Source organism: Pseudomonas sp. 65/3-MNA-CIBAN-0223 (assembly GCF_040310425.1).
GTDB lineage: Bacteria > Pseudomonadota > Gammaproteobacteria > Pseudomonadales > Pseudomonadaceae > Aquipseudomonas > Aquipseudomonas gregormendelii.
Genome location: NZ_JBEOPV010000011.1, coordinates 1 through 56381 on the forward strand (window position 1 = coordinate 1; position 56381 = coordinate 56381).

Annotated in this window: 50 protein-coding genes (1 of these 50 running past the window's edge); 24 read left to right on the forward strand and 26 right to left on the reverse strand. The window is 60.9% G+C overall.

Translation table 11 applies throughout. The annotated features are described in order from the left end of the window. Positions 1-145: 145 nt before the first annotated feature. On the reverse strand, positions 146-889 hold the full coding sequence (locus tag AAEZ09_RS15155) for a phosphatase PAP2 family protein (protein ID WP_045057987.1): 744 nt from the start codon (positions 887-889) through the stop codon (positions 146-148). A gap of 53 nt (positions 890-942) precedes the next feature. After that, the gene (locus AAEZ09_RS15160) at positions 943-2892 is read right to left on the reverse strand and encodes an LTA synthase family protein (RefSeq protein ID WP_350599911.1); all 1950 of its coding nucleotides are present in this window, start codon (positions 2890-2892) and stop codon (positions 943-945) included. A 196-nt stretch (positions 2893-3088) separates the two neighbouring features. Here AAEZ09_RS15160 and colR point away from each other — a divergent pair, with 196 nt between their 5' ends. The 5 genes from colR (at position 3089) to AAEZ09_RS15185 (ending at position 6823) form a co-directional block, all read left to right on the forward strand. Continuing rightward, complete coding sequence (colR, locus tag AAEZ09_RS15165; protein ID WP_205891663.1) at positions 3089-3772, forward strand: response regulator transcription factor; 684 nt, start codon at positions 3089-3091, stop codon at positions 3770-3772. Beyond that, positions 3762-5045, forward strand: a complete 1284-nt coding sequence (locus AAEZ09_RS15170; RefSeq protein ID WP_350599912.1) for a sensor histidine kinase — start codon at positions 3762-3764, stop codon at positions 5043-5045. Before colR ends, AAEZ09_RS15170 begins: the two co-directional genes overlap by 11 nt. 161 nt (positions 5046-5206) lie before the next feature. Then, positions 5207-5875 (forward strand): class I SAM-dependent methyltransferase, encoded by a 669-nt coding sequence (locus AAEZ09_RS15175; protein WP_205891665.1) that lies wholly within the window; start codon positions 5207-5209, stop codon positions 5873-5875. Positions 5876-5879: 4 nt separating this feature from the next. After that, a complete protein-coding gene (locus AAEZ09_RS15180; protein ID WP_350599914.1) occupies positions 5880-6593 on the forward strand; it encodes a lipopolysaccharide kinase InaA family protein in 714 nt (237 codons plus the stop codon). 2 nt (positions 6594-6595) lie between these two features. Further along, positions 6596-6823 (forward strand): hypothetical protein, encoded by a 228-nt coding sequence (locus AAEZ09_RS15185; RefSeq protein WP_045057981.1) that lies wholly within the window; start codon positions 6596-6598, stop codon positions 6821-6823. A 158-nt stretch (positions 6824-6981) separates the two neighbouring features. Here AAEZ09_RS15185 and AAEZ09_RS15190 read toward each other — a convergent pair whose 3' ends face one another. From AAEZ09_RS15190 to AAEZ09_RS15235, 10 genes are all read right to left on the reverse strand, one after another. Then, positions 6982-10008 carry a multidrug efflux RND transporter permease subunit gene (locus AAEZ09_RS15190; RefSeq protein WP_350599916.1) on the reverse strand — a complete coding sequence of 1009 codons (3027 nt, stop codon included), beginning with the start codon at positions 10006-10008 and terminating at the stop codon, positions 6982-6984. A gap of 13 nt (positions 10009-10021) precedes the next feature. Beyond that, positions 10022-11170: an efflux RND transporter periplasmic adaptor subunit gene (locus tag AAEZ09_RS15195; protein ID WP_350599917.1), complete on the reverse strand. Its 1149-nt coding sequence runs from the start codon at positions 11168-11170 to the stop codon at positions 10022-10024. Between the two features lie 201 nt (positions 11171-11371). After that, positions 11372-12472, reverse strand: a complete 1101-nt coding sequence (locus AAEZ09_RS15200; protein WP_045057978.1) for a DUF1513 domain-containing protein — start codon at positions 12470-12472, stop codon at positions 11372-11374. A gap of 14 nt (positions 12473-12486) precedes the next feature. After that, a complete protein-coding gene (locus tag AAEZ09_RS15205) occupies positions 12487-13551 on the reverse strand; it encodes an imelysin family protein (RefSeq protein ID WP_045057977.1) in 1065 nt (354 codons plus the stop codon). A 27-nt stretch (positions 13552-13578) separates the two neighbouring features. Further along, positions 13579-15006: a di-heme oxidoreductase family protein gene (locus AAEZ09_RS15210; RefSeq protein ID WP_350599919.1), complete on the reverse strand. Its 1428-nt coding sequence runs from the start codon at positions 15004-15006 to the stop codon at positions 13579-13581. 248 nt (positions 15007-15254) lie between these two features. Beyond that, positions 15255-16592, reverse strand: coding sequence for an imelysin family protein (locus tag AAEZ09_RS15215; RefSeq protein ID WP_045057975.1), 1338 nt, complete (start codon positions 16590-16592; stop codon positions 15255-15257). A 124-nt stretch (positions 16593-16716) separates the two neighbouring features. Beyond that, the gene (locus AAEZ09_RS15220; protein WP_350599921.1) at positions 16717-18768 is read right to left on the reverse strand and encodes a putative bifunctional diguanylate cyclase/phosphodiesterase; all 2052 of its coding nucleotides are present in this window, start codon (positions 18766-18768) and stop codon (positions 16717-16719) included. A gap of 281 nt (positions 18769-19049) precedes the next feature. Then, a complete protein-coding gene (locus AAEZ09_RS15225; RefSeq protein ID WP_008034365.1) occupies positions 19050-19646 on the reverse strand; it encodes a superoxide dismutase in 597 nt (198 codons plus the stop codon). Between the two features lie 177 nt (positions 19647-19823). Further along, a complete protein-coding gene (locus AAEZ09_RS15230) occupies positions 19824-20426 on the reverse strand; it encodes a LysE/ArgO family amino acid transporter (RefSeq protein WP_045057973.1) in 603 nt (200 codons plus the stop codon). 6 nt (positions 20427-20432) lie between these two features. Then, positions 20433-20834, reverse strand: coding sequence for an ACT domain-containing protein (locus tag AAEZ09_RS15235; RefSeq protein WP_045057972.1), 402 nt, complete (start codon positions 20832-20834; stop codon positions 20433-20435). Between the two features lie 96 nt (positions 20835-20930). Here AAEZ09_RS15235 and AAEZ09_RS15240 point away from each other — a divergent pair, with 96 nt between their 5' ends. The 4 genes from AAEZ09_RS15240 to AAEZ09_RS15255 all read left to right on the forward strand — a co-directional run bounded on the left by AAEZ09_RS15240 (position 20931) and on the right by AAEZ09_RS15255 (position 24768). Next, positions 20931-21824 carry a LysR family transcriptional regulator ArgP gene (locus AAEZ09_RS15240; protein WP_045057971.1) on the forward strand — a complete coding sequence of 298 codons (894 nt, stop codon included), beginning with the start codon at positions 20931-20933 and terminating at the stop codon, positions 21822-21824. A 54-nt stretch (positions 21825-21878) separates the two neighbouring features. Then, entirely contained in the window at positions 21879-22871 is a 993-nt protein-coding gene (locus AAEZ09_RS15245) for an NAD-dependent epimerase/dehydratase family protein (protein ID WP_350599923.1), read from the forward strand. Between the two features lie 106 nt (positions 22872-22977). Next, positions 22978-23847, forward strand: a complete 870-nt coding sequence (locus AAEZ09_RS15250) for a GumC domain-containing protein (protein ID WP_350599924.1) — start codon at positions 22978-22980, stop codon at positions 23845-23847. Positions 23848-23919: 72 nt separating this feature from the next. Beyond that, positions 23920-24768: a cache domain-containing protein gene (locus AAEZ09_RS15255; protein WP_122840101.1), complete on the forward strand. Its 849-nt coding sequence runs from the start codon at positions 23920-23922 to the stop codon at positions 24766-24768. Positions 24769-24828: 60 nt separating this feature from the next. Here the strand turns inward: AAEZ09_RS15255 and AAEZ09_RS15260 are convergent, their stop codons facing one another. Both AAEZ09_RS15260 and pobA read right to left on the reverse strand, forming a co-directional pair. Continuing rightward, a complete protein-coding gene (locus AAEZ09_RS15260; protein WP_205891674.1) occupies positions 24829-26346 on the reverse strand; it encodes a DHA2 family efflux MFS transporter permease subunit in 1518 nt (505 codons plus the stop codon). A gap of 76 nt (positions 26347-26422) precedes the next feature. Then, complete coding sequence (pobA, locus tag AAEZ09_RS15265; RefSeq protein ID WP_350599926.1) at positions 26423-27616, reverse strand: 4-hydroxybenzoate 3-monooxygenase; 1194 nt, start codon at positions 27614-27616, stop codon at positions 26423-26425. 180 nt (positions 27617-27796) lie between these two features. Between pobA and AAEZ09_RS15270 the strand changes: the two genes are divergently transcribed. Continuing rightward, positions 27797-28693: a helix-turn-helix domain-containing protein gene (locus AAEZ09_RS15270; RefSeq protein WP_350599928.1), complete on the forward strand. Its 897-nt coding sequence runs from the start codon at positions 27797-27799 to the stop codon at positions 28691-28693. Between the two features lie 9 nt (positions 28694-28702). On the opposite strand, the gene AAEZ09_RS15275 is transcribed toward AAEZ09_RS15270, so the two are convergent. After that, positions 28703-28879 (reverse strand): hypothetical protein, encoded by a 177-nt coding sequence (locus tag AAEZ09_RS15275; protein WP_163019474.1) that lies wholly within the window; start codon positions 28877-28879, stop codon positions 28703-28705. A gap of 183 nt (positions 28880-29062) precedes the next feature. Next, positions 29063-29977, reverse strand: coding sequence for a LysR family transcriptional regulator (locus tag AAEZ09_RS15280; RefSeq protein WP_205891676.1), 915 nt, complete (start codon positions 29975-29977; stop codon positions 29063-29065). A gap of 113 nt (positions 29978-30090) precedes the next feature. On the opposite strand from AAEZ09_RS15280, the gene AAEZ09_RS15285 reads away from it, so the two are divergent. Continuing rightward, positions 30091-30969 carry an MBL fold metallo-hydrolase gene (locus tag AAEZ09_RS15285; protein ID WP_350599930.1) on the forward strand — a complete coding sequence of 293 codons (879 nt, stop codon included), beginning with the start codon at positions 30091-30093 and terminating at the stop codon, positions 30967-30969. 200 nt (positions 30970-31169) lie between these two features. Here AAEZ09_RS15285 and AAEZ09_RS15290 read toward each other — a convergent pair whose 3' ends face one another. Beyond that, entirely contained in the window at positions 31170-32051 is an 882-nt protein-coding gene (locus tag AAEZ09_RS15290) for a LysR substrate-binding domain-containing protein (RefSeq protein ID WP_045058280.1), read from the reverse strand. A gap of 159 nt (positions 32052-32210) precedes the next feature. Between AAEZ09_RS15290 and AAEZ09_RS15295 the strand changes: the two genes are divergently transcribed. The 6 genes from AAEZ09_RS15295 (at position 32211) to AAEZ09_RS15320 (ending at position 39590) form a co-directional block, all read left to right on the forward strand. Beyond that, positions 32211-33848 (forward strand): 5-guanidino-2-oxopentanoate decarboxylase, encoded by a 1638-nt coding sequence (locus AAEZ09_RS15295; RefSeq protein ID WP_205891678.1) that lies wholly within the window; start codon positions 32211-32213, stop codon positions 33846-33848. Further along, positions 33845-35293, forward strand: a complete 1449-nt coding sequence (locus tag AAEZ09_RS15300; RefSeq protein WP_350599932.1) for an aldehyde dehydrogenase family protein — start codon at positions 33845-33847, stop codon at positions 35291-35293. Before AAEZ09_RS15295 ends, AAEZ09_RS15300 begins: the two co-directional genes overlap by 4 nt. Before the next feature lie 214 nt (positions 35294-35507). Then, the gene (locus tag AAEZ09_RS15305; protein WP_205891680.1) at positions 35508-36611 is read left to right on the forward strand and encodes an extracellular solute-binding protein; all 1104 of its coding nucleotides are present in this window, start codon (positions 35508-35510) and stop codon (positions 36609-36611) included. Between the two features lie 156 nt (positions 36612-36767). After that, positions 36768-37676 (forward strand): ABC transporter permease, encoded by a 909-nt coding sequence (locus tag AAEZ09_RS15310; RefSeq protein ID WP_350599933.1) that lies wholly within the window; start codon positions 36768-36770, stop codon positions 37674-37676. Beyond that, the gene (locus AAEZ09_RS15315; protein WP_045058275.1) at positions 37673-38521 is read left to right on the forward strand and encodes an ABC transporter permease; all 849 of its coding nucleotides are present in this window, start codon (positions 37673-37675) and stop codon (positions 38519-38521) included. Before AAEZ09_RS15310 ends, AAEZ09_RS15315 begins: the two co-directional genes overlap by 4 nt. Before the next feature lie 13 nt (positions 38522-38534). Beyond that, positions 38535-39590 carry an ABC transporter ATP-binding protein gene (locus AAEZ09_RS15320; protein WP_045058274.1) on the forward strand — a complete coding sequence of 352 codons (1056 nt, stop codon included), beginning with the start codon at positions 38535-38537 and terminating at the stop codon, positions 39588-39590. 131 nt (positions 39591-39721) lie between these two features. Here AAEZ09_RS15320 and AAEZ09_RS15325 read toward each other — a convergent pair whose 3' ends face one another. Beyond that, positions 39722-40651, reverse strand: coding sequence for an AraC family transcriptional regulator (locus AAEZ09_RS15325; RefSeq protein WP_205891682.1), 930 nt, complete (start codon positions 40649-40651; stop codon positions 39722-39724). Between the two features lie 334 nt (positions 40652-40985). On the opposite strand from AAEZ09_RS15325, the gene AAEZ09_RS15330 reads away from it, so the two are divergent. Both AAEZ09_RS15330 and AAEZ09_RS15335 read left to right on the forward strand, forming a co-directional pair. Continuing rightward, positions 40986-41339: a putative quinol monooxygenase gene (locus tag AAEZ09_RS15330; protein ID WP_045058272.1), complete on the forward strand. Its 354-nt coding sequence runs from the start codon at positions 40986-40988 to the stop codon at positions 41337-41339. 41 nt (positions 41340-41380) lie between these two features. Further along, positions 41381-41611: a hypothetical protein gene (locus AAEZ09_RS15335; RefSeq protein WP_045058271.1), complete on the forward strand. Its 231-nt coding sequence runs from the start codon at positions 41381-41383 to the stop codon at positions 41609-41611. Between the two features lie 15 nt (positions 41612-41626). Here AAEZ09_RS15335 and AAEZ09_RS15340 read toward each other — a convergent pair whose 3' ends face one another. Then, on the reverse strand, positions 41627-42256 hold the full coding sequence (locus AAEZ09_RS15340) for a flavin reductase family protein (protein WP_045058270.1): 630 nt from the start codon (positions 42254-42256) through the stop codon (positions 41627-41629). A 219-nt stretch (positions 42257-42475) separates the two neighbouring features. Between AAEZ09_RS15340 and AAEZ09_RS15345 the strand changes: the two genes are divergently transcribed. After that, positions 42476-43231, forward strand: a complete 756-nt coding sequence (locus AAEZ09_RS15345; RefSeq protein ID WP_045058269.1) for a COG4705 family protein — start codon at positions 42476-42478, stop codon at positions 43229-43231. 99 nt (positions 43232-43330) lie between these two features. Here the strand turns inward: AAEZ09_RS15345 and AAEZ09_RS15350 are convergent, their stop codons facing one another. From AAEZ09_RS15350 to AAEZ09_RS15365, 4 genes are all read right to left on the reverse strand, one after another. After that, positions 43331-44650: an MFS transporter gene (locus tag AAEZ09_RS15350; RefSeq protein ID WP_045058268.1), complete on the reverse strand. Its 1320-nt coding sequence runs from the start codon at positions 44648-44650 to the stop codon at positions 43331-43333. A gap of 308 nt (positions 44651-44958) precedes the next feature. Continuing rightward, a complete protein-coding gene (gene mifR, locus AAEZ09_RS15355; RefSeq protein ID WP_045058267.1) occupies positions 44959-46284 on the reverse strand; it encodes a two-component system response regulator MifR in 1326 nt (441 codons plus the stop codon). Beyond that, entirely contained in the window at positions 46269-48044 is a 1776-nt protein-coding gene (locus AAEZ09_RS15360) for a sensor histidine kinase (RefSeq protein ID WP_350599936.1), read from the reverse strand. Before AAEZ09_RS15360 ends, mifR begins: the two co-directional genes overlap by 16 nt. Positions 48045-48150: 106 nt before the next feature. Then, the gene (locus AAEZ09_RS15365; RefSeq protein ID WP_045058265.1) at positions 48151-49674 is read right to left on the reverse strand and encodes a fumarate hydratase; all 1524 of its coding nucleotides are present in this window, start codon (positions 49672-49674) and stop codon (positions 48151-48153) included. A gap of 353 nt (positions 49675-50027) precedes the next feature. On the opposite strand from AAEZ09_RS15365, the gene AAEZ09_RS15370 reads away from it, so the two are divergent. Both AAEZ09_RS15370 and AAEZ09_RS15375 read left to right on the forward strand, forming a co-directional pair. Then, positions 50028-51134 (forward strand): GGDEF domain-containing protein, encoded by a 1107-nt coding sequence (locus AAEZ09_RS15370; RefSeq protein ID WP_045058263.1) that lies wholly within the window; start codon positions 50028-50030, stop codon positions 51132-51134. Further along, positions 51127-52062, forward strand: a complete 936-nt coding sequence (locus AAEZ09_RS15375) for an iron-sulfur-binding ferredoxin reductase (RefSeq protein ID WP_350599938.1) — start codon at positions 51127-51129, stop codon at positions 52060-52062. The genes AAEZ09_RS15370 and AAEZ09_RS15375 overlap by 8 nt, the downstream gene beginning before the upstream one ends. An 89-nt stretch (positions 52063-52151) precedes the next feature. Here AAEZ09_RS15375 and pyk read toward each other — a convergent pair whose 3' ends face one another. After that, positions 52152-53603, reverse strand: a complete 1452-nt coding sequence (gene pyk / locus AAEZ09_RS15380; protein ID WP_045058261.1) for a pyruvate kinase — start codon at positions 53601-53603, stop codon at positions 52152-52154. 157 nt (positions 53604-53760) lie between these two features. Here pyk and AAEZ09_RS15385 point away from each other — a divergent pair, with 157 nt between their 5' ends. Together AAEZ09_RS15385 and AAEZ09_RS15390 are read left to right on the forward strand one after the other, a co-directional pair. After that, a complete protein-coding gene (locus tag AAEZ09_RS15385; protein ID WP_045058260.1) occupies positions 53761-54141 on the forward strand; it encodes a tetratricopeptide repeat protein in 381 nt (126 codons plus the stop codon). 237 nt (positions 54142-54378) lie between these two features. Then, positions 54379-54738, forward strand: coding sequence for a PilZ domain-containing protein (locus AAEZ09_RS15390; RefSeq protein WP_045058259.1), 360 nt, complete (start codon positions 54379-54381; stop codon positions 54736-54738). Positions 54739-54753: 15 nt separating this feature from the next. On the opposite strand, the gene AAEZ09_RS15395 is transcribed toward AAEZ09_RS15390, so the two are convergent. Then, positions 54754-56085, reverse strand: coding sequence for a DUF58 domain-containing protein (locus AAEZ09_RS15395; RefSeq protein ID WP_045058258.1), 1332 nt, complete (start codon positions 56083-56085; stop codon positions 54754-54756). Continuing rightward, positions 56082-56381 carry the 3' portion of an AAA family ATPase gene (locus AAEZ09_RS15400; RefSeq protein WP_122840238.1) on the reverse strand. Its footprint extends 702 nt past the window's final position, so only the last 300 of its 1002 coding nucleotides appear in the window; its start codon lies beyond the right edge, outside the window — the gene reads right to left on this strand; it ends in the stop codon at positions 56082-56084. Before AAEZ09_RS15400 ends, AAEZ09_RS15395 begins: the two co-directional genes overlap by 4 nt.

Sequence of the window (56381 nt, forward strand, 5' to 3'; positions counted from 1 at the left end):
GAAGATTTCGATACGGCCAAGCTTTTCAGCGAAAAACACCTGCTGAAAGCTTGACCGGTAACAGAGTATCTACAGGGTGATTGCATATTCCCGTAGGAGCTGCCGAAGGCTGCGATCTTTTGATCTTTTGATCTTTTATCTTCTGTCAGGCGCCTGCAGGTGCCGCCTCGGCAACCGCTTCAACCCGGCAAGCCGGTCGATAAAGAATGTAGTAATACGCCCCCAAACAGATCAGCCAGCAGAAAATTGCCGTCCACACGTTATGGGAAAAGAAGTGTGCGCCTTGCATCATCCGGCTCACCGAAAACACCGTGCCCAGGGCAAAGGCGAATACGAACGCCTGCCGCGCCAGGCGCGGGCGACGATCACGCAGGGCGAAGAACAAGGCGAACAAGGTAAAACCGGTGGCCGCATGCCCACCCGGCCAGCACCGGCCAGGCTTGTCGGTGGCGGGCCGCGGGCTGAGCAATTCACTGTAGGTCTCATGCCCGCCGAATTGTTCCAGGCTCCAGGGGCACTGCACGGCCGTGACCGCTTTCATGGGCGTAACAAAGGAAGTGGCCAGCGCCAGTGACAGGACCAGGCAACCTAGCTCGCGCTTGAATGGCTTGAGCCTGTCGATGAAAAACGCCCCGGTGAAGCCCAGTATGGCGAACACCGAAAAGATTATGACGACCTGCTTGGCGCGGTCATGCAGGATGTCCTCCAGGAAGTAGCTGTGGCGCCCGATAAACTGCCCGGCAACCGGATCATAAAACAGCCTGGCCAAATCCATATCCAGTGAGGTCAGTTCGAGCAGTACCAGGATGATTGCGGCAATCGCGGGTACTCCCAAGCACACCCAGAAGTTGAGGGGGCGTGAGATGGGGCGGACAACAGTTGATGGCATGGTGAGTCCTGAACAGAGGAAAATGCCCCCAGCATCAGCCCGGGGACATTCGGTTAGCGTTCGCCGACTTGGAGGTCGCCATCCTTGGGCGCTTTCCAACCAAGCAGCTGTTGCTTGAAGCCATAGCTGGCGGTTTGGTAATAGGTAATGGCGCGAGTGATCAGCGGGTCACTGGCTTGTGCCTTCGATTCGCGGCTTTCGGTCAACGCATCGTCATGCCGGCGCAGCCCTTGGCGCGGGCTGAGGATCGCCAGGTCTTTACCGTCGAACAGTCCCAAGTATTGATAGTTGCCAACGACCACCCGTGGTGGCAACGGATTATCCTGTAACAGATTGCGGCCAAAGAATGTCGATTGGTAGTCCATATTCAGCAAACCCAGCAGGGTGGGTGCCAGATCAATCTGGCTGGCCAGTTGCGCAGTTTCCCGCGCATCAATCAATTTGGGCGCATAGATGAACAAGGGAATCTGGTAGTTGCTGATCGGCAAGTCTTCCTTGCCGGCGCTGCCCGCCGTGTGATCGGCGACGAACACGAAGATCGTATTGTCGAACCAAGGCTTCTGGCGCGCTTGCTCAAGGAAATGTCCGATGGCGTAGTCGGTGTACTTCACTGCGCCGTCGCGTCCGTTGCCGGACTTGATGTCGATCCGGTTGTCAGGGTAAGTGTAAGGGCGATGGTTGGAGGTGGTCATCAGTTGCAGCAGGAATGGCTGCTGTTTGGCGTAATCGGCGTCGGCCAGCTTCAGAGTCTGGGTATAGAGGTCTTCGTCGGCCATTCCCCAAGCGTTCTTGAAGTGAATTTCTGCTTCATCGACACTGCTCTGATCGACCACGCGATAACCGTTGCCGCTGAAAAAAGCATTCATATTGTCGAAGTAACCGCGCCCGCCATAGACGAACACGCTGTCGTAACCGACGGCATTGAGCTGTTGGCCCAGGCTGGCGAAACCGCTTTCGCGACCTACGCGTTTAACGATTGAGCGCCCCGGCGTCGGTGGGATCGCCAGGGTAATGGCTTCCAGACCTCGGTCGGTGCGGGTCCCGGTGGCGTAGAAATTGTTGAAGTACAGGCTCTCTTTACGCAGTGCATCGAGGTTTGGCGTCAGATTGCGTTCATCGCCGTTGCTGCCCATATACTTGGCGCTGAAGCTTTCGAGGGTCACTAGCACGATGTTAGGGCTGCGCGCGGTACCCGGGTTATCGATGTTGCGACGAATGTCTTGCGGGTCCTGGCCAACGAAACGAACGTTTGGCTCGCTTAGCTCTACACGGATCTGCTGGGCAACTACTTTGGACGGCAGGCTTTCATAGAACTGTTGGTAATCCAGTTCGTTGTTCCGGAATGCGGCGAAGAACTGGTAGGGGCCATTGCTCGCCAGTTCGTTTTCGTAGGCGTTGCCGCCTTGGACGCGCGGTGCGTCCTGGCTGAGCAGTTGCAGGCTCAGGCCTGCGATGATCAACAGGCCCAAGGCACTGAGCAGGCGTCGGCGTAGCGGGGGTAGCGGGGCGTCCAGCGCAGCATTGAATGGCTTGCGCGGCACAAAACTCAGGACCACGGCGAGCACCGCAAGGATGCTCAGCAACTGGCCGATCGGGTAAGACTCCAGCAAGTTGTTCAATACCTCGTCGGAGTACACCAGGTAGTCGACCGCGATGAAGTTGAAGCGCACACCGAACTCGTCCCAGAACAACCACTCGGCGACGCAGGTGAACAGCATGGCGAACAGGCTGATCGTCAGCAGCCCCTGTAAAAACCATCGATGGCCACGGCGGCGCCACAACGCTGGCGGGCAGAGCAGGAGATAGAGGCCCATCGGCAAAGCCGCATAGGCCAGGAAGCCCAAGTCGTAAAGAAGACCGATCCCAAAAACCGACCGAAAGCCGTTACCGGCCTCATCCAGGTGAGTAAGCAGCAGAGCTGTTCGGGTCAGAAAGAAAATTACCAGCCATGCACCGGTGACGAGCAATAACAAGCGCATCGGCGCAGTTTTGAAAACATCCATTAGTAACATTCCTTTTTTCACAATCCGCGCGAATTTAGCCCTCCAACTGTAGTGGACTTGTGAGCTGATAGTGAAAAACTCGTCAACCCTGGCTTTTGATTGATTGAACTGAGGCCGGCGATACCCCTGGCTCTGAGCCACCTGAGGCCTTAAGCTGCGCGGGCCATGACGGCTGTTACTGTGTAGAGGAGTACCCATGCGAATTCTGGTGGTTGAAGACAACCGCGATATCCTCGCCAATCTGGCCGATTACCTGGGGCTCAAGGGTTACACCGTGGATTGCGCGCAGGACGGCTTGTCGGGCCTGCACCTGGCCGCCACCGAGCATTACGACTTGATCGTGCTCGATATCATGCTGCCCGGCATCGATGGCTACACGTTGTGCAAACGGCTACGCGAAGACGCGCGCCGCGACACCCCGGTGATCATGCTGACCGCGCGCGATCAGCTGGACGACCGACTGCTGGGGTTCAAGTCCGGCGCTGATGACTACCTGGTCAAACCCTTCGCGCTGTCCGAGCTGGCAGCACGCATCGAAGCCGTCATGCGCCGTGCCCAAGGTGGCGGCCGCCGAATCCTGCAGGTCGGTGATTTGCAATATGACCTCGATACCCTGGAGGTCACTCGCGAAGGGCGCCTGCTCAAACTCAACCCGGTGGGCCTGAAATTGCTCGCGGTGCTGATGCAAAAAAGTCCACACGTACTGCGTCGCGAAATTCTAGAAGAAGCGTTGTGGGGTGATGATTGCCCGGACAGCGACAGCCTGCGCAGTCATGTCCACCAGTTGCGCCAGGTGATCGACAAACCGTTTGCCAAACCCTTGTTGCAAACAGTGCACGGTGTCGGTTATCGCCTGGCCGAGGGTCGAGATGGAGTTTAGACAGAGCCTCGCTCAACGGATCATCATCGCCTTTGCGTTGATGAGCGCGCTGGTGGCGGGCGCCTTTGCCATGGGCATCGTCGCGACTGTGCACCTGGTCGAGGAAAAACTGATTTCCGCGGGACTGGGCGGTGACCTGCAGCGTCTGCTGTTGATGGACAGCGTGGCGGACTGGAGCCATCGACCGGAGCCGGACCAGCTGTTCTATTTCAGCGGCGGCCCGGGTGATTTCGATGTACCCAAGGACCTGCGCCACCTGGACCCGGGATTCCACGAAGTGTTTCGTGACCAGCTGTCGTATCACGCGATGGTCGAGGTCGTCGACGGCCGGCGCTACGTGCTGCTGCAGGACCAGAGCGATTTCGAAGAACGCGAGCGGGTGCTGTTTGCCGTAGTGCTGGTGGGCTTTGTCCTGAGCCTGGCGCTGGCGGTATTTCTCGGCTGGGTGCTGGCTCGCAAGGTCATGGCGCCGGTAGTGCGCCTGGCCCGGCAAGTGCGCCATCGCGACCAACTGCTGGGTATGGCGCCACCGCTTGCACCGGACTACGCCGCTGATGAAGTGGGCGAACTGGCCGTGGCCTTCGACGCCACGCTCGGGCGCCTGCGCCAGGCGTTGACCCGGGAGCGGTTGTTCACCAGTGACGTCAGTCACGAGCTGCGCACGCCATTGATGGTGCTGGCCAGTTCCTGCGAACTGTTGCTGGAGAATCCTGCTATCGACCCGCGTGGGCACGCGCAGGTCGAGCGCATCGCCCGCGCCTGCGCAGAAATGCGCGAGCTGGTGCAAACATTCCTCGTATTGGCCCGCGCGCAACGCGAGGATGCCAGCATGGCACCTCAGCAAAGCCTCAGTGAAGTGGCCGACGGTTTGCTCAACCTCTGGCGCGAGCCGATCGAGAACAAAGGGCTGGAGTTGCAGTTTGTGCCGGGCGATCCGGCCGGCACCCGCTACAACGCCACCCTCCTGCATGCGGTGATGGGCAACCTGTTGCGCAATGCACTGCATTACACCGAGCAGGGGTTCATCCGCCTGACCCTGACGCCGACGGGGTTCCTGGTAGAAGACAGTGGGGTCGGTATTCCCGAAGAGAAACGCGAGGCGATGTTCGAGCCGTTCGTGCGGGGTGCCGAGAAACGCGGCGAAGGCCTGGGCCTGGGGCTTTCGCTGGTGCAAAGGATCTGCGAGAACCAGGGCTGGAGCGTCAGCCTGACCACGATGGAGCCCAACGGCTGCCGATTTAAAGTAGAGCTGCATCCGGTAGATGTGAGCTGACTGATCCCTTCCTGCAGCACTGGCCCATAGATATTATGCGCGCCATGTAGAACCCTGAAATACTTCAGGGTTTTACATAACAAATCTTTCACAAAGTCATGACCTGACGCTGACATGGCCCTACCTATGGTGGTCGTCATCAGCAATTAGGAAACTTGGCTATGGACAATCCGATCAAACTCGATTTTTCCAAAAAGTATGACGATCAACATGCTTTAAGATACCTTCAGAAACATAAGAACGGTTTGGGCCGCCGCCTGTCTCATTGGCGGGATATTCAGCTGGCGCGTAAAGCGCTGACGTTGGCGGGCGAGCCCGGACTGGTCCTTGATTTACCCTGTGGTGCCGGACGTTTCTGGCCTTTGCTGGCTGAGAAGAGCAATCGAGCCATTATCGGAGCCGACAACTCCGAATCGATGCTCAACGTCGCTATGCAGGCGCAACCTGCCGACGTGGTGAAAAGGGTACAACCCTTGCAGACGTCTGCATTCGACATTGCCTTACCCGATAACGCCGTCGACAGTATTTTTTGCATGCGTCTGCTGCACCACATCGGTGAGGCCGAGCATCGATTGGCCATTTTGCGTGAATTCGAGCGAGTCACCCGTGACAGCGTGATCATTTCTCTGTGGGTGGACGGCAATTTCAAGGCCTGGAAACGCAAGCGCTCGGAGAGCACTCGCGGGCAGGAAGGTTACCAGAACCGTTTTGTGTTACCGGTTGTTACGGTCGAAAAAGAATTTGAGCAAGCCGGTTTCCGTATCCAGGAACGGATGGATTTTTTACCGCTCTATGCCATGTGGCGAGTTTACGTATTACGCAAGAGGTAACAGGATGGCAGTGCAATGTGCACCAGAAGTGGATGTCGATGCCGATGAGCGGTTCGACTATTTCTGGAATCAGCGCGGTGAATGGGTAGAAGAACCCAATGTGCGGCGCGGTGGCGAAAGTGGCGTGCAGCGGGTCAGGGGCAGCGATGGGCAACTGTTGTATGCCAAGCGTCAGACCGGGCACATCTACCGCAGCTGGCTGCACCCCTTTGGTCGGCCGACTGTATTGCGCGAGCTGGATGCGCTGACCGGTCTGCACAAGATCGGCGTGCGGGTACCGCAGGTGGTGTTCTGCGGCGCTCAACGCGACCCCGTTCACAAGTGGCGTGCATTGCTGGTCACCCAATCCCTGGATGGCTTTGAGGAAATCGAACACTGGTATGCCGGCGGTGGCCGTGAGCGCCATGGCGAGGCCGTTCACGACCGGGTCCTGAAGGATCTGGCGGACAACCTGGCGCGCATGCACAAAGGACGCTGGCAGCACAGCTGCATCTACATCAAGCATGTTTTCGTGCGTGTCAGCGGCGAAGGCGAGGCGGCCACGGTCGAGATTGCATTGATCGATCTGGAGAAATGCCGGCAGCGCCTCACCGCTCGTCAGGCGGGCGCCCATGACATGAAGCAACTGCGTCGCCATTCGTCGTTCAGCTCGGCGGACTGGCAGAAACTCGTCTATTTTTATGAGACGGCGTTTGGCAGCGCTATCAAGGGTTTATAGCGATGAAACTCGAAATTGCACGAGGTTTGTTTCTCATAGGAGCCTTGGCAGTTGCTTCAATCGCGGTGGCGGCTTGGGAGCAGCCCCGCTCGCAGGTCCTCAGTTCAGTGGGCGGCGACGCTCACTGTCCAATGCCACGGGTTGCCAAGGCAAACGTGGCGTCCCAGCCTGACCATGACTTGTTACTGTTCATGTTTGGACTATCACAGGGAATGAGGCCGCAAAGTTGACTGGATTGAAGCCAAAATAAAAGGCCTCGCGTATGCGGGGCCTTTTGTTTTGTAAGCAAGTTCAAAAGATCGCAGCCTTCGGCAGCTCCTGCATTAGGACCGCGTAAACCTGTCGGAGCTGCCGGAGGCTTTGGCAGCGATCGGACGATCTTTTGACGCTAGGGTTTGTCGGGTTTGGCCAGCAATGTGTACACGCATGGCAACACAAACAGCGTAAACAACGTCCCGATCGACATTCCTGTGGCAATCACCGTACCGATATCAAACCGGCTCACCGCCCCCGCGCCCGTGGCAATGATCAGCGGCACCATGCCGAACACCATCGCCGCAGTGGTCATCAGCACCGGTCGCAAGCGAATCGCCGCCGCTTCTTCCACCGCCTCGCGCGGCGACAGGCCCTTTTCCTTGCGCAGCTGGTTGGCGAATTCGACGATCAGGATCCCGTGCTTGCTGATCAGCCCGATGAGCGTCACCAACCCCACCTGGGTATAGATGTTCATGCTCGACCAGCCCAGGAACAGCGGGATCAACGCCCCGCAAATCGACAGCGGCACCGTCACCAGAATCACCAGCGGATCGCGGAAACTCTCGAACTGGGCAGCCAGCACCAGGAAGATAATCGCCAGGGCCAGGGCAAAGGTTACCCACAGCGCGCTGCCTTCCTGGATGAATTGCCTTGAGGCGCCGGCGTAATCCACGGAGAACCCTGCCGGCGCTTCTTCCCGGGCGATCTGGCGCACGGTGTCGAGGGCTTCCCCCATGCTCACCAATGGCACCCCGGACAGGATCGCCGAGTTGAGTTGCTGGAACTGGTTGAGTTGCCGCGGACGCGCGCGGTCAGTGATGGTGATCAGGGTCGACAGGGCCAGGAGCTCACCCTTGGTGTTCCTGACGTAGTAGTTGTTGAGCCAGTCGGGGTTGTCGCGGAAGGGGCGCTCGACCTGGGCGATCACCTTGTAGCTGCGGCCTTCGATGGTGAAGCGGTTGATCTCCGCTTCGCCGAGCATGGTCGCCAGCGTGCCACCCAGGTCCTGCATCGACACGCCCATCTGCGCCGCTTTGGCCCGATCGATGTCCACCACCACTTCAGGCTTGTCGAATGCCAGGTCGACGTCGACGAAAGCGAATTTGCCAGACTCCATTGCTCGCTTTTTCACCCTGTCCATGACCTGCAGCAGTGACTCATAGTCGTTGGCAGAGTTGATCACGAACTGGAAGGGCAGGCCCTCGCCCGTACCTGGCAGGGAGGGCAGGTTGAAGCCGAACACCTGCAAGCCGGAAATATTCCCCAGCTTGGCCTGGAGCTCCGGCAGGATTTCCATCTGGGTGCGGCTGCGCTCATTCCATGGCTTGAGCAGGAAACCGCCAATCCCCGATTGCACGCCGTTGACGCCGTTGATCTGGAACGAGGAATAGTATTCCGGGAACTCCTTGAAGATCTGGATGAACTCGTCGGTGTAGGCGTTGAGGTAATTGAGGTTGGTCGGCTGCGGCGCGTTGGCCAGCATGAAGATAATGCCCTGGTCTTCGTCGGGGGCCAGTTCGGACTTGGTGAACTTGAGCAATACCGGAATCAGGCACAACACGATCACCGCGAACACCAGCACCACGGGCCGGGTGTTCAGGGTGCCGTGCAACATTTTCTGATAACGGCGCTTGATGGTTTCGAAAGCCCGGTCCAGGCGATGGGAAAATCCGCTGGGATTTTCATCGTGGCGCAGCAAAAAAGCGCACATCATCGGCGATAGGGTCAGCGCGACGACACCTGAGATAACTACCGCGCCGGCCAGTGTGAGGGCAAACTCCTTGAACAACGCCCCGGTCAGTCCGGTGAGGAAGCCGATGGGCGCATAGACCGCCGCCAGGGTGATGGTCATGGAAACCACCGGCATGGCGATTTCCCTGGCGCCCTCAAGGGCGGCATCCATGGGCGTCTTGCCTTCCTCGATATGACGGTGGATGTTTTCCACCACCACGATGGCATCGTCCACCACCAGGCCGATAGCCAGGACCATGGCCAGCAGGGTCAGCAGGTTGATCGAGTAACCCATCATCTGCATGAAGAACATTACGCCAATCATCGATAGCGGGATGGTCACCACCGGGATCACCACCGAGCGCAGCGCACCCAGGAACAGGAATACGACAACTATGACGATGAGTACGGCTTCGAACAGCGTCTTGACCACCTCATCGATCGAGGCCTGGATGAACAAGGTCGCATCATAGGCAATTTCACCCTTGAGGTTCGGCGGCAGCTGGGCCTCCAGGTCCGGCATGATCTTGCGTACTTCCTTGATCACGTCCAGCGGGTTGGCGCCCGGCGTGGCCTTGATGCCGATGTACACCGACGGGGTGCCCCCGAAGGAACTGATGGTGTCGTAGTTCTCCGCGCCCATCTCCACCCGGGCGACGTCGCTGAGCAGCACGCGGCTGTCGCCGTCGATCTTCAACGCAATCGCGGCGAAGGCTTCAGCAGACTTGAGCTCGGTGTTGGCGTTGATGCTGGTGACTACATACTCGCCTTTCACTTCACCGGCGGCGGAAAGAAAGTTGTATTGCCGAACCGCGTTGGTCACGTCGCTGGCGGTCAGGCCGAAGCCGGCCAGCTTCACCGGGTCCAGCCACAGGCGCATGGCGAACACCTGGTTGCCGAGAATCTCGGCTTCGGCCATGCCGGGCAGGGTGGCCAGCTTCGGCTGGATCACCCGCGACAGGTAGTCGGTGATCTGCGGGTTGTTCAGTTCCTTGCTGAAGAAGCTGATGTACATCAAGGCCGAAGCGTCGGCGGCTTCCTTGCTCAGCACCGGGTCTTCAGCGTCCTGGGGCAGCTGGTTCTTGACCTCGTTGGCCTTGGCCAGCAGTTCGGTGAACAGGCGGTCGCTGTTGGCGCCGATGCGCGCATAAATCGAGATGACCGAGAAGTTCTGGCGACTGACCGAGGTCATGTAGTCAATGCCTTCGGCGCTGGCCAGGCTTTGTTGCATTGGCTGGGTGATGTAGCCCTGGATAGTTTCGGCGTTCGCCCCGGGGTAGGCGGTGGTCACCGTGATCAGTGCGTTTTCCATCTGCGGGTACTGGCGCAGGGGCAGTTTGCTCCAGGCCTGGAAGCCCAGCAGCACAATCAACAGGCTGACCACGGTGGCGAGCACCGGGCGGCGGATGAACGGGTCGGTAAAAGCCATGGGGATTCCTTGATCAGTCCGCGCGCGGCGTGCTGTTCTGCTCGGCTAAAGTCTTGTCGTCGCTGATTGCGATGGGTGCGCCGTTGTCCAGTTTGATCTGGCCGGCGGTGACCACTTTTTCACCCTTTTGCACACCTTTGTTAATTATCACCAGGCCGTCGCGGCGCTCGCCGGTTTCGATGAAACGCCGCTCGGCGATGAGGATCGGCTGAATCTTGTCGTCTTTCTCGACTGTGCCGTCTTCGGCTTTTTTCTGCGCCACCACGTACAGCGAGTTGCCGTAGAGGGTATAGGTGATAGCACTCTCCGGCACGACGATGCGCAGCTGCGGATCCGGCAGCAGGACCTGCAGGCTGGCGAACATGCCTGGCAGCAGCTTGCCCTCGGGGTTGGCCAGGGTGGCGCGCACTTGCACGTTACGGGTGGTGTTCTCGACTTTCGGGTTGATCGCGCTGATGGTGCCGGGGAACGTCTGGGCCGGGTAGGCGGAAACCACGATCTGCACCGCCTGGCCCACCGCGATTTTCGGTACCGATTGCTCAGGCAGGAAAAAGTCGACGTACAGGCTGGTGAGATCCTGCAAAGTGGCGATCACCGTGCCGCTGGCCACATAGTCGCCAACGTCCACCTGGCGGATGCCGATGGTGCCGCTGAAGGGCGCAAGAATGCGCTTCTTCGCCAGTGAAGCCTTGAGCTGATTGACCGTGGCCTTGTTCTTCTTGAACACGGCAGAGAGCCTGTCGAACTCGCCTTTGGAGATGGCCTGGCTGCCCACCAGCTGGCTGCCGCGGTTGTAGTCGACCTGGGCCAGCCCGAGGTCAGCCTGTGCGGTTTCCAGCAGTGCGCTTTCGACGGCGCTGTCGAGTTGCACAATCGGCTGGCCGGCCTTGACCTTCTGTCCAGACTCAAACTGCACCTCGGTGACGGTGCCGGCGACTTCCAGGCTCAGGTCTACGCCCTGCAGCGCCTTGAGGGTGCCAACGGTAGGCAGGCGGGCTTGCCAGGGCTGCTCGGTGGCGGTGGCCACGGCGACGCTGGTCGGCGGTTTAGGCGCAGAGAAGCCTTGGATCATCGTGTAGATGGAGAAGGCCTTGTAGGCAGCCAGGACCAACACGATCAACAGCACAACACCCAACATGATCAGCATGCGACGGCGCAGCATATTTCCACTTCCTTGGAGAAAATCAGAGCATACAGATCGGCACATTACTCCGAGTGGCGGGGGGATTCCAACTGATAGAACTTACAGGGGGTACGGCTTTCGACGGGCGTTGGCCTGAAAAGATCGCAGCCTTCGGCAGCTCCTGCAGGGTGTGCGCATTCCAGTGCAGGAGTTGCCGAAGGCTGCGATCTTTTGGCGTTATTACGTCATCAGGTGCAGATGGTTATCCCAGAGCCCTGCAGGCAGTTCCAGGGGTTTTGCCAGCAGGTCCGCCTGGCGGCAGTCGTAGTACCGGCAGCGGCCCTGGCCCGAGGTCACGACAAAACCATCAGCCACCGCACCGACCCCGGCGCAATCGGGAAGCGGCGCATCCAGGCGCACTTCGCCGCTGTCCAGGTCCCAGATGAAAAAGCGGTTGCCCCGTGGCGCAGTCAGCGCCACCAGGCGCAAGTCACTGTGCACCGCCACGCTTGCGGTGTAATGACCCATCGCCTGCAACTGGTGTTCAGGCACAGGGAACGCCACGAATGGCTGGCCGGGCCGCTTGATCGCCAACAACTCCGAGGATTCGTGGGACGGCCCCATGAATTGCTGGCCGGCGACGATGGTGCCGTCGTTGGCGATGCCCAGGTGTCGCACGCTGTTCATTTGCTGGGCGAGGGTTTCCTTGCTCAGCAGGGTCCCGTCGCGTTGCATCAGCACCAGGCTCGGCTCCATGGCGTTCAGATTCATCTCGACCCGGCTCTCGGCCTCGGTGCGAATGCCGCCGTTGGCCACCACCAGGGTCTCGCCATCGGGCATCCATGACACTTGGTGCGGACCGATACCGTGGGTAGATATCTCGCCGCTGTGGACCAGACGCTGGCCCTCGAAACGGTACACCCCGAGCAGGCCTCGACCGGGATCGGAGGTATCGTTTTCGGTGGCGTACAGCCAGTCGCCGCTGCTGTGGATCACTGCGTGGCCGTAGAAGTGCCGGTTGGGCAGCGAGGTCACGGTTTGCAGCACAGTGCCGTCGCGCAGGTCGATCAGGTAACTCTCGGTACCTGGGCGACGGGCCACGAACAAGGCCATCGGCTCTGTCGGATGATTGATGATGTCATGGCAACGCTGGCCAACCTGCGTGGCGAACACCTGCGTGCCGTCCAGACGATAACCGACCGCATAGTGCTTGCCATCGGTATCGTCCCGCGCCGAGAGCAGCAGGGGGCTCTTGTCCTTTTGCTTGAACAGCGTCCAGCCGCCCAGTGTCACTGCTCCCAGCAGCAAGCTACCTAAAGTCAGAGCCTGACGTCGCAGCATCGCAGTCGCCCTCATCAGTCACCGTCGTTGGCGTTGAAGCCCAGTTGGATGCCCAGCGCCTTGGCCAGCTCGCCTTCGTGCAGGCGATGGACGACGTTGAGGCTGTCGTAGATATCGTTGAGTTGCTGGCGACCGGCGTCGTCGCCAAGCATTTCGGCCAACGTGCGCTGATTGCTGGCGAACAGTTTCAGGGATGCAGCGTAAGCGGCGTCGATCTTGTCGGCCAGGGGTTTCTGCTCGCTCGGCAGCAGGCCGCGCAGGCCTTTGTTGTCGACACCTTCCCAGACGGTCTTGGCGGCGGCAAGGCTGGCTTCCAGACCACTGAGGGAGGAATGGCTGCGCCATGCATCGGCCTGGAACGGTTGTGGCACGCCTTTACTCTGGCGGCCCATCGGCGTGCCGAGTTTTTTCTTCAGGCTGTCGAGGGCGGTCACCTGCACTCGCAGCAGATCGGCGATGGCCTCATGGGAGTCGGCGTAGCGCTGGTTGGGGAACTTGCTCATTTGCGCGAGCATGCCGTCGGTGTTGTTCCAGCTTTTGAGAATGTCTTCGGCCAGCAGTTTCTGATGTTCGCCGATCGCCTTGAGCAATGGGCAGTATTTGGCTTTCTGCGCATCGTTGGCAACGTCAGGCTTGCTGTCGAACAGGATGTATTCGTAGGCCGACAGTCCTTGCACCACAACACTCGACTTGGCGAGGGTAGCTGCGTCGATCTGCGGCTGCGCGGTGACCAGTTGCTCGACCTGACGGCCGACCAGGTTTTTCTTGTCCGGCCAGAACTGCACGGACCAGGCACGATTGCCCTCGGCCAGGGGGCCGATCAGCAGCGGCTGCAACTCGGCCCAGGCCTTTTGCGCATGCAGGAAGTCCTTGCGTGCCGTGTCGAGATTTTCCTTGCCTTCGCAGTAGGCGAGGGCACTGACAGCCAATTGGCGATCGGCTTCCACCCAGCGGGTGTACGTTGGCAGGATCACCGATTTGGCGATTGCCGCCGACGTGACGGCCTGCGGGTCCTGCGGGGAGCAGGCGCCCAGGGCGAGGGCGGCAAGGCTGGTGAACAACAATTTGGGACGGAACATGTAAGGCTCCCGCTGAGTAGACGCTTATTAAAGGGAATTCAGGAACGCCAGCAACGCAGCGCGCTGCTCGGCGTTGAAAGACAACACCTGTTGCTGCGCCGCTTTGGCTTCGCCGCCATGCCAGAGCACGGCTTCGAGCAGACTGCGGGCGCGGCCGTCATGCAAAAACTGGGTATGGCCACTGACCGCCTGCGTGAGGCCGATGCCCCACAACGGCGGGGTGCGCCATTGGCGGCCACTGGCCTGGAATTCGGTACGGTTGTCGGCAAGGCCTTCGCCCATGTCATGCAGCAGCAGGTCGCTGTAGGGGCGGATCACCTGATTGGCCAGTTCAGGTTCTGCGGCCGTCGCTGCGGTGGTGTATTTGGGGGTGTGGCAGGACTGGCACCCGGCCTGGAAAAACAGGCTCTTGCCCGCCAGCACCTCGGGCGCGCTGACATCACGACGGGCTGGAACGGCCAGGTTGCGGCTGTAGAACAGCACCAGGCGCAGGATGTTGTCGCTGACTTCCGGCTCGCCATCGGGGCCATTACCGTTGGGCGCCTGCCTGCACGCGGTTTGCGCGTCGGTGCAGTCGTCGATGGGCCTTAGGCTGGTCGTGAGGCCCATGTCGCCGGAAAACGCGTGGACGTTCTGCTGATTCAGATTCGGTTGCCCGGCTTTCCAGCCAAATCGACCCAGAACGGCTTTTTGCTGCACGTCGTCCCAGACCCAATTGGGCTGTCCGCTGATGCCCCGGTTCTCCTTGGCCTGCGCTTGGGCGTTGGCCAGGATGGCGGCGTCAGGGATGGCTTCGAGCAGGCCCAGGCCGATCATCGGCGGAGCGACACGTGCCGAGAAGCGCGTGTCGGGGTGCATCGGGCCGTAGCCGAGCTGGCTGATCTGCAAGGTGGGTTTGCGCAGTTCGATCTCAGTGCCGTCCTTGAAACGCACAGGCACTGGTGTGTAATCGACTCGTACCTTGCCTTCGGGAACCACGCCCGGTACTGACATGTCCTGCAACTGACCGCCGTAGACGGGCTCCGGGACCACGCCGAGCTGCTCAATGACCTTGGCATAAGCCGGCGCATCCGGGATCGACAGGCGCACCAGCATTGACACGGCATTGGCCGCACCCGGCGTGGGCGGGTGGCCGCGACCGTCCTTGATGTGGCAGTTCTGGCAGGCGTTAGTGTTGAACAGGGGCCCCAAGCCGTCGCGTGCGGTGGTGGTCGAAGGGGCGATCACCCAGGGGTTGCGGAAGAAGCTGTTGCCGACGCTGAAGTCCACGCGCCGTGAGGGCGCAAGGTTGGCGGAGGGCAGGGAAAAGGCATTCTGATCTGTCTTGCGCACAGTCGCGCTGCCACCGGAACGGGCTTCACCGGGTTCGGCCTTGGTAAAACGCGGGGCGTCATCGCAGGCACTCAGGCACAGGGCCAGAAACAGTGCGGATAAGCGAAGAGGCAGCGAGAGCATCAGACATCCTGCAGAACGAGCAAAACACGGGCGCAAAGTCTAACAGGGCGGTGAAGATTGAATAAGAGGAATTATCGTTTGGTTGATGTGGCGCAGGAAAAGATCGCAGCCTTCCGCAGCTCCTACGGGTTTACGCCGATCAATTTAGGAGCTGCCGAAGGCTGCGATCTTTTATGGACTGGCGCACAACATTAAGCGAAAACAAAAAAGGCGACCCTGAGGTCGCCTTTTGATCCAGCCAGCGTTGATCAGAACTCGTGATCAGCGTTGTCCGGGTTCAGGTCGCTGATGCCCAGCTTGCCAGCAGCGGCTTCGATCGAACCGGTCTGCTTGACCAGCGAAGCGATGGCGTCGCGAACGATCTGGTTGCCGGCGGTGTTGCCGGCCGCGATCAACTGGTCGTAGTGCTCACCCTTGTTGGCGTGGTCGACGATGACCTGCATCTTGGCTTCAGTGGCTTCCAGGTCAGCTTTCAACGCGCTGTCGGCAGCCGGATCAGCCTTGGCCACCAGGGACGACAGGCTCGCGCCGGTCATCTTGGTACCGTCGACGCGGGTGTATTCGCCCAGATATACGTTACGGATGCCTTTGGCGTCGTAGAACTGCGAGTTGTGGGTGTTATCGCTGAAGCAATCGTGCTCGTCTTCAGGGGAATTGGCTTCCAGGGAAACCTTCATGCGCTCGCCCGCCAGTTCGCCCAGGGACAGGGACCCCATGCCGAACAGCATTTTGCGCAGGCCGGTTTCACCCGACTCGGCTTCCAGCGTCGCGCGGTAGTTGTCGGTCACGTTCGGCTTCCAGTTGCCGACCATCTCTTCCAGGTCGCTGACCAGCAGTTGGGTCACGGACTTGAGATAGGCACGACGACGATCGTTGTGACCACCGGTGGCGCCAGTGCCTTCGAGGTAGTCGGAAGCCGGACGGTTGCCAGCGCCAGGGCCGGTGCCGTTCAGGTCCTGGCCCCACAACAGGAATTCGATGGCGTGGTAGCCGGTGGCGACGTTGGCCTCGGAACCGCCCAGCTCATTGAGGCTGGCGAGTTTTTCCGGGGTGATGTCCTTGACGTCGATCTTGTCTTCGCCGACCTGAACTTCAGTGTTGGCAATGATGTTGGCCGTCGCGCCCGGGTTGCCCAGTGCGTGCTCGTAGGACTTGTCGACATAGTCGATCAGGCCTTCGTCCAGTGGCCAGGCGTTCACCTGACCTTCCCAGTCGTCGATGATGGTGTTGCCGAAGCGGAATACTTCGCTCTGCAGGTAAGGTACGCGAGCAGCTACCCAGGCAGCTTTGGCCGCTTTCAGGGTGTCGGCGTTCGGCTTGGCGAGGAAGGCGTCGACAGCGCTCTGCAGGGTTTTCGCGGTGGATTCGGCATCGCTGTAGACGGCGAAGACGATGTCGGCGTAATGCGCGACAACGGCTTTGGCGGCGGCTTCGTCGACCTTGCCGGCAGCAGCAGGCGCCGGGGCTGTGGCAGTGGCTGCTGGAGTCGGCGCTGGAGCGGCAGCTTTGTCTTTGCCTTCGCCACAACCGGCGAGGGAAATAGCGATGGCCAACAGACTGGCGGTAGCCAGAGGCATACGAATCATGGCGAACATCCTGCTTCGAGAAGGGGGTGGAATGGCGCAGCAAGCGCGCAAAACTGCGACATAATGCAAATCTTTCGCATTATCTGTAAAGGGTTGTGACTGTAAATATTTCTTGTTCACCCACCTACAGGATCACAGCATTGCTGCGCTGCGCCTGCTTGAGGTAGGCGCTCAACTCTCGCGCCGGCAATGGCTTGCTGTAGAAATAGCCCTGCCCCTCGTGGCAACCCTCGGAGATGATGTAGGCCTCCTGCTCTGCCGTTTCCACGCCCTCGGCAATCACCTGCATGCCCAGGCTTTTACCCAGCTGGATGATCGCCCGGACGATCGTGGCATCGTCGTCATCGTCCAGCAGGTCCTGGACGAAGCTCTTGTCGATCTTGATCTTGTCCAGCGGCAGGCTCTTGAGGTAACTGAGCGACGAGTACCCGGTACCGAAGTCGTCGATCGCGATCAACGCGCCGGAGCGACGCAGGCTCAGCAGGTGCTGGGCGGCGGTGCTGATGTCTTCCATCAGGCCGGTTTCCGTGACTTCCAGTTCCAGGCTGCGCGGTGGCAGGCGGTACATCTGCAGCAGGTTGTTGACCACCCTTGGCAGTTCGGCGTGGTGCAATTGCACGGTGGACAGGTTGACCGCCATTCGCAGGTCGATGAAGCCTTGGTCATGCCAGTCGCGTAGTTGCTTGCAGGCTTGATCCAGTACCCACTCGCCGATGGCGATAATGGTGCCGTTCTGCTCTGCCAGCGGGATGAACAGGTCTGGCGGGACCAGGCCGTGCTCGGGATGCTGCCAGCGAATCAACGCCTCGACACCCACCACGCGGTTTTCCCGGTAGCTGATCTGGGGTTGGTAAACCAGATAGAACTGGTCGCGGGCCAGGGCATCGCGCAGGTCTTTTTCCAGCTCGCGACGGCGGCGCATCTCGGTGTCGACGCTGGCGATGTAAAACTGGTAGCGGTTGCGCGAGCGGGTCTTGGCCAGGGTCATGGTCTGCTCGGCTTTCTGCAGCAGCTTTTCAGTGCTGTCGCCATCCTCGGGAAACAGGGTGATGCCGATGGTCGCGCGCAGGCGAATTTCCTGATGATCAAGAGCAAACGCGGCTTCGAGATCGTCGAGAATGCCCTGGGCCAGTTCCGCCGCTTCATAGGGCTGTTCGATGTCGGCCTGGACCAGGGCGAACTGGTCGCCGCCGAGACGGGCCAGTGCGCCAAGGCGTCCGCTGTGGGCCCGCAGGCGATCGGCAAGGGCCAGCAACAGTTGGTCGCCGGTCTGGTAGCTGAACTGTTCGTTGATACCCTTGAAGTCATCGAGGCCCACGCACAGCACCGCCACCCGGCGCTGCAACTTGCCGGCGTCCACCAGGATCTTGTCGAGTTGATGCTGCAGCTGCTGGCGGTTTGGCAGGCCGGTCAGGAAATCGTACTGCGACATGCGCAGCAGGCTGTTTTCCGCTTCGTGGCGCAGGTGCGTGTTGCGCTCGATGGACTCCAGCAACTGGTTGGCGGTGTTGATCCAGATACCCAGTTCGTTGTTCTCGTGCCCCTTGAGCTGGGGAATCTTGTGTTCGCTGGGTCGGTCCGGGTTGATTTCAGTCAGGTGCTCGATGATCCGCGACAGTGGTTTGGTCAGCAGCCAGTGATAGACCAGGTACAACACCAGGCCCATGGCCAGTGCCCGCAAGACCCCGGAGATGAAGATGATCACCGAGCTGACGATAAACCCCTGGCCATAGGTGGCGGTGTCGAGGGTGATACTCAGGTCGCCGTAATACTCGCTGTACGGGCCGCGCCCCACCAGTTGCGTGGTGAAGGTGCGTTCCTTGCCAAGAATCAGGTCAGTCAGCCAACGGCTCTCGGAATGCTGCAGGTCGCGGGATTTCTGCGCGAGCATCGCCTCGTTGGGATGGCCGATGGAGGCCTGGCGCACGGCGTCGTCCTGAAACAGACCTTCGATGACCTGCATGCCCATCTCGCGGTCCAGGCTGTAGACGGCCTGGGTGGAGGGGTCACGAAACATGTGGAGGATGCGCTCGGCATCATTGGCCACGGCCTGGCGTGTCTTATAGGCATCGAAGACGATCTGCGCGCAGCTCAAGACCACGCCGACGATCAATGCCGACAGGAGCACGACCCGGAGCAACTTCACCGACAAGCTGTTCTTGAGTTCCAGCTTCAAAAGGCTATTCCTTGTTCCGTGCGGGTAGCATCAAGTTGCCATGAGTATTGGCAATCCCGTGATGGCAGTCAAAGGGACATTCATCCGCGGGAGATTTTGCCTGCTGCCTGGCGAAAATGCAGTTGCCTGAGGTTTTCTGCTGATCAGCACTGTGTCGTCAGGCGGGCCCTGGAACTTGAGGGCGGCTGGATGATTTTTTCCACGGGTCGATGTTAGACCGGTCTTTTGCGCACCCATAAAAAAACCCGGCCGAAGCCGGGTTTTCTTTACCGGTGTCGATCTTAAGCGGTGAAGGTTTTGCCTTCGAACTGCTCAGCCACGAATTTCCAGTTGACCAGGTTCCAGAACGCTTCGACGTATTTCGGACGAACGTTGCGGTAGTCGATGTAGTAAGCATGTTCCCAGACGTCGCAGGTCAGCAGCGGGGTATCGCCATTGGTCAGCGGGTTGCCGGCGCCGATGGTGCTGGCCAGGGCCAGGGAACCGTCAGCCTTTTTCACCAGCCAGCCCCAACCGGAACCGAAGGTGCCGATGGACGTCTTGCTGAACTCTTCCTTGAACTTGTCGAACGAACCGAACGAAGCGTTGATGGCTTCAGCCAGGGCGCCGGTTGGTTGACCGCCGGCGTTTGGCGCCAGGCAGTTCCAGTAGAAAGTGTGGTTCCAGACCTGAGCGGCGTTGTTGAAGATACCGCCCGAGGAAGACTTGACGATTTCTTCCAGGGTCTTGCCTTCGAACTCGGTGCCTGGCACCAGGTTGTTCAGGTTCACGACGTAGGTGTTGTGGTGCTTGTCGTGGTGGTATTCCAGTGTTTCCTTGGAAATGTGCGGCTGCAGGGCATCGTGTGCGTAAGGCAGCGGCGGCAATTCGAAAGCCATGATGATTCTCCTAATCAGGTCAGTTGCGGTGAGCGCAAGGCCGATCACGGGCGGCCAGACAAGCGCCGGGGAGTTTGTACTCTTTGCGGCGCATCGGACCGGATCATAGCACCGGGGGTGCGGCATAACCACGCAACAACTGTGTGGGATAGAGGTTCCAGAGCCTTTTGGAATAAATCAGGGGCTGGTGATGAGTTGCACCGCTACCGTGAACATCATCACCGCCACCAGCAGGTCGAGGATCCGCCAGGTACTCGGCCGGGCCAGCCACGGCGCCAGCCATGCGGCGCCCAGTGCCAGAGTGAAAAACCACAGCAATGACGCGCTCGCTGCGCCCACTACGTAAGCGCCCGGTTCGGTCTGCTGCGCGCCGAGCGAGCCGATCAGCAGGACGGTGTCCAGGTAGACATGCGGGTTGAGCAAGGTCACGGCCAACGCGCTGAGCATGACCGCCCGCAGCGAACGCACGGTCTGGCCCTCGCCCTGTTGCAGGCTCTGTTTTGAACAGGCCCGGCGCAGCGCCAGGCTGCCATACCAGAGCAGGAATATCGCGCCACCCCAACGGGCTACCGCCAGCAAGGTCGGGTTGTGCGCCAATACCGTCGCCAGGCCAAACACTCCGGCGGCAACCAGCAATGCATCACACACCACGCACAATGCAGCGACCGGCAGGTGGTGTTCACGCCGCAGGCTCTGGGCCAGCACAAACGCATTCTGGGTGCCGATCGCCATGATCAGCCCTGCGGCCACTAGCAGGCCGTTGACATAGCTTTGCCACATTGATGGTTACTCCGCGTTAGCTGCCAGGTCCCGCAACACGCCCATGGCGCGCTCTGCATCGGCCTGGCCGACGAATAGATGGTCGTGGTAGTAACCTGCGATCACATTGCAACTGATTCCGGCCTGTCCCAGAGCGGTTGCGAAGGCCGCTGTCAGGCCGACGGCCTGCAGCGCCGAATGCACGTTCAGAGTGATCCAGGCGGCGACGTAGTCAAAGTGCAGGCCGGCTTTTTCGGCGTGGCGACGCTCCAGGATCACCGTCAGCCCTTCTTGCTCGCGAAAGCTGCCGATCAACTCAAGACCTGCCGGCAGCTGGCTGTCGTGAAGGGTACAGAAAACGTATTCGCCGGCGTTGAGTTGCGGGCTCATGCTGCGCAGCAGGGTTACCAATGAAGTTTCGCCAGCCATGTGGGTGATCCTTGTCGAAGAGTTCTTGCTGGCCATTCTCCCCATGGAAGCGGTATAAGAAAAACCAATCTTGCTGATCGCTCATTAGGAAAACTGATGTTCGACTATAAATTACTGTCAGCCCTGGCAGCTGTGGTTGAGCAGGCCGGCTTCGAACGCGCTGCACAGGTGCTGGGTCTGTCGCAATCGGCGATTTCCCAGCGCATCAAATTGCTCGAAGCCCGGGTCGGCCAGCCGGTTCTGGTGCGGGTCACGCCGCCGGCGCCTACCGAGATCGGACGGCGCCTGCTGAACCATGTGCAGCAGGTGCGGCTGCTGGAGCGCGACTTGCAGACCCTGGTGCCGGCGCTGGACGAAGAAGGCCTGCCGGAGCGTCTGCGCATCGCCCTCAATGCCGACAGCCTGGCCACCTGGTGGGCCGCCGCCGTCAGCGATTTCTGCGCCGAGCAACACCTGCTGCTGGACCTGGTGGTTGAGGACCAGACGGTTGGCCTCAAGCGCATGCGCGCCGGCGAAGTGGCCGCCTGTATCTGCGCCAGTGAGCGCCCGGTGGCGGGCGCGCGCAGCGTGTTGTTGGGTGCGATGCGCTACAGGGCCCTGGCCAGTCCCGCGTTCATTGCTCGGCATTTCCCGCAAGGGGTGCGCGCAGGTCAGTTGGCGAAGACCCCGGCGCTGGTGTTTGGGCCGGACGATTTCCTGCAGCATCGCTACCTGGCTTCCCTGGGTGTCGATGGGGGTTTCGAACACCATTTGTGCCCGTCCTCCGAAGGTTTTATCCGCCTGACCGAAGCCGGACTTGGCTGGGGCCTGGTGCCTGAACTGCAGGTGCGCGAGCAACTGGAACGCGGTGTGTTGCTCGAGCTGTTACCAGATAAGCCCATCGATGTGCCGCTGTACTGGCATCATTGGCGCAATGGCGGGCAGTTGCTGGGGTTACTGACCGAACAATTGGTGCGTTCATCCAGGCAATGGCTGGTGCCGTTGGACTGACGGGCAGCGTCAAGGCTTACGCATTACGCAAAATGAAACACATCGGAGCACTACATGAAGATTCTGGTCACCGGCGCAAGCGGCTTCATTGGCGGGCGCTTTGCGCGTTTCGCCCTGGAGCAGGGCCTGGACGTACGGGTCAATGGTCGCCGGGCCGAAAGCGTCGAACACCTGGTGCGCCGTGGCGCCGAGTTTATCCAGGGTGATCTCGGCGACCCGCTGCTGGCCCGTGACCTGTGCGTGGATGTCGACGCTGTGGTCCATTGCGCCGGTGCCGTGGGGTTGTGGGGCCGTTATCAAGATTTCCACCAGGGCAATGTCCAGGTCACCGAGAACGTGGTCGAAGCCTGCCTGAAGCAGCGGGTGCGGCGCCTGGTGCACCTGTCTTCGCCCTCGATCTATTTTGACGGCCGCGATCACCTTGGTCTGACCGAAGAGCAAGTGCCCAAGCGCTTCAAGCACCCCTACGCGGCGACCAAGTACCTGGCCGAGCAAAAAGTATTTGGCGCCCAGGAATTTGGTCTGGAGACCATCGCCCTGCGTCCGCGATTCGTGACCGGCGCCGGTGACATGAGTATTTTCCCGCGGCTGCTGAAAATGCAGCGCAAGGGGCGGTTGTCGATCATCGGCAACGGTTTGAACAAGGTGGATTTCACCAGCGTGCAAAACCTCAACGAAGCCTTGCTCAGCAGCTTGCTGGCCACGGGCTCGGCGTTGGGCAAGGCCTACAACATCAGTAATGGGACCCCGGTTCCGCTGTGGGATGTGGTCAATTACGTGATGCGCAGGATGGACGTCCCGCAGGTCACCCGCTACCGCCCCTATGGGCTGGCCTACAGCGCTGCCGCGTTGAATGAAGGCGTATGCAAGCTCTGGCCGGGCCGCCCCGAGCCAACCCTGTCGCGCCTGGGCATGCAAGTGATGACCCGGGATTTCACCCTGGACATCAGCCGCGCGCGGCATTATCTGGATTACGATCCAAAGGTCAGTCTCTGGACCGCCCTGGACGAGTTCTGCAGCTGGTGGAAGGCCCAGGACATCCGCTGACGGGCTCGTCACTGAACCGAGTTGGGGGTTCAAGGTCAATCGATGCGGTTGTGGGGGGTATACTGCGCCGCATCAAGCCATCACCGCGTTCACAAAGGTTGACTCAATGTCCATGCGTAACGATGCCAACGACGACTTCGATGTACCGAGCTTGCGTGCCGACAGCCTCGACGACGATGATTTTGTGCCTGCCGCGCGTCATTCCGGGCACTCGCGCACGCCCCCGGTGGTCAAGGTCAAAGCTCCGAGCACCGGTCCTCTGTGGGCACTGGTCGGTGCTTTGTTCATCGCCTTTGGCGGCCTTGCCTGGTGGAGCTTCCAGCAGATTTCGCTGATGGAGCAACAGCTGGTGGCGACCCAGGAAAGCTTTGCTCGCATCAGCGAGGAAGCGGCAGGGCGCCTGCAGGATATTTCCGGCAAGGTGGTCGCCAGCCAGACCAACGTATCCAGTGACAGCGAGGCGTTGAAGCTGCAGGTCAGGCAGTTGGAAAGCAAACTCCTGGATCAGGGCAAGCAGCAGCAGGGCGTTGTCGGCCAGACCACCGAACTGGACAAGCGCCTGGCGCAGATGACGGCGCAAACCGCCGAGCTCGACAAACGCCTGGTCGAGGCGAGCGCGCAAACCACTGAACAGCAGAGCGCCAACACCCAGTTGCAGGCCCAGGTCAAAGCCCTGAGCAGCGAACTGGCAGCACTGAAAAGCGCCCCAGCCGATACCAGCAAGGTCGACGCCCAGCTCAAGAGCCTCGGTGCCGATATCGCTGCATTGAAGAAGCAGGGCAATCCAGGCGCGGCCATCGACCGCCTGGAACAGGACATGATCGTGCTCAAGGCCCAGCAGGATAATCGTCCACCCGCCAGCGCCAGTGGCAATACTGCCGAATTCGATGCGTTCCGCACTCAGGTCAGCCGCAACATCAACACCCTGCAGGCGCAGATCCAGAATCTGCAAAAGCAACTCAACGCCCGACCGTGAGGACGCCGTGCGCTCCTTGGCGGCTGTGCTCGTCTACGCTGCTTGAACACCAACAGGAATGAGGAACGCGCAATGGGGGTTTGGCATAAATTGATGTTACTGGGGGGGCTGCTGTTGTTAGGCCTTGGCCAGGCACAGGCGGCCGGCACGGAAAAAGACGACAGCCAGGCCGCCAAGGCTCTGCTGGAAAAGGCCTTGGCCTACTACCATGAGAATGGCGACAAGGCGTTTGCCGCATTCAGTCGCCAGGGGGAGTTTGTCGACAAGGACCGTTATGTGTTCGTGGTCGACACCAAGGGCGTCATGCTCGCCAGCGGCGGGCCTTCTTCGGCGTTGATCGGGCGGGATGTATCGGATGTGCTCGGGCCGGATTTGCAGAAAGCCTTCAAGGACGCGTTGAAAGTGCCTGAGGGCAACGGCATTCAGCAGGCCGAATATCGCTGGCAGAACTGGTCCGACGGCAAGGTCGAGCGCAAGCACGTGTTCTACCAGCGTGTCGGCCAGCGCATTCTGGCAGTGGGCTATTACCTGCCTCGCGCGTCAGCGGAGCAGGCCATGGCGTTGCTGAACAAGGCGGCCGGCGATCTGGCCAAGGATGAGAAAGGCACCCTGACCGCGATCAATTCGCTCAAGGGCGGGTACCTGCAGGATGACCTGTATGTATTCGTGGTGGACCTGGACACCGGTCGTTACGTTGCCCATGGCACCAACCTGCGCTTGATCAACACCGACTTCAGCAAGATCAAGGATCCCGAAGGCAAGCCGGTGGGCGAGCCGATCCTGGCGTTGATTGCCAAACAGGATTATGGCGAATACGAATATCGCTGGAAGAACCCGGTGACTGGCAAGGTTGAGGCCAAGCATGCGTACCTGAAAAAGGTCGGGCATTTCCTGGTGGCTGTGGGTTATTACAGCCCATAAGATCAAAAGATCAAAAGATCGCAGCCTTCGGCAGCTCCTGCGCAAGCTGCGATCTTTGTGTTAACGAACCTTGTCCTCGCGCCCCCGCAACATCATGTTCGGCATTGCAATCGCTGCCGCCAACCCCAGCAGTGACACCGCCGCACTGACCATCAGCAAGTGCCGAAACGTCAGCAGCAACTCTGCCCGCAGGGCATTTTGCGCATCCCCCGGCGCGGCGTTCAAACCGTCCAGCAGGACATTTCCCGAACCGCCTTCGCCAATCAGCGTCGAGCTGCCCAGGTGGGCGAAGCTTGAGTCCTGCAACAGCGCCAGCAGCAATGCCGACATCAAGGCTACCCCCACCGCGCCACCCAGGGAGCGGAACAAATTGGTCGTGCTGGTGGCCACGCCAATGTCCCGCTGTTCTACCGAATTTTGCGTCCCCACCAGCGAGGTCGGGAATTGCATGCCGCCCGCAATACCACTGAGCAACATGAACAGGCTGCTCCAGATCATCGCCTGGGGCGGGCTGAACGCCATGCCGAGAATTGAAATCGGCATCAGCGCCGCGCCGGTCAGGATCATCGGTTTGTAGCGTCCGGTCACCGAGGTGCGACGACCGGCAAAATAGGCGCCTATCGGCAGCCCCATGGCCAGCGGTAACAGGTGCAGGGCGGCACTGTCGGCGCCTGCACCGGTGACGCTCTGAAAGCGCAGGGGCATCAGGACGATCAGCGAGATCGCCTGGAAACTGGTGAAGAAAATCGTGCACCAGCAGAGCAGGGCATTGCGGTTGGCAAACAGGTGCATCGGCAGCAACGGTTCCCGCGCCCGGCGTTCGTGCCAGACGAACAGCCCCAGTATCACTACCGCACACGCGAGCAGCCCCATGACTTCGAGGCTGTTCCAGGCATGGCCCTGGCCGACTTCGGTAATGCCGAGCAGCAAGGCCGTCAGGCCGATAATCATCAGCACGGTGCCAAGGTAATCGATCACCGGTTTGCGCTGCGGCACCGGCAGACCGACCAGGGTGCGATGAGCGACCACCAGGGCGCCCACCCCCAGCGGCAGATTGATCAGGAACACCCAGCGCCACGACAGGTACTCGGTCATGTAGCCACCCAGCACCGGTCCGGCGACACTCGCCACCGCGTACATGCTACTGAAATACCCCTGGTAGCGACCGCGTTCGCGCGGCGGCACGATGTCGCCGATGATCGCCTGGCTGACCGAAATCATTCCCCCGGCACCAATGCCCTGGAGAATTCGCGCCAGGACCAACTGCTCCATGCTCTGGGCCATACCGCAGAACAGCGAAGCCAGCGTGAACAGCCCCATGCCGAACAGCATCAACTTGCGGCGCCCGTACAGGTCGCCGAGCTTGCCGTAGATCGGTACGGCCACCGTCATGGCCACCATGTACCCGGAAATCACCCAGGCCAGCAGGCTGACATCCTTGAATTGTGCGGAGATGGCCGGCATCGAGACTGCCACGATGGTCTGGTCCAGCGCGCCAAGGAAGATCGCCAGCATCAGGGCAATCAGCACGCTGCGAATCGCCGGTTTCGGCGCGTCGGGCTGGGTGAGGTGGGTCACGGTAAAACCTGCGGCAATGGATGATCCGCAGGCAAGAGGCGAGCGGGAATGCTCGCCAGTGTAAGTCGATAGCAGGCTATTCGATAGGCTCGTAGGGAAGGCCGACGTAATTTTCTGCAATGGTCTTGCGACCGGCTTCGGAATCGACGAAGTACGCCAGCTCTGATTCGGCGATGCGCTGGCTGAAACCGTCGTGGTCGTCGAAGCGGTGCAGCATCGACGTCATCCACCAGGAAAAACGCTCGGCCTTCCAGACCCGTCGCAGGCAAATTTGCGAGTACTTCTCCAACAGATCGAGGCGGTCTTCGCGGTACACCTTCAGCAAAATATCAAACAGCGTACTGACATCGCTGGCCGCCAGGTTCAGGCCTTTGGCTCCTGTGGGTGGGACGATGTGCGCGGCGTCGCCGACCAGAAACAGTCGCCCGTACTGCATCGGCTCGACCACAAAACTGCGCAGCGGCGCGATGCTTTTCTCAATGGACGGCCCGGTGACCAGCGTTTCGGCCAATTCCGCTGGCAGACGGGATTTGAGCTCCTCCCAGAATCGCTGATCGGACCATTGCTCCACCGTCTCCCCGGTGGGCACCTGCAGGTAATAACGGGTGCGGGTTGACGAGCGCATGCTGCACAGGGCGAACCCGCGTGGATGGCGGGCATAGACCAGCTCTTCGTGCACCGGCGGGGTGTCGGCGAGGATGCCCAGCCAGCCGAACGGATAAACCCGTTCGAAAATCTTCAGGCTGTCGGCCGGGATCGATTGCCGCGCCACGCCATGGAAGCCGTCGCAGCCGGCGATGTAGTCGCAGTCGAGTCGATAGCTCTCGCCGTCTTTTTCAAACGTGACGAAGGGTTCAGCGGTCTTCATTGCATGGGGAACGACGTTCTCGACGCCGTAGAGGGTCGTGGCGCCTGCAATCTGACGAGCGGCCATCAGGTCGCGAGTGACTTCGGTCTGGCCGTAGATCATCACGGTTTTTCCGCCGGTAAGGGCGTGCAGATCGATGTGCACCTGGCGACCGTCGAGCGACAATTCAAAGCCGTTGTGGATCAGCCCTTCGGCATCCATGCGTTGTCCCGCACCGGCCTTGCGCAGCAGCTCTACCATGCCCTGTTCAAGCACCCCGGCACGGATGCGCCCGAGGACGTAGTCCGGGGTCTGGCGTTCCAGGATGAGGGTGTCGATTCCGGCGTTGTGCAGCAGCTGGCCGAGGAGCAATCCGGATGGACCTGCACCAATGATGGCGACTTGGGTTTTCAGCGTTTTCATTGTTTTTATGGCTCGCAAGCTGCACTCGGCCAGGGCCGGTGAGTAATTGTTATGGATCGAGTGCTTGCATTTTTCACTTGCGAGTCTGTCAATTGAAGGTGAAAACTGAGCCGATACCTGTACATTCTGCCAATCGGTGCGATTATCGCCCGCTACCATCTCCGAGGCCTGATTGAAGTTATGAACAAGCCTGCCCTGCCTTCCATTCCGGTGTTCAAGCTTTACGGAGAAAGCCTGGACTGGCCCACCCCGGATCTGTTGCATTGTGAAACCATATCCAAACGCAGCCGTGAGCATCAGTGGGAAATCAAGCCCCATCGCCACGCTGATTTGTGCCAGTTGCTCTTCGTCTTCCAAGGTCAGGCAGAGCTTGAGATCGAAGGGCAACGCACACTGCTCACAGAGTCGGCGATCCAGATCCTGCCGCCTTTATCCGTGCACGGCTTTCGTTTTTCCGAGGACGTCGAAGGGTTTATCGTCACGCTGGCTGCGCCGCTGGTCGCGCACCTGCAGGCGCAGCTGGGCAGTTCGATGAATGCCCTGGGCCAGGCCGAGAGTTATCCGGCGGGCAAGGACAGTGAATATCTAAACAGCCTGTTTACTGCGCTGCAGGACGAGTACACCGGTCATCAACCGGCGCGGGAAATGCTCATGCATTCGCTGGTCAGCGTGATCATGGTCTGGGCCAGCCGCCAGGCCCTGCGGCGACGGTCTGCCAGTCAGCGTCCGCAGCGGGCGCGCGAGTACCTGAACGGCTTTATTCAGCTGGTGGAAGAAACCTATCGCCAGCATGTCAAGGTTGAAGACCTGGCGCATCGGCTGGGCATCTCTGTTTCCCACCTCAACGGCACTTGCCGCGAGTTGGCCGGGCAACCGGCGCTGCAGATCATGCACGAGCGCCAACTGCTCGAAGCCAAGCGCCTGCTGACCTATACCAGCATGACGATCTACGAGATGTCCGACGTGTTGGGGTTTTCCGATCCAACCAATTTCACCCGGCTTTTTCGACGTCGGGTAGGCATTTCGCCCAAGGCGTTTCGCGACCGTTTAAAGGCCGATCAGGACAACGAAACCTGACGCCTTTCGTCAGCGAAGGGCGTTGAGGGTGGCGTTGTGGGGAATACAGCGCTCGAAGTTGCAGCTCGCAAAATCGCGGGGCAGTTGCCGCAGCTGTTCGACCCGCCACGCAGCGGTGCCATAAAGCGCCAACGTTGCTGCGCAGGTGACGAAAATGGCGAGGTATCTTCTTGTTTTGATGTTCATGGCGCTCACCTCTGAACGACTACCCGGGGGTACTACGTTGAGCATAGTAGGAGCTGCCGAAGGCTGCGATCTTTTGATCTTGTATTTGCTTTTGATCTTCCAAAGAGCGCCACCCACAGCTGAAAATCAACAGATCCTCCGATCAAAAGCCCCCCCAACTGCCCCCCAAGCCCCCGCCAGCCCCTACAGTCGATCCAACTCGACATCCCACACCGGCTCTTGCGGAAACCGCAGCACCAGGAAATCCAGCATGCAGCGCAACGTCGTCGGCATGTGCTTGCGGGACGCGTACACCGCGTAGATGTTCATCTGCCGCGGTTCGGCTTGGGGTAACAAGCGGATCAACTCGCCACTGACAATGTGCACGCCCGCCTGGTAGCTCGGCAACATCGCCACCCCGGCGCCGGCCAGGGTGGCGCGCAGCAGGGTGCTTGCCTCGTTGGCGCTGATGTTGCCCTGCACCGTCACCGACTGCGACTCGCCGTCCTGCTCGAAGTGCCAGAGGCTTTTGCCGAAGTAGGAGTGGGTCAGGCAATTGTGTTCGCTCAACTCCTCGACCCGCTGCGGCGCCGGGTGCTCGTGCAGATACGCCGGGGAGGCGCAGATGACTGAACGGCAAACTGTGAGCCGCCGCGCGATCAGGTTCGGGTCCAGGTCGTTGCTGGTGCGGATGGCCAGGTCGATGCGTTCGTCCACCAGGTTGACCGTGCGATCGAGCATCTGCAGGTCGATGCTGACGCCAGGGTAGCGCTTGACGAACGCCGCCATGGCGTCCGCCAATTGCGCCTGGCCGAACGAGGTGCTGACGCTGATGCGCAGCAAACCGCGGGGCGCCTCGTCCGGCTCGGTGACCGCCGCCTGCATGTCGCTGGACAGCTCGAGCATTTGCCGACAGCGCGGCAGTATCTCGCTGCCCGCCGCCGTCAGGCTCAGTTTGCGCGTGGTACGGTGCATCAGCCGCGCGCCGACCCAATCCTCCAGCTCCGCCAGATAACGTGAGACCACCGGCCGCGAAAGGTCCAGTTGATCGGCTGCAGCCGACTGGCTGCCGAGGTCGACCACCGAGACGAACACCCGCATTGCTTGAAGTCGATCCATGATTTGCCCGATTTTAGAAACAAACTATGTCGCAGCATCGCATTTTTTGTACCAGTGCAGGCAACTAAGCTCTGTCGCATCGCCACATACGGCAATCGGCATCGGAGCCCTACATGATCGGTTTCACTTCCCTCAAACGTATTCTGCTGGCCAGCGTCACGTTCGGCCTGGCAGCCCACGCCCTCGCGGCGCCCCTTACGCTGGACGTCTACAACCCGGGTACCGAGGCTATTTTCCCGGTCAGTTCGGTGCTCGTCAGCGGCGAGAAAGACGCGGTGCTGGTGGACGCGCAATTCGGCAAATCCCAGGCCGAACAAGTGGTGCAGAAAATTCGCACCAGCGGCAAGCAACTGACCACGATCTACATCAGCCACGGTGATCCCGATTACTACTTTGGCCTCGACACCCTGACCGCCGCGTTTCCGAAAGCCCGGGTGCTGGCGTCGCAGGCGACTGTGGATCACATCACGCAGACGGTCGACGCAAAACTGGCCTTCTGGGGGCCGAAAATGGGTGCGGATGTGCCGGCCAAAACCATCGTCCCGCAGGTGCTCAAGGGCGACAGCCTGATGCTTGAGGGGCACAAACTGCAGGTGATCGGCCTCGACGGCAGGCAACCGGATCGCAGCTTCGTGTGGATCCCGTCGATCAAGGCGGTCGTAGGCGGCGTGGTGGTGGCGCAGAACATCCATGTGTGGATGGCCGACACCCAAACCCCACAGTCCCATGCCGATTGGCTGGCGACGCTGCAGTCCATCGAGACGCTTAAGCCGCAGACTTTGGTGCCCGGCCATTACCTGGGCGAGAGCACCCGGTCGCTGGCGGCTGTGCAGTTTACCGCTGACTATATCCGGGCCTTCGACGAAGAAACCGCCAAGGCCAAGGACTCGGTTGCGCTGATCGCCGCCATGAAAAAACGTTACCCGACCCTGGGCGAAGAGAGTTCGCTGGAGCTCAGTGCCAAGGTCGCCAAGGGTGAGATGCAGTGGTAATACGCTAACCCTTGCACCTGTAGGAGCTGCCGAGAGAAACGAGGCTGCGATCTTTTGATCTTGATCTTGATCTTGATCTTGATCTTGATCTTGATCTTGATCTTGATCTTGATCTTGATCTTGATCTTGATTTTAGACGCCAAAAGATCGCAGCCTCGTTTCACTCGACAGCTCCTACGCAGCTCCTGCCGGCTTTTGCGTTACCGCGACTGAGCCTGCTCCACCAACCACCCCATCAGCTCGCGCAGCTTGGGCGACGGCTCGGGTTTCTGCGGGAACACCAGGTAGTAGGCCAGACCGGTTTTAACCTTCAGCGCGAAGGGCATCACCAGCCTGCCCGCGCTCAGGTCATCCCCGATCAGCGACCAGTCTCCAATCGCCACGCCCGTCCCTTGGGACGCCATCGACATGGCCAGGTCCAGGGTTTCGAAATGCTGGCCCTTGCCCACGTTGTTCAAGCGTATCCCGGCGCTGGCCAGCCAGGCTTTCCAGTCGCGTTCGTCCCGGGTGGGGTGCAACAGCAAATGCTGTTGCAGGTCATCCGGGGACTGCAACGGTACCGGGCCTTCGAGCAGCGGCCTGGAGCAGACCGGGGTCAGTTGTTCGTCGAACAGGTGCAGGGAGGCCAGCGCATTGTCCGGTAGCGCTCCGTACATCACTGCGGCGTCGAACTGTTCGCGATGAAAATCCACTCCGTGCTTCACCGTGGTGGTCAACTCTACCGGCACGTCCGGACGCTCCCTTTGCCACTGCAACAGCCGTGGCAGCAACCAGCGCATGACGCAGGTCGGCGCCTTCAACTGCAGGGTCTCGCGCGTCTCACCGATCTGGTCCACGGCTTCGTCGATCAAGCGGAAAATCTTCTGCACCCGCGGCAGCCATTCGCGCCCCTGCGCCGTCAACTCCAGGCCCCGGGCCTGGCGAATGAACAGCTCATAACCCAGATGATCCTCCAGCCCGGCGACTTGCCGGCTCACCGCGCCCTGGGTGATGTGCAACTGCTCGGCGGCACGGGTGAAGTTGCAGCACTGCGCGGTGATCAGAAAAGTGTGCAGCGCCGGCAGGGGAGGCAATCGTTTCATGGGGATCCAAGGTATGACGTAAGGACATGGCTAGTATGACTTTTTATCCATTGTTGAGGCGACGTGTCGCCCGTTCCAATGAGGCCATCCCTGGACCTGCCCACGCATCATAAACACTGCGCAGGTCCGGCGTCTCAAACGAACAGGAAGGGCAATGACATGGCGACGTGTGGCGAAGTATTGGTCAAGTTACTCGAAGGTTACGGGGTCGAGCAGGTGTTCGGCATTCCCGGGGTTCACACCGTGGAGCTGTACCGCGGGCTGGCCCGTTCGAGCATCAACCACGTCACTCCGCGTCATGAGCAGGGCGCCGGTTTCATGGCTGACGGCTATGCGCGCACCAGCGGCAAGCCCGGTGTGTGCTTCATCATCACCGGCCCTGGCATGACCAACATCACCACTGCCATGGGGCAGGCCTACGCCGATTCGATCCCGATGCTGGTGATCTCCAGCGTGCAATCGCGCAGCCAGTTGGGCGGTGGCCGGGGCAAGCTTCACGAGCTGCCAAACCAGAGCGCGCTGGTGGCCGGGGTGGCGGCGTTTTCCCATACGCTGATGTCGGCGGCCGAGCTGCCAGGCGTGTTGGCCCGCGCCTTTGCGTTGTTCCAGGCGGGTCGTCCGCGCCCGGTGCATATCGAAATTCCGCTGGATGTGCTGGTCGAGGAAGCGGATGACCTGCTCGCCAGCGTGCCGGTCAATATTGATCGTGCGGGTGCTTCGCCGAGCGCGATCAGCCGCATGACCGCGCTGCTGGCCGGCGCGAAACGCCCATTGATTCTTGCCGGTGGCGGAGCCATTGATGCCGCAGCCGAGCTGACTGAACTGGCCGAGTTGCTCGATGCGCCCGTGGCCCTGACCATCAATGCCAAGGGCATGCTGGAGTCCGCGCATCCGTTGCTGATCGGCTCGACCCAGAGCCTGGTCGCCACCCGTGCCCTGGTCGCCGAGGCCGACGTTGTGCTGGCCATCGGCACCGAGCTGGCCGAGACCGATTACGACGTGACGTTCGCCGGTGGTTTCGAGATTCCCGGTGCACTGTTGCGGGTGGACATCGACCCCGACCAGACCGTGCGCAACTATCCGCCACAGGTCGCGCTGGTGTCCGATGCGCGCAACGCCGCGCAGGCACTGTTGAGCGCGCTCTCGCACAAATCCCTGGCCGAGCGCCGTGCCGATTGGGGCCAGGTGCGTGCTGCGCGTCTGCGCGCCGAGCTGGCAGCGACCTGGGACGCGCCGACCCTGGCACAAACCCGCTTCCTGGAAACCGTGCTGCACGAGTTGCCGAATGCAGTGTTTGTCGGCGATTCGACCCAGCCGGTGTATACCGGAAACCTCACGTTCAACCCGGAGCGCCCGCGTCGCTGGTTCAATTCCTCCACCGGCTACGGCACCCTCGGCTATGCCTTGCCGGCGGCGATTGGTGCCTGGCTCGGTGGCAGCATCGAGGGCGGCGCGCGTCCTGCGGTGGTGTGCCTGATCGGTGACGGCGGCCTGCAATTCACCTTGCCGGAACTGGCCAGCGCCGTAGAAGCCCGGACCCCGGTGATCGTCCTGCTGTGGAATAACCAGGGCTACGAAGAGATCAAGAAATACATGGTCAACCGCGCCATCGAACCGGTGGGCGTGGACATCTACACACCGGATTTCATCGGCGTGGCCAAGGCTCTGGGCTGTGCCGCCGAAGCGGTGAAGGGGGTCGAGCAACTGCGCACTGCGCTGCGCGTCGCTGCTGACCGGCAGGGCCCGACCCTGATTGAGATCGATCAGGCGCAATGGATGCAGGCGGTGTCGAAATGAGCCTGCCGACAACTTTGCACGGCCTGTTTATCAACGGCCAGTGGTCTGCCGGTCCGGAACATCTGCGGGTGATCAATCCGTCGACCGAGGCCCTGCTGACAACGGTTAATGGTGGCGACTCAGCTGCCGTCGATCAAGCCGTCACTGCCGCCGCCGCAGCCTTCCAGAGCTGGTCGCAGACCAGCGGCGCCGAGCGCGGTGCGATCCTGCGCAAGATCGCCGCAGGCGCGCAGGCCAGTCGTGAGCAGTTGATGCATTTGCAGTCGAGCAATAACGGCAAGCCACTGTTCGAAGCCGCCATCGACGTCGATGACGTCATCGCCACTTTCGAGTACTACGCCGGTCTGGCCGAAGGCCTGGACGCGAAACAGGACAGCCCGGTCGAGTTACCAACAGACGATTTCAGCGCTCGAGTACGCCGGGAACCTTGCGGTGTGGTCGGCCTTATCGTGCCGTGGAATTTCCCGATGGTCACCACCGCCTGGAAGCTCGCGCCGGCCCTTGCCGCCGGTTGCTGCGTGGTGCTCAAACCGTCCGAAGTAACGCCCCTGCCAGAGCTGGAGCTGGCGGCGATCATTGCCCGTTCGGGTCTGCCCCAGGGCGTGTTCAACCTGGTCTGCGGCACTGGGCTGGCTGTCGGCGCACCGCTGTCGGCGGACCCGCGCATCGCCAAGATCTCCTTCACCGGCAGCAACGCGGTAGGGGTGCAGGTGATGCAGCGCGCGGCGGAAACCGTCAAGGGCGTGAGCCTGGAACTGGGGGGTAAATCCTCGTTGCTGGTGCTGGCTGATGCCGACCTTGAGCTGGCGGTGGAAGTGGCGTGTGGCGGCGGGTTTTTTAATGCCGGACAAATGTGTTCGGCCACCAGCCGTGTGTTGGTCGCCGATGAACTGGCGGATGAGTTTCTCATTCGCTTGAAGGCTCGTGCCGAAGCCATTCGTGTGGCGGACCCGTTCGATCCGGCGGTGGAAATGGGCGCGCTGGTCAATCAGGCGCAATACCAGCGGGTACTCGGCCACATCGACCGTGGCTTGAGCGCTGGCGCGAAGCTGATCTGCGGCGGCAATCGCCCGGCGGACCTTCCACGAGGCTATTTTTTGCAGCCGACGATCTTCACCGACGTGCCCCAGGGCAGTGCGCTTTGGTGTGAAGAGATTTTCGGTCCGGTCATTTGCGTGCGCAGTTTCGCCTCCGAAGGCGAGGCGATTGCCCTGGCCAACGATAGCCAGTTCGGTCTGGTGGCCAGTGTCGTCACGCGCAATGCCGAAACGGCGGATCGCGTCGCGAACGCCTTGCAGGCGGGGCTCGTGTGGATCAACGCGCCACAGGTGATCTTTGCGCAGGCTGCCTGGGGTGGTTACAAGCAGAGCAGCATTGGCCGCGAATTGGGGCCGTGGGGCTTGCAGGCTTTCCAGGAAATAAAACACGTCATTCGAGCCATCTGATCGCTCGAATATGGTGAGTGCGTGCCTCTTGTCGAGGCATGTGCTGATGTCATGGCTTCGATGAGTTTTTATCGATAGTCAGGTGTTTTGCACGACCTCAGGATGAACTCGCTGGTTCCGCCAAGCCCCGAAAATACGAGGGATAACGCTGATCCGGACGCGGATGCAACAGTTTCGACCTGCCTTATACCTACAAAAACAAAGGGAGTCCGTAATGGGCGAGCATGATCTGAACAGACGTCAATTCATCAAGACCGTGGGCGTAGCCTCGGTAGCCGCGGCGGCCATGAGCATGCCGTTCATCAAGGCCAATGCCAGCGACACCCGCTTCCAGGGTAAAACCCTGCGCCTGCTGACCTGGTCCGACGACACCGGCCTGGCCGCGCTGCGCAACATCGCGGCGACCTTTGAAGACAAATACGGCTGCAAGGTCATCGCTGACCGTACCGGCAGCACCTCGGAAATGGTCGCCAAACTCAAGGCCGGCGGCGATCGTGCGCAGTACGACATCATCACCCTGGCTGGCGTTGGTGCCGAGGGCCTGGCGGCGGCCAACCTGCTGGAAAAACCCGACCTCAACCGCATTCCCAACCTGGTCGATGTGCCGGAAAAATACCGCACCGGTGCCAACGGCCACGGGATTGGATACCTGCTCTGGTGCAACAGCCTGGTCTACAGCACCCGCACCATCCAGCAAGCGCCGGACAGCTATGCCGCGCTGTGGGACGCCGACCTGTCGCCGAACATTTTCCTGCCGCCGCCGAACTGGACCGAAGCCATGGACCTGATCATCATCGCCGCCAAACTGGCCGGTGGTGACGAGCACAACATCGAGCCGGGCTTCAGGAAGCTCGCAGAGCTCAAGGACCGTGTGGTGACGCTGGGCGAGAACCCGAACCAGATCGCCGAGCTGTTCCGCACCGGTTCCCTGGACATGGGTGGCCTGTATGCGCCGGCTTTTTTCCCCAAGCAGATCCGCGATCCGGCCTACGGCCTGGGTGCTACCTTTGGCATGAAAGAAGGCTTCTACACCGACCTGATGCTCTCGGTGATGCCGAAAAATCGCCCCGGCGATACCGACCTGGCCTACGCCTTCATCAACCACTCCCTGGACCCGCTGGTGCAGGGCAAGATGGCCGAGGACATTTACAACGGCCCGGTCAACGCCAAGGCGATCATCTCCGCCGAGGCCCGCAAGAGCCCGTACATCCTCACGCCGGAGCAAATTGCCGAGAAGGCGATCATGCACGACAACGCCTTCCTGGCCTCTGTGCATGACCAATGGATTCGTCGCTACACGGAAATCTTTTCTTCCTGATCTGCCATACGACCTGCAAGGCACGGTCCCCTGCAGGCGCTGCCGCAGGCTGCGATTTTTTGACTTTGATTTTCAGGATCAAAAGATCGCAGACAGCGGCCGCTCCTACCGGGGTGGTGCACCAGATCGTCCTGTGCAATTGACGAGACCCTAGCCATGGAACACCAACCCCTGACCCACCCCGGCAACATCGCGGCATCACCGCCAAAACGCGGCGTGTCACCCACCGCCCGCGCCTGGCTTTTTCTCACGCCATCGATGCTGTTCCTCGGCGTGCTGATTGCCGCCAGCCTGCTGGTACTGCGCATGAGCGTGGGCACCAAAGGCGCGGAATGGACCGGCTTCAGCCTGGCCAGCTACGCGCAGTTGCTGGAACCTTACTACCTCAAATCCTTGCTGCTGACCCTGCGCCTGGCGTTGATCAGCGCGGCGATTGCCGTGGTGCTGGCGATCCCGGTGGCCTACACCATGTCACGCCTGACCTCCCCCTTGGTGCGGCGAATTTTCCTTGCAGCAGTGTTGCTGCCCTTGCTGGTCAACCTGCTGCTGCAAAGTTATGGCTGGCTGGTGATCCTCGGGCCTGGCGGAATGCTCAATCAGGCCTTGATGGGCCTGGGTCTGATCAAGCGTCCGATCATGTTGCTCTACAACCAGAACGGCGTGCTGATGGGGCTGGTGCAAACCGCCTTCCCGCTGGCCGTACTGCCAATCGCCAGCGCCATGCGCGGAGTCGCCCGCACCTACGAAGAGGCGGCGGCCACCCTCGGCGCCAGTCGCTTGCAGGTGTTCCGCCAGGTGGTGCTGCCGATGAGCCTGCCGGGCATCATCACCGGCGCAACGCTGGTGTTCGCCTACAACGCCAGCAGCTTCGTAGTGCCCCTGTTGCTGGGTGGTCGGCGCGTGCCGATGCTGGCGGTGATGGTCCATGACCAGATCGCCCCGCTGATGAACTGGCCCGCCGCCTCCGCAGCCGGGGTGGTTCTGATTGTCACCACGCTGCTGATCATGACCCTGTCGGAATATTTCACTGGCCGGCGTCGGCGCAGGATGGAGGCTTCGCAATGAGCACTGTGATCAACAAGCGTCATACGTTACTGCCGGGCGATACCGGCAAGTTTGCCGGCGTGCTGTCGGGCTTTATCCTGCTGCTGGCGGTGCTGCCGATCCTGACGATGATCGTCATGTCATTCAGCGGCGCCTCAAACCTCGACTTCCCACCCAGCAGCTACAGCCTGCAGTGGTACAAGGCCGCCTGGAACAGCTTTGTTTCGCCCGACTCCAGCGATGTGCTGAGCCTGGGCAAAGCCATGACCACCAGCCTGATGGTGGCTTGCCTGACCATGGTCTTCGCCACGATCATCGCGGTGCCTGCAGCCTATGCGCTGACCCGTTGCGAGTTCCGCGGCAAGGCCGTGGCGCTGCAACTGATGTCGTTGCCGCTGGTGTTTCCCATGGTGGTACTGGGCCTGGCCTTGCTGCTGGTTTTCGACAGCCTGCCGTTCCAGATGACCACCTCGCGCCTGGTGATTGCGCACGTGATCCTGGCATTACCCTTCGTGGTGAAGAATTGCACCGCAGCGATGCTGTCCATCGGCACTGAGGTCGAAGAGGCTGCGCAGATGCTCGGCGCGTCGCCCACCCGGGCGATCGTTGACGTAGTGGTGCCGTTGATGAAGTCGGGAATTCTCGCGGGGATGCTGCTGGCGTTCATCGTCTCGTTCAACGAGTTCACCGTGACCTACTTCCTTTACACCATCGATGTCATGACCGTGCCGATCTGGATGTACAGCCGCACCGTGTCATCGCTTGACCCGACTGTCTTTTCCTTTGCCGTGCTTATCGTGCTGATCGACTTCGTCCTGATCTGGGCGTTGGAGAAGCTGGTGGGCGAGGGCGGCGTTTCCTTTTGATTTGAGGTGCAACATGACTGGTCTGATTCTGGAAAACGTCGAAAAACACTACGGCTCGGCCTGCGCGGTAAAGGATGTGAACCTGCATTTGCCCGAGGGCAAGCTGGTGTGTTTTCTCGGCCCCTCGGGCTGCGGGAAAACCACCCTGCTGCGCATGATCGCCGGGCTCGAAACCCTCTCGGGCGGGGAGATCCGCCTGGACGGTGAAGACATCGGCCACACCCCGGCGCATCTGCGCAATTTCGGCATGGTGTTCCAATCCCTGGCGTTATTTCCGCACATGACCGTGGGGGAGAACATCGCTTACCCTTTGAAGCTGCGTGGGGTCAGCAAGGCTGATCAACAGGCGCGGGTGGTGGAGTTGCTGCAGCTGATTCAGTTGCAGGAGATGATTGATCGCCCGGTGTCCAAGTTGTCCGGCGGGCAACGCCAGCGCGTGGCGATCGCCCGGGCAATTGCCTCACACCCGAAAATCCTGTTGCTGGATGAACCGCTGTCGGCGCTGGACGCCAAGCTGCGGGAATCGATGCAGGTAGAAATCCGCCAACTGCAACAGCGCCTGAACATCACCACCATCATGGTCACCCACGACCAGCGTGAGGCCATGACCATGGCCGATATCGTCGTCGTGTTGGGCGAGCATCGGGTACAGCAGGTAGGGACGCCCATCGAGATTTACCGGCATCCGGCCAACGAGTTCGTTGCCGACTTCATCGGCTCGGGCAACATTTTTCCGGCTACGGCGCTGGGCAATGGCAAGGTCGGTTTGCCCGGTGGGGACGCCCTGCAAGTGCCGATCTGCAGCAGCATAGTGGCGGGGGCGAAGGTCAAGATGCTGATTCGTCCCGAGGACCTGCAGCTGTCGCAGCCCCAGGCCACGGCGGGAAACCGTCTGCTGGGCAGGGTGACGTTCGTGCGCGATATCGGCGCGACGATTGAAACCACGGTGGAGTGTTCGGGGGTGTCGTTTACTGCCTTGAGTACGCCTTGCCAGGGCTTCGGCCTGAGCATCGGCAACCCGGTGTCGGTAACCCTGCCTGCCGAGGCGTGCCGGGTGCTCGGCGCCTGATCCTGACTCGATGGCGGCCTTTGGGCCTCATCGCGGGCAAGCCCGCTCCCACAGTGATTTGTGGTGTTCACAGAACCTGTGGGAGCGGGCTTGCCCGCGATGAGGCCAGTGGCCACCCATCACTATTTGGATTACACCGACAACCGCAACCGCGCCAGATCCCTTAACGGCGGCGCACCGAACAGCCGGCTGTATTCCCGGCTGAACTGCGACGGGCTCTCATACCCCACCCGATACCCCGCCGCCGACGCATCCAGCCCTTCGGCCAGCATCAACCGCCGCGCCTCCTGCAAACGCAGCTGCTTCTGATACTGCAGCGGACTCATCGCGGTCATTGCCTTGAACCGGTGATGCAGCGTCGACACGCTCAGGTTTACTTCCTTGGCCAGGTCATCGATGCGCAACGGTTGCTCGTAATTGCCATTGAGCCATTTGATCGCCTGGCTGATGCGATGGCTCTGGCTGTTGGCAATGGCAATCTCATACAGGCGATGCCCCTGCGGGCTGCGCAGCAGGCGGTAGAGAATCTCGCGGCGAATCAGCGGCGCAAGCATGCCGATGTCCTTGGGTGAATTGAGCAGGCGGGCCAGGCGCAGCACGGCGTCGAGCATCGCGGTATCGATCTGCTCCACGTACAGGCCGCGCCCCGTAGGGCGGGTCGGCACGCCAAGGGGGCCGGCGTCGGCAATCAACGCGGTAATTTCCGCCGGGTCGATATCCAGCCGCACGGCCAGTATCGGTTCTTCGCAAGTGACATTCACCACCCGCCCACTCAGCGGCATCGAGACCGACACCACCAGGTAATTCAGTGGGTCGTAATTGAAAAACTCATCGGCCAGGCGCACCTCTTTTCGCCCCTGGGCCATGATGCACAGTGCCGGTTGCGCGAGCACCGGGGCAAAATCGTGGGACTTGCTGTGGCGCGACATGAACAGCGAGCCGACGGCCGTGGCATAGGTGCCATCATCCAGCGTGTTGCGGCGAATGATAGCGGCCAGTTCCGCCCGCTGTTTTTCCATGTCGGCGTCCAGCGGGGCTTCAAAGTGATCGAGCGACGACATGCACGGCATCCTCGGCGAAGTGGTGGGATGAGCAGAGCTTAAATTTGTGCAAGGAACAACGGTAGACACATCCTGCGAAATGCTTGCCTGATTCTGCACCGGGCTCAAGTGTTTCACGGTGGCGGCGGGCGCTAGCCGGGCAAACTTGCTCGAAAGTCATATTTCAATGCTGTGACAGCATTTACAGGTTGTTACAGGTTCCCGGAGAGGCCTGGCAGGATCGTGCAACAAGCCGGCAGGAATCGACTAACCGCGTTCTCCCGGGCGCGCTTAACCTTTGATCCTGTCGCAGCCCGTCCCACGGCTGCCACTTGAGTACCTGGGAGGGTTGAACATGTCTACGCAAATCCCCGTCAGCCATATGGCCTTTGTTCGTGCTCGTGCCGGGCGTTCGGTGGAACTGGGCGCGCGTCTCAGTGCCCTGATAGAACCGTCGCTTACTGCACCGGGCTGCCTGAGCTTCGCCTTGCAACATTCACAATGCGATCCGCAGTTGTGGCTGGTGTCCGGTTTCTGGCTCGATCAACAGGCCATGACGGCCTACTTCAGCACCCCGGCCATGCAGATTTTTGCTGAGTTGGTGGAGGACCTGGTGGTCAACAGCCTGGATTTTCATACCTTCGAGCAAGTATCAGCCGCCCAGGCGCTCGGACAGACCCAGTCCTGGGTACACAAAATGGCGGGTTGAGGGTTTAATGACGGCATTCTCAATCAGCCAGGATGCCCGACATGGCACGTAAAGCCTTTGAAACCTTCGAAGCCGTATCGGCCGTTGTCCCCCGCGAGGGCGGTTACTACGCGGCGATTGCCACCAAAGCCATCGGTAGCTCGGGCGCACCGCGCTTCAACAAGCTGCTGGAAGAACAGACCTTCAAGACCGCCAAGGAGGCGGACGAGGCTGCCGCCATGCAACTGACGCACCTCAAGGGCGTCGGCGAAGACGGCGAACTGATCTGGTAGTCATCTGACCAGTAGCTACCTGGTCGCCCCTGGGCGGAACATCTTGAACAGTGCCTCCGGCCCCAGCTGGAAGTAATCCGCCGGCCCGCCGCCGCGCAGTATCGGCTCTGCCGCGGCGGTGTCGTACACCCCATCCTTGAGCAGCCATTTGGCAATGTGCACGGCCACCACTTCGCCGAGTATCAGCCAGCTGGGCACCACATTGCCGTCAGCCCGTTGCAGCTGAATGATCTGCGTTACCTTGCATTCAAAGGACACCGGGCTTTCAGCGACCCGTGGCACCTGGATCACTTTCGAGGCCACGGGTGTCAGCCCGGACAACTCGAATTCATTGACCTCAGGCCCGACCATCGCGCAGCTCTGATTCATCTGCTCGGCCAATGGACGAGTGGCCAGGTTCCAGGCGAATTCGCCGGTCTGCTCGATATTGTTCAAGCTGTCTTTGCGCCCGACGCTGGAGAACCCGATGATCGGCGGAATGTAGTTGAAGGCGTTGAAAAAACTGTAGGGCGCCAGGTTAAGGCGGCCGTTGGCATCCTGCGACGAAATCCAGCCGATGGGCCGCGGCCCGACGATGGCGTTGAACGGATCGTGGGGCAGGCCATGGCCGTTGGCAGGTTCGTAGAAATGGATGTCGTCGGGCATGGAGTAGCGTTCCTTTAGGAGCGAGCTGGCTCGCGATAATCTGTCGGTCAAAAGCAATGTATCTGACACAGCATCACGAGCAAGCCCGGTCGCCATAAAATCTTCCCATTTGCGTAAGTGACAGATTTTTCATAAAGCACCTACCTATTTTTCACCAAGCCCCCGCCAGTCTGCGTGCAAAACCAAGAAACGACCACGCACGCTGGAGCGCTATCCTCGATGAATAAACTTCCTCAAATAACCCTGGCATTCTGGGTGATGAAAATCTGCGCAACGACCTTGGGGGAGACCGCAGGCGATTTGCTATCGATGACTCTCAATGTCGGCTACGCCATCAGCTCGCTGATTCTGATCAGCGTATTTGTGCTGACGTTGATCACTCAGCTGATGTCCAAGTCTTACAAACCGGTGCTGTACTGGATCGTGATCCTGTCGACCAGCACGGCCGGCACCACGATGTCGGACTTTATGGATCGTACCCTGGGTCTGGGCTACGCCACCGGTTCGATGATTCTGATTGCCATCCTGGTTGGGATTTTTGCCGCCTGGCGCTTGAGCGGTGATTCACTGAATGTGACCAAAGTGCAGACCTTGCGCGGCGAAATGTTTTACTGGATGGCGATCCTGTTTTCAAACACCCTGGGCACGGCACTCGGCGATTACCTGGCCGACGACTCGGGCCTGGGTTTTGCCGGTGGCGCGCTGTTGATCGGCTCGACCATTGTGATGGTGGTGCTGCTCAAATACTTCACCAGGATTTCGTCAGTGTTGCTGTTCTGGGTGGCATTTGTCCTCACCCGGCCGTTCGGGGCGACCCTAGGTGACTTCCTGACAAAACCGCATGAAAAGGGGGGGCTGGATTTCGGTACGATTGGCTCCTCGCTGGTGTTGGCGGGGATTCTGATGGTGATGATTGCGGGTGCTTCCTACGCGCAAAACAAGTACGCGAAGCCGGCGGCTGCCGAGTTGAGCTGATAGATTTTTGGGGGGCTCCATCGCAATGCCGCCCGGAACTCACAAGCTCCGGACGGCGTTTCGACGAAGAGGCCGGTGCAGCCGACCTGAATGTGACGGTCAGTCAGTGGTGATGCGCGAGTGCTTGCGAGTGTCTTTCATGGTGATATACACCAGCAAAGACACTGCGATACACCCGGTCACGTACCAGTAGTAGCCGGTTTCCATGCCGCTGCTCTTGAACCACAGCGCGATGTATTCAGCGGTACCGCCGAAGATCGACACGGTCAGCGCGTAAGGCAAGCCAACACCCAGTGCACGAATTTCGGTCGGGAACAGTTCGGCTTTCACAACCGCGTTGATCGAGGTGTAGCCGCTGACGATGATCAGCGCCGCCATGATCAGGAAGAACGCGCCCCACCAGCTCTGCACGGTGTGCAGGGCGGTCAGGATCGGCACGGTGAACAGCGTGCCAAGGACGCCGAAGGCGATCAGGATAGGCCGGCGACCGACTTTATCCGAGAGCCCGCCTACCAGCGGTTGCAGGCACATGAACAGGAACAGCGTGGCTGCCGAAATCGTGGTGGAGTCGGAGATGCTCATACCGACCGTGTTCACCAGGTACTTCTGCATGTAGGTGGTGTAGGTGTAGAACGCCAGCGTACCGCCCATGGTCAGGCCGACCACGGTGAGCAGTTCCTTGGGGTGGCGCATCAAGGTGCGCATGGCGCTTTCCTTGGCCTTTTCTTTCTTGGTGAAGGACTCGGTCTCTTCCATGCCGCGACGCAGGTAGAGCGCAACCACGGCACACAGCGCGCCGATGGCGAACGGGATGCGCCAGCCCCAGGCATACAGTTCCTCGGTGGTGAGGACGTTCTGCAGGACGATCAGTACGCCCAGCGCGATGAGCTGGCCGGAGATCAGGGTCACGTACTGGAAGCTCGAGAAGAAACCGCGACGCTCCTTGGTCGCCATCTCGCTGAGGTAAGTGGCCGAGGTGCCGTACTCGCCACCGACCGACAGGCCTTGCAGCAAACGGGCGAAAATCAGCAGGATCGGCGCGCCGATGCCGATGGTTTCATAGCCCGGGCTCAGGGCGATCAGCAGCGAACCGAAGCACATGAGGTAAACCGAGGCCATCAACGCCTTTTTACGACCAACCTTGTCGGCGTACAGGCCCATCAGCCAGCCCCCGATCGGACGCATCAGGAAGCCTACGGCGAAAATCGCGGCGGTATTAAGCAGCTGTGCGGTGGTATCGCCTTTAGGGAAAAAGGCTTTGGCGAAGTACAGCGAGAACGCGGCGTAGACGTACCAGTCGTACCACTCGACCATATTGCCGACCGAACCGCTGAAGATCGATCTGATGCGACTGGAAGTGGTTCTGGTCTTGGCCGGCACGGCAGCCGATCCTGCGGGCAGGGTGTTGGAGTTATCCATCGAAGGATCCTTAATCTAATTGTTGTATTGGAGCGCATTGAAACGCAGCCTGCGGGGGCTATAGCAGGAGCTGTGCCAACAGGGGGAGGGCCGGTTTAGAGGGGTTTGGACGGGTGCGTAAGCGGATTTCCGCTTATTGGAGAATGGGGGTGAGCGGAAAATCGCTTATCAGCTTGTAGATGTGTATTGGCAGCAATGGCCTCTTCGCGGGCAAGCCCGCTCCCACAGGGATCAAGGTGGACCACAGATATGTGCTCGGCCACAAAACCTGTGGGAGCGGCTTGCCCGCGAAGAGGCCGATCCAGGCGCTACAAAAACATCTCGCGAGTCAGCCCATGGCGCTGCATCTTTTCATTGAAGGTGCGGCGCGGCAGTTGCAACTCTTCGAGCACCGCTTTCACATCGCCTTTATGCCGGGTCAAGGCCGCCCGCAGGCAGTGTTCTTCGAAAGCCTCCTGACGAGCCGCCAGTGACTGCCCCGGTTCGCTGCCTACCGGTGCCGGCTCATCGAGCCCCAGCACCTGGCGCTCGGCCACGTTGGCCAGTTCACGGACGTTGCCGGGCCAGTCATGGCTTAGCAAGTGGCTCAATTGCGCGCCGGTCAGTGGTGGAAATGTGCGGCCCAGGCGATCGGCGGCGCTCTGGGCGAAGGTTTCGAACAGCAGCGGGATGTCCTCGCGCCGGTCTCGTAGCGGCGGCAGGCGCAGCTCGGCAACGTTCAGGCGATAGGCCAGGTCTTCACGGAAGCGTCCGGCCCGGGCTTCGTCCAGCAGGTCGGGCTTGGTCGCGGCGATGATTCGCAGGTCCACGCGAATGCTCTGGTTCGACCCCAGGCGCTCGAGTTTCTGCTCCTGCAGCACTCGTAGCAATTTCACTTGCTGGGCCAGTGGCATACTTTCGATTTCATCGAGAAACAGCGTGCCGCCGTCGGCATATTCGAGCTTGCCGATGCGCTTGCCCTGGGCGCCGGTGAATGCGCCACTCTCGTGGCCGAACAGTTCGGCCTCGAACAGTTGCTCGGGGATCGCTGCGCAATTGAGCGCCACAAAGGGCTTGGCGGCCCGTGTCCCGAAGTCGTGCAGGCAGCGAGCAACCAGCTCCTTGCCACTGCCGGTTTCACCGCGGATCAACACATTGACCGGCAATGCCGCCAGTTCCAGCACTTGCCGGCGTAACGTCTGCAGTCCTCGGGATACCCCCAGCAGTGTGGCATCGAGCTTGGCGCGGTTGTCGGCCTGTTTATGCAGGGCGCGGTTTTCCAGCACCAGCCGGCGTTTGTCGAGCGCGCGTCGCAGGCTGCCGAGTAACGTCTCGGGGCTGAAGGGTTTTTCGAGGAAGTCGTAGGCGCCGTCGCGCATCGCGTCCACTGCCATCGGCACATCGCCGTGGCCGGTCAGCAGGATCACCGGCAAGTCGGCATCACGCCGCTGGACCTCGGCCAACAGCTCCAGGCCGGTCATACCGGGCATGCGCACGTCGCTGAGGATCACCCCAGGAAAGTGCCGGGGCAACTGCGCCAGGCACTCTTCGGCGCGACTGAACAACTGCACTTCGAAGCCTGACAGGCTCAACCATTGTTCGACGGCGCTACGAATGCTGCTTTCGTCGTCGACGACGATTACTGAGTTGAGCATGGGCCCTGGGCCTCCTGGTCGATTGGCAGGGTGAGGGTGAAAGCGGCGCCGTTACCCTGGTTGGCCGCGCTCAGGCGGCCGCCGGATTCGTGAGCGATGGCAAAGGATACGGCCAGCCCGATGCCCAGGCCATCGCCCACGGGTTTGGTGGTGAAAAACGGATCGAAGACTTTTGCCAGGTGTTCCTCGGCAATGCCGCCACCATTATCGGACACGGTCAGGCGCCACAGCTTTTCATCTTCTTCCAACCGGATTTCCAGGCGCTTGCAGGGCTTGTCGTGCATCGCGTCGAGGGCGTTACGCAATAGATTGATCAGCACCTGCTCCAGGCGAATCGAATCACCACGCACCCAGGCCGGGCGCGTCAGGTGCAGCACCGTGCTGACCTGTTCCTCGCGCAGGCGGGTTTCGAGCAGTTGCAGCGCCTGGTCCACCACAGTCGCCAGGTCCAGGCGTTCGCGCAGGCCGCTGGGGCTCTTGCGGGCAAACGTCTTGAGGTGGCCGGTCAGGGCAGCCATGCGCGTCAGCATGTCGTCCACCGGCTTGAGTGCCTTGTAGGCGTCATCTACCCGGCCGTGGTCGAGCAACAGGCGCAGGGTGGCCAGTTGCATGCGCTGGGCGGTCAGCGGCTGGTTGATTTCATGGGCCAGGGCGGCGGACATCTGGCCCAGGGCGGCGAGCTTGGCCGACTGCACCAGGCCATCCTGAGCGGTGCGCAGGTCGCGGGTGCGTTCTTCGACCAGGCGCTCGAGCTCTTCGCGACTGCGCTGGCGGATCTTGGCCAGACGCCAACGCTGATTGAGAAATAGCAGCAGGAAAACCAGCGCCAGCCACGACCCGGCTGCAGCCAGTGCGGCAGTGCGGCTGTCTTCAAAGGGCACCTGCGGGCGACGCAGCAGATGCAGGGTCCAGTTTTCGGCGGCCAGGGGCAGGGATTCCCACAGGTAGTCAACTTTGCCATCCGGGCCATCGACCCGCGCCAGGTGACTGTTGTCGTCGAAACTCTCCAGGGGCTGATAGTCCAGCTGTTTCAGGGGCTGCTTGTCGTACTGGCGGGTGGCCTTGAGTTCGGCGTGATCGCTGTCATTCAGTGGTTTGAGCAAGCGATAACGCCAGCCTGGCTGATTGGCGATGAAGATCACGCCGCGGGCATCGCTGACCAGCAAAGTATCGCTGCCTTGGCGCCATTCACGCTCCAGCTCGGGAAACTCGAGCTTGACCACCATGGCACCGAGGAAACGCCCATCGTCGGCAGTCACCGCACTGGACAGGAAATAACCGGGAATCCCGCTGGTCACCCCCACTGCATAGAAGCGTCCGGACCCCAGGGTGCGGGTCTGGCTGAAGTAGGGGCGAAAGCCGTAGTTGTGGCCGACGTAACTGCTGGGCAGGCGCCAGTTGCTCGCGGCCACGGCGAGGCCGGTTTCATCGAGCAGTTCCAGGGTCGAAGATTCGGCGGCGCCGTTGATCTTTTCCAGCTTGCGGTTGAGCAGGTCCTGCTGTTGGGCCGTCAATGGTCCATCGAGTGCCGAACGCAGCTCAGGGTCCAGGGCCAGCACAGCGGGCAGGGCGCGGTAGCGTTCGATCAAGGTGTGCAGCGAGGTCGCGTACAAACCCAGCTGCTGGTTGGCCCGGGCAGCGTCCTCCACCAATGCCTGGCGCTCGGCATGGCGCATGGCCAGGGTGGCGGCGATGACGGCGCCGGCAACGATAACGAGGGAGTAGAGCGTCAGGCGCAAGGGGCGAGAGGACTCGAACATGCTGGGCGTTACACAACGGGACGGTGGGCGCGCACCATAGCATGAGCCATAAAAAAGGCGACAGGAGCATGACCCCTGTCGCCTTTGCCAGACGTGTCTGAAAGGCTTACTGCACTTCTACCGCCAGACTTTCACTGATCTTTTTCTGCCAGATGGCAGGACCGGTGATGTGTACCGATTCACCCTTGCTATCCACTGCAACGGTTACCGGCATGTCTTTCACGTCGAACTCGTAGATCGCTTCCATGCCCAATTCGGCGAAAGCCACCACGCGGGACTTCTTGATGGCTTGCGCCACCAGGTAAGCCGCGCCGCCCACTGCCATCAGGTAAACGGCTTTGTGGTCCTTGATCGCTTCGATGGCGGTCGGGCCGCGCTCGGATTTGCCGATCATGCCCAGCAGGCCGGTTTGCTCGAGGATCTGGCGGGTGAACTTGTCCATCCGCGTTGCAGTGGTCGGGCCGGCAGGGCCAACGACTTCTTCGCGCACCGGATCAACCGGGCCGACGTAATAGATGAAGCGACCCTTGAGGTCCACCGGCAGGGTTTCGCCCTTGTTCAGCATCTCGACCATGCGCTTGTGCGCAGCGTCGCGGCCGGTGAGCATCTTGCCGTTGAGCAGGACCGTTTCGCCCGGCTTCCAGCTCTGCACTTCTTCCGGAGTCAGGGTGTCGAGGTTGACGCGACGAGCCGACGGGCCGGCTTCCCAGACGATTTCCGGGTAGGCGTCCAGCGGTGGCGCTTCCAGCGAGGCCGGGCCGGAACCGTCGAGCACGAAGTGCGCGTGACGAGTCGCCGCGCAGTTCGGGATCATGCACACCGGCAACGAAGCGGCGTGGGTCGGGTAGTCCATGATCTTCACGTCAAGCACGGTGGTCAGGCCGCCGAGGCCCTGGGCTCCGATGCCCAGCTGGTTGACCTTCTCGAACAGCTCCAGGCGCATCTCTTCGATACGGTTGGACGGGCCGCGCTTCTTCAGCTCGTGGATGTCGATGGATTCCATCAACACTTCCTTGGCCATTACCGCAGCTTTCTCGGCGGTGCCGCCAATGCCGATGCCGAGCATGCCCGGTGGGCACCAGCCGGCACCCATGGTTGGCACGGTTTTCAAGACCCAGTCGACGATCGAGTCGGACGGGTTGAGCATGGCCATCTTCGACTTGTTCTCGGAGCCGCCGCCCTTGGCCGCCACGTCCACTTCAACGGTGTTACCCGGAACGATGGAGTAGTGGATAACTGCCGGGGTGTTGTCTTTGGTGTTCTTGCGAGCGCCTGCCGGGTCGGCGAGGATCGAAGCGCGCAGGACGTTTTCCGGCAGGTTGTAGGCGCGACGTACGCCCTCGTTGATCATGTCGTCCAGGCCCATCGTGGCGCCATCCCAACGTACGTCCATGCCCACGCGGACGAACACGGTGACGATGCCGGTATCCTGGCAGATCGGGCGGTGGCCGGTGGCGCACATGCGCGAGTTGATCAGGATCTGTGCCATCGAATCACGGGCCGCTGGCGATTCTTCGCGCAGGTAGGCTTCGTGCATCGCCTGGATGAAATCCACGGGGTGGTAATAGGAAATGAACTGCAGGGCGTCGGCAACGCTCTGAATCAGGTCGTCTTGCTTGATCACGGTCATGAGTCGCGCTCCTCTTAAAGACGGGAACATTCAATAAGGTGCTTGCAGCTTGGGTGAATCGGTCGGTTGCAAGCACCTTTCAAGGCACGCCGGGGCTGCTGGCGCGACGCTAAAAAGGCGCGGCAGTATACCGCGCCTCGGTTTGGTAAACACCCGCCAGAGGTCATTCGTTGGTCGCATAGGATGCAGGCGTCATCGAAGGCAGGATTGACCAGCAAGTCGAGTCATGGTTTTGACGCCATTTTTTCGATCTTAGAATTGATTGGTCATTTATCAGGCTCGCCACTAAAGTGGCATCCGGACTGTAGAGTAGGACACTCAAACAGCGTTTTTTTCGCACGGTGAGTCAACGATTGACCCATAACGCCATCCAACGACTTTTACTCAAACGCTTCGCCCTCGCCGCCGGTACCTATGCCCTGGCCTTGCTACTACTGTGGCTGGCTTTTTTTACCGGTCATTACGATGCGCCCCTTGCCAGTGTGGTCATTGGCAGTGTGCTGGTGGTCATCACTCAGGTGGCACTGTTCGGGTACTTCTACAGTGGCCGCAACCTGCGCCTTGCCGACCCCAGCCTGACCGAAGCACAAGTGCTGCTGGGCCTGGCCTGGCAAACCTGGCTGATTGCCCACCTGGACGATGCCCGGGGCACGTTCCTGGTCTTTTATGTGTTGATCCTGCTGTTTGGCCTGTTCCATCTGTCGCGCTACGCGTTCATTCGTTGCGCGCTGCTGGTGTTCTTCAGTTTCAGCGCTATCACCCTGTGGGACGGTTACCATTTTCAGTTGGCTGACCCGGCTCTGGCCATCCTGCAGGTTTGCCTGCTGTTTATCGTGCTGGTCTGGCTGGTGTTTTACGCCCGTTATGTCCAGGCCTCGCGACAACGCATGCGCCAGCGCCGTTTTGCCTTGCAGGCGCACCAGGACACCCTGCGCGGAATGATGCGCCAGCTTGAAGACCTGGTGGCCACCGATGAGCTGACCGGCCTGTTCAACCGTCGGCACTTCCTGCGCCTGGCGACCCGCGAGTTGAACGCGATGGATGCTGATGTCGTGCACGGCCTGGCACTGATCGACCTGGATCACTTCAAACGAATCAATGATGTCCACGGCCATGCTGCCGGCGATCAGGTGCTGCAGGCGTTTGCGGCGGTCGCCAGCGCCTGTCTGCGCGAAGGTGACGTGCTCGCCCGCTATGGCGGCGAAGAGTTCGTGGTGCTGCTGCCCGACTGCAATGCCGAGCGCCTGACTTCATGTTGCGAACGTTTGCGCATCGCCTTTACCGACGTCGAGCTGATCGGCATCAGCGTTACCCACCTCAGCCTGTCGGCCGGGATGACATTACTGGAGTTGGGTGACGATCTGGACGATGCCTTGCACCGCGCCGACCAGGCGCTTTATCGCGCTAAACGCGACGGGCGCAATCGCTGCGCGGCGGCATGGGAGAACGCCGATGCCTGAGTTGCGCGTGGGCGAGCGGCGGTGGTCGGTCGCGCCGGGCAGCAACCTGCTCGACGCGTTGAACAGCAATGGCGAGGCCGTGCCATATAGCTGCCGCGCCGGCAGCTGTCACGCGTGCCTGGTGCAGTGCCTGCAAGGGCAGCCCAGCGACACCCGGCCCGACGCCCTCAGTCCCGAGCAACGCCAGCAGGGCTGGCGGCTGGCCTGTCAGTGCCAGGTTGTGGAGGATTTGCAGGTGCATACCTTCGATCCACAGCACGATGGTCGCCCCGCCGAGGTGAGTGCGATCGATTGGCTCAGCGCCCATGTGTTGCGCCTGCGCCTGGTGCCGCAACGCCCTCTGCGTTACAGCGCCGGGCAGCATCTGGTGCTGTGGGCGGGACAAGTCGCACGCCCCTACTCGCTTGCCAGCCTGCCTCAGGAAGATCGATTCCTGGAGTTTCACATCGATTGCCGGCAACCGGGCGCGTTCAGCGATGCCGCCCGGCTGTTGCAGATCGGCGATTCGATCCGTCTTGGCGAGTTGCGCGGCGGGGCCCTGCACTACGATGCGGACTGGCACGAGCGCCCGCTATGGCTGTTGGCGGCGGGCACTGGGCTGGGGCCGTTGTTCGGCATCCTGCGCGAGGCATTGCTGCAGGATCACCAAGGGTCCATCCGCGTGATTCACCTGGCCCACGACCCCAGCGAGCACTACCTGGCCAAGCCGCTACAGGCCATGGCCGCCACCCGCGCGAACCTCAGCATCGAGCTGTGGACCCCGGCGGATCTGCCCACGACACTGGCACAAATGCGCCTGGTTTCCCGGCAGACCCAGGCCTTGCTATGCGGCGGCCCCGACAGCGTTGATGCCTTTGCCCGGCGCCTGTACCTGGCGGGACTGCCGCGCAATCAACTATTGGCCGACGCCTTTCTGCCTCGCGGTTGAGTGCTGCTGCCTGGCGGTGGCCCATCAGATACCCCAAAAAAAGGCCCCCCAGCGCGAACTGGGGGGCCTCCTTTTTACTGGCTGAAGTCTCAGACCATCGGGTCGCCAACGTGCAGGATCTTCATGCCGTTAGTGCCGCCAATCGTGTGGTAGCTATCGCCTTTGGTCAGAATCACCCAGTCGCCTTTCTCCACGACACCGCGCTTGAGCAACTCGTCGATTGCAGCCTGGCTGACTTGCTCAGGCGGCAATGATGCCGGGTCGAACGGTACGGTGTAGACGCCACGGAACATGGCCGCGCGGGCCTGGGTTTCACGGTGCGGTGAGAACGCGTAGATCGGTACCGAGGAGCGGATGCGCGACATGATCAGCGGCGTGTAGCCACTTTCGGTCAGGGCGATGATCGCCTTCACGCCCGGGAAGTGGTTGGCGGTGTACATGGCTGCCAGCGCGATGCTCTGGTCGCAGCTTTCGAAGACCTTGCCGATGCGGTGGCTGGAGGTCTTGCTGGTCGGGTGCTTTTCAGCGCCGATGCAGATGCGCGCCATGGCCTGTACGGCTTCCAGCGGGTAAAGACCGGCAGCACTTTCGGCAGACAGCATCACGGCGTCGGTGTAGTCGAGCACGGCGTTGGCCACGTCGGACACTTCGGCACGGGTTGGCATCGGGTTCTGGATCATCGACTCCATCATCTGGGTCGCCACGATCACGGCCTTGTTGTGGCGGCGAGCGTGCAGGATGATTTTCTTCTGGATACCCACCAGCTCGGCGTCGCCGATTTCCACTCCGAGGTCACCACGGGCAACCATCACCGCGTCGGAAGCCTTGATCAGGCCGTCGAGGGTTTCATCGTTGGCCACGGCTTCGGCGCGTTCGATCTTCGCCACCAGCCAGGCGGTACCGCCAGCTTCGTCGCGCAGCTGGCGCGCGTATTCCATGTCTGCGGCGTCACGCGGGAAGGACACGGCGAGGTAATCAACCTCCATTTCAGCAGCCAGCTTGATGTCGGCTTTGTCTTTCTCGGTCAGGGCCGGTGCAGTCAGGCCGCCACCGCGACGGTTGATACCTTTGTGGTCCGACAGCGGACCGCCAATGATCACGGTGCAGTTCAGTTCGGTGGCGGTCGCGGTGTCGACGCGCATCACCACGCGACCGTCGTCGAGCAACAGTTCGTCGCCCACGCCGCAGTCCTTGACCAGGTCCGGATAGTCGATGCCGACGATCTGCTGGTTGCCTTCGGTCAATGGATGGCTGGTGGAGAAGGTGAATTGATCACCGATCTTCAGCTCGATCTTCTTGTTGGCGAATTTGGCGATACGAATTTTCGGGCCTTGCAGGTCACCCAGCAGGGCGACGAAGCGGCCGTGCTTGGCAGCGAGGTCCCGCACCAGCTTCGCGCGAGCCTTGTGCTCGTCGGGGGTGCCGTGGGAAAAGTTCAGGCGGGCGACGTCCAGGCCAGCCAGAATCAGCTGTTCTAGAACTTCCGGCGAGTTACTGGCCGGGCCAAGGGTAGCGACGATTTTGGTACGACGGACGGACATGCAAAGACTCCTGAGTTCAAGCGCTGAGTGAGGCTACTATGCTCTTGGGTTGTAGTCATTGTTCCCGTGCACTACTTATTCGTTTGTCTGTTGAAACGAACATTGCTGAAGATTTTCGCCGACGGGTCGATACAGAGTTCAAGACAGGAGAACCCTCATGCGATTCGTGCTCATAGCCGCCCTGGCCCTCAGTATCACGGGCTGCACCCGTTGGTCGATGAACCATCATTTAAATAACGCCTACAGTGCCTACGACCGCGGCAATTGCGAGCAAGTGACGCTCGAACTGTCGAAAGTCGAACGCGCCAGCCGCGCGCGGCCTTATGTATGGCCGGAAGTGTCGATGTTGCGCGGATTGTGCCTGGAACGGCAGAAACTGTTTGTCGATGCCGCGCAAACCTATCAATTCATCCTCGCATCTTACCCGCAAAGCGAATACGCGTTCCGCGCCCGTGCCCGCCTGGAGACCCTGCAGTCACTGGGCCATTACCCGCTGCGCAGCACCAACACCGGCGCCGTGCGGGCGACGCGTTTGTGATTACAGTTGTCATCCCAAGCCTGGCTCACCGCGTGGGGTGAGCTATAGTCCAAGGGCTCGGGTCTGTGGCCCTGTCTCCAGGTCGGCGCCACACCTGTGATCGGTCCAAGTAAGCGGCAGCGGTGCCACGGACTGTCGCACCAGGATCGGGGAGAGCGTACCCATTGCCCACGCAGGCGGGTCCGTTCCGAAGCATTAGTGCGGCCCTGCTTAAGGGCCTGGCATAGCGAATTCAGCATGTTCACCGACCGCCGGATCGAACGGCATCAGCTGCCGTATTTTCTGAGAGTGTTTAACAGCGTGACAGACAAACCCATCGGATTTCTGGGTAACGTGTCCGAGGACGGGCTGATGTTGATCAGCCAGTTGCCGATGATGGTCGGCGCCGATTTTGATTTGCGCCTCAAAATCCCGGCCACTGATGGCAGCCAGCAGATCATCGATGTGCGGGGATGTTGTCTTTGGTGCCACGAAGACGCGACGCCGCATCATTACGATGCCGGTTTCAGCCTGCAGCGAACGCCTGCGGAATATGGGTATCTGGTCAGCGCACTGAGGCAGTACTTCAGTTTCCAGCCGTTACCGGCCTCGGCCTGACAGCAAGCGCAAGCTTCAGGTGCTGCCACTGCGCTTCAGGCTTAAATAGTGCGTCACCAGCGCCGCGCCCAGGTCCCCCGGGCGCACATCCACCACCGGTACGCCATGGGCGCTCAGTCCCTCGTGGAGCTGCGCCCGTGAGTTCATGTAGTCCACCGTGCCGCAGTAGGTGAGTGATTCCTCGAGCGTCTGTACCGGAGTCTGCAGCACGCGGTCGAGCACCTCTTCGCGCAAGCTTGCCAGCAGCACCCTGTGTTGTTTGCCCAAGCGTTGAACGGCGCTGAGCAAGCCTTCATCGTCCTCGTCCCGCAGATTGGTGACCAGCACCACCAGGGCGCGGCGTTTCTGCCGGGCCAGTAGCTGGCTGGCGGCTGCCTGGTAATCCGCAGGGCGCTGGGTGGTGTCCAGGTCATAAACTGCATTGAGCAACACGTTGAGCTGGCCGCTGCCTTTGACCGGCGCCAGATAGCGCGGCTGGTCGCTGGCAAAGGTGCACAGGCCCACGGCGTCGCCCTGGCGCAAGGCGATATAGCTCAACAGCAGGCAGGCGTTGAGGGCGTGATCGAAGTGCGCCAGCTCGCCGTCCTGGCTGCGCATGCGCCGACCGCAGTCGAGCATGAAAATGATCTGCTGGTCGCGTTCGTCCTGGTACTCCCGGGCAATCGGCGTGCGCTGGCGCGCGGTGGCTTTCCAGTCGATCTGGCGTAGGCTGTCACCTTCGCGAAACTCGCGCAGCTGATGAAACTCCAGGCCCAGGCCCCGGCGTTGCCGCTGGCGCACGCCGAGCTGGCTGAGCCAGTTGTCCACTGCCAGCAGCTGGCCGCCGTAGAGGCGGGCGAAGTCGGGATAGACGCGGGTGCTGTCGATCACGGGTAACAGGCGCTTGTGCGTCCACAGGCCCAGTGGACTCGCCAGATTGATTTCGCAGTGTTCGAAACTGAAGTGGCCGCGCTTGAGTGGGCGCAGACGATAACTGAGCTGGCTGCGATGTCCCGGTTGAAGTTCGACCGACAGTGGCAGGTTCTCGACGCTCAGGCCATCGGGAGCGTGGTCATGCAGCTCAAGGGTTTGTGAGTGTGCTGAGTCATGTTCGACCTCCAGTCGCACATCGCTCCAGCGCCCCAAAGCCAGGCTTGTGGGCATATGCCGGGTGATCCGCGGCGAGGCCTGGCGTTTGACGCGCACGGCGTCGAGTATCGCCAGCATCAGCAGTGCCAGGAGCAACCCCCAACTGATCGACGCCAGACTGGCGGGCAGCGCGACGCCGAGCGCGCGTAACGCTCCGAGCGCGATACCGATGGCCAGCAGCAATGCCAGCCAGATCAGCAGCAGGCGCGAGGGTTTCACAGCCGCGGTGCCGGCACTTGATCGAGCAACTGCCTGAGCACCTGGTCAACGTCCAGGCCTTCGATATCCAGCTCCGGGGCAATGCGCACCCGATGGCGCAGTACCGCCAGGGCGCAGCCTTTGATGTCATCGGGGATCACGAACTCGCCGCCGCGCAACAACGCCCGCGCCCGGGCACAGCGCACCAGCGCGATGGATGCCCGTGGCCCGGCGCCAAGGGTCAGGCCCGGCCAGCTGCGGGTGGTGCGCGCCAGGCGAACGGCGTAGTCGAGCACCTGGTCATCCAGTGCCAGGTC

Excerpts from the sequence above, each read along its gene's own strand:
- AAEZ09_RS15155 (WP_045057987.1), bottom strand. The coding sequence starts at position 889 with ATGCCATCAACTGTTGTCCGCCCCATCTCACGCCCCCTCAACTTCTGG.
- AAEZ09_RS15160 (WP_350599911.1), bottom strand. The coding sequence starts at position 2,892 with ATGGATGTTTTCAAAACTGCGCCGATGCGCTTGTTATTGCTCGTCACC.
- colR (WP_205891663.1), top strand. The coding sequence starts at position 3,089 with ATGCGAATTCTGGTGGTTGAAGACAACCGCGATATCCTCGCCAATCTG.
- AAEZ09_RS15170 (WP_350599912.1), top strand. The coding sequence starts at position 3,762 with ATGGAGTTTAGACAGAGCCTCGCTCAACGGATCATCATCGCCTTTGCG.
- AAEZ09_RS15175 (WP_205891665.1), top strand. The coding sequence starts at position 5,207 with ATGGACAATCCGATCAAACTCGATTTTTCCAAAAAGTATGACGATCAA.
- AAEZ09_RS15180 (WP_350599914.1), top strand. The coding sequence starts at position 5,880 with ATGGCAGTGCAATGTGCACCAGAAGTGGATGTCGATGCCGATGAGCGG.
- AAEZ09_RS15185 (WP_045057981.1), top strand. The coding sequence starts at position 6,596 with ATGAAACTCGAAATTGCACGAGGTTTGTTTCTCATAGGAGCCTTGGCA.
- AAEZ09_RS15190 (WP_350599916.1), bottom strand. The coding sequence starts at position 10,008 with ATGGCTTTTACCGACCCGTTCATCCGCCGCCCGGTGCTCGCCACCGTG.
- AAEZ09_RS15195 (WP_350599917.1), bottom strand. The coding sequence starts at position 11,170 with ATGCTGCGCCGTCGCATGCTGATCATGTTGGGTGTTGTGCTGTTGATC.
- AAEZ09_RS15200 (WP_045057978.1), bottom strand. The coding sequence starts at position 12,472 with ATGCTGCGACGTCAGGCTCTGACTTTAGGTAGCTTGCTGCTGGGAGCA.
- AAEZ09_RS15205 (WP_045057977.1), bottom strand. The coding sequence starts at position 13,551 with ATGTTCCGTCCCAAATTGTTGTTCACCAGCCTTGCCGCCCTCGCCCTG.
- AAEZ09_RS15210 (WP_350599919.1), bottom strand. The coding sequence starts at position 15,006 with ATGCTCTCGCTGCCTCTTCGCTTATCCGCACTGTTTCTGGCCCTGTGC.
- AAEZ09_RS15215 (WP_045057975.1), bottom strand. The coding sequence starts at position 16,592 with ATGATTCGTATGCCTCTGGCTACCGCCAGTCTGTTGGCCATCGCTATT.
- AAEZ09_RS15225 (WP_008034365.1), bottom strand. The coding sequence starts at position 19,646 with ATGGCTTTCGAATTGCCGCCGCTGCCTTACGCACACGATGCCCTGCAG.
- AAEZ09_RS15230 (WP_045057973.1), bottom strand. The coding sequence starts at position 20,426 with ATGTGGCAAAGCTATGTCAACGGCCTGCTAGTGGCCGCAGGGCTGATC.
- AAEZ09_RS15235 (WP_045057972.1), bottom strand. The coding sequence starts at position 20,834 with ATGGCTGGCGAAACTTCATTGGTAACCCTGCTGCGCAGCATGAGCCCG.
- AAEZ09_RS15240 (WP_045057971.1), top strand. The coding sequence starts at position 20,931 with ATGTTCGACTATAAATTACTGTCAGCCCTGGCAGCTGTGGTTGAGCAG.
- AAEZ09_RS15245 (WP_350599923.1), top strand. The coding sequence starts at position 21,879 with ATGAAGATTCTGGTCACCGGCGCAAGCGGCTTCATTGGCGGGCGCTTT.
- AAEZ09_RS15250 (WP_350599924.1), top strand. The coding sequence starts at position 22,978 with ATGTCCATGCGTAACGATGCCAACGACGACTTCGATGTACCGAGCTTG.
- AAEZ09_RS15255 (WP_122840101.1), top strand. The coding sequence starts at position 23,920 with ATGGGGGTTTGGCATAAATTGATGTTACTGGGGGGGCTGCTGTTGTTA.
- pobA (WP_350599926.1), bottom strand. The coding sequence starts at position 27,616 with ATGAAAACGCTGAAAACCCAAGTCGCCATCATTGGTGCAGGTCCATCC.
- AAEZ09_RS15270 (WP_350599928.1), top strand. The coding sequence starts at position 27,797 with ATGAACAAGCCTGCCCTGCCTTCCATTCCGGTGTTCAAGCTTTACGGA.
- AAEZ09_RS15275 (WP_163019474.1), bottom strand. The coding sequence starts at position 28,879 with ATGAACATCAAAACAAGAAGATACCTCGCCATTTTCGTCACCTGCGCA.
- AAEZ09_RS15280 (WP_205891676.1), bottom strand. The coding sequence starts at position 29,977 with ATGGATCGACTTCAAGCAATGCGGGTGTTCGTCTCGGTGGTCGACCTC.
- AAEZ09_RS15285 (WP_350599930.1), top strand. The coding sequence starts at position 30,091 with ATGATCGGTTTCACTTCCCTCAAACGTATTCTGCTGGCCAGCGTCACG.
- AAEZ09_RS15290 (WP_045058280.1), bottom strand. The coding sequence starts at position 32,051 with ATGAAACGATTGCCTCCCCTGCCGGCGCTGCACACTTTTCTGATCACC.
- AAEZ09_RS15295 (WP_205891678.1), top strand. The coding sequence starts at position 32,211 with ATGGCGACGTGTGGCGAAGTATTGGTCAAGTTACTCGAAGGTTACGGG.
- AAEZ09_RS15300 (WP_350599932.1), top strand. The coding sequence starts at position 33,845 with ATGAGCCTGCCGACAACTTTGCACGGCCTGTTTATCAACGGCCAGTGG.
- AAEZ09_RS15305 (WP_205891680.1), top strand. The coding sequence starts at position 35,508 with ATGGGCGAGCATGATCTGAACAGACGTCAATTCATCAAGACCGTGGGC.
- AAEZ09_RS15310 (WP_350599933.1), top strand. The coding sequence starts at position 36,768 with ATGGAACACCAACCCCTGACCCACCCCGGCAACATCGCGGCATCACCG.
- AAEZ09_RS15315 (WP_045058275.1), top strand. The coding sequence starts at position 37,673 with ATGAGCACTGTGATCAACAAGCGTCATACGTTACTGCCGGGCGATACC.
- AAEZ09_RS15320 (WP_045058274.1), top strand. The coding sequence starts at position 38,535 with ATGACTGGTCTGATTCTGGAAAACGTCGAAAAACACTACGGCTCGGCC.
- AAEZ09_RS15325 (WP_205891682.1), bottom strand. The coding sequence starts at position 40,651 with ATGTCGTCGCTCGATCACTTTGAAGCCCCGCTGGACGCCGACATGGAA.
- AAEZ09_RS15330 (WP_045058272.1), top strand. The coding sequence starts at position 40,986 with ATGTCTACGCAAATCCCCGTCAGCCATATGGCCTTTGTTCGTGCTCGT.
- AAEZ09_RS15335 (WP_045058271.1), top strand. The coding sequence starts at position 41,381 with ATGGCACGTAAAGCCTTTGAAACCTTCGAAGCCGTATCGGCCGTTGTC.
- AAEZ09_RS15340 (WP_045058270.1), bottom strand. The coding sequence starts at position 42,256 with ATGCCCGACGACATCCATTTCTACGAACCTGCCAACGGCCATGGCCTG.
- AAEZ09_RS15345 (WP_045058269.1), top strand. The coding sequence starts at position 42,476 with ATGAATAAACTTCCTCAAATAACCCTGGCATTCTGGGTGATGAAAATC.
- AAEZ09_RS15350 (WP_045058268.1), bottom strand. The coding sequence starts at position 44,650 with ATGGATAACTCCAACACCCTGCCCGCAGGATCGGCTGCCGTGCCGGCC.
- mifR (WP_045058267.1), bottom strand. The coding sequence starts at position 46,284 with ATGCTCAACTCAGTAATCGTCGTCGACGACGAAAGCAGCATTCGTAGC.
- AAEZ09_RS15360 (WP_350599936.1), bottom strand. The coding sequence starts at position 48,044 with ATGTTCGAGTCCTCTCGCCCCTTGCGCCTGACGCTCTACTCCCTCGTT.
- AAEZ09_RS15365 (WP_045058265.1), bottom strand. The coding sequence starts at position 49,674 with ATGACCGTGATCAAGCAAGACGACCTGATTCAGAGCGTTGCCGACGCC.
- AAEZ09_RS15375 (WP_350599938.1), top strand. The coding sequence starts at position 51,127 with ATGCCTGAGTTGCGCGTGGGCGAGCGGCGGTGGTCGGTCGCGCCGGGC.
- pyk (WP_045058261.1), bottom strand. The coding sequence starts at position 53,603 with ATGTCCGTCCGTCGTACCAAAATCGTCGCTACCCTTGGCCCGGCCAGT.
- AAEZ09_RS15385 (WP_045058260.1), top strand. The coding sequence starts at position 53,761 with ATGCGATTCGTGCTCATAGCCGCCCTGGCCCTCAGTATCACGGGCTGC.
- AAEZ09_RS15390 (WP_045058259.1), top strand. The coding sequence starts at position 54,379 with ATGTTCACCGACCGCCGGATCGAACGGCATCAGCTGCCGTATTTTCTG.